The sequence below is a fragment of the Paraburkholderia tropica genome (assembly GCF_014171495.1).
GTDB classification, from domain to species: Bacteria; Pseudomonadota; Gammaproteobacteria; order Burkholderiales; family Burkholderiaceae; genus Paraburkholderia; species Paraburkholderia tropica.
Map to the genome: position 1 here is coordinate 920,152 of NZ_CP049134.1, position 57,250 is coordinate 977,401.

General features: G+C 66.4%; 47 protein-coding genes (2 of these 47 running past the window's edge). 24 read left to right on the forward strand and 23 right to left on the reverse strand.

Annotated features, from left to right (window positions below; all coding sequences use genetic code 11):
• Positions 1–1,765, forward strand: the 3' portion of a protein-coding gene (locus G5S35_RS04140) for an ATP-binding cassette domain-containing protein (RefSeq protein ID WP_074984736.1). 164 nt of this gene lie to the left of the window's left edge; only the last 1,765 of its 1,929 coding nucleotides appear in the window; its start codon lies off the left edge, out of view; the stop codon is at positions 1,763–1,765.
• Positions 1,766–1,800: 35 nt separating this feature from the next.
• Here the strand turns inward: G5S35_RS04140 and G5S35_RS04145 are convergent, their stop codons facing one another.
• Together G5S35_RS04145 and G5S35_RS04150 are read right to left on the reverse strand one after the other, a co-directional pair.
• Entirely contained in the window at positions 1,801–2,154 is a 354-nt protein-coding gene (locus tag G5S35_RS04145; protein WP_074984738.1) for a HepT-like ribonuclease domain-containing protein, read from the reverse strand.
• Positions 2,151–2,441, reverse strand: a complete 291-nt coding sequence (locus G5S35_RS04150; protein WP_074984739.1) for a nucleotidyltransferase family protein — start codon at positions 2,439–2,441, stop codon at positions 2,151–2,153. Before G5S35_RS04150 ends, G5S35_RS04145 begins: the two co-directional genes overlap by 4 nt.
• A 376-nt stretch (positions 2,442–2,817) precedes the next feature.
• On the opposite strand from G5S35_RS04150, the gene G5S35_RS04155 reads away from it, so the two are divergent.
• The 3 genes from G5S35_RS04155 to G5S35_RS04165 all read left to right on the forward strand — a co-directional run bounded on the left by G5S35_RS04155 (position 2,818) and on the right by G5S35_RS04165 (position 7,754).
• Positions 2,818–4,809, forward strand: coding sequence for a DNA topoisomerase IV subunit B (locus tag G5S35_RS04155; RefSeq protein WP_065063711.1), 1,992 nt, complete (start codon positions 2,818–2,820; stop codon positions 4,807–4,809).
• A gap of 47 nt (positions 4,810–4,856) precedes the next feature.
• Entirely contained in the window at positions 4,857–7,175 is a 2,319-nt protein-coding gene (parC, locus tag G5S35_RS04160; protein WP_065063709.1) for a DNA topoisomerase IV subunit A, read from the forward strand.
• Positions 7,176–7,295: 120 nt separating this feature from the next.
• A complete protein-coding gene (locus G5S35_RS04165; RefSeq protein ID WP_065063706.1) occupies positions 7,296–7,754 on the forward strand; it encodes a DUF4149 domain-containing protein in 459 nt (152 codons plus the stop codon).
• Between the two features lie 66 nt (positions 7,755–7,820).
• On the opposite strand, the gene G5S35_RS04170 is transcribed toward G5S35_RS04165, so the two are convergent.
• Positions 7,821–8,771: a LysR family transcriptional regulator gene (locus tag G5S35_RS04170; protein WP_183038649.1), complete on the reverse strand. Its 951-nt coding sequence runs from the start codon at positions 8,769–8,771 to the stop codon at positions 7,821–7,823.
• Positions 8,772–9,009: 238 nt separating this feature from the next.
• On the opposite strand from G5S35_RS04170, the gene G5S35_RS04175 reads away from it, so the two are divergent.
• The 3 genes from G5S35_RS04175 (at position 9,010) to G5S35_RS04185 (ending at position 12,714) form a co-directional block, all read left to right on the forward strand.
• Complete coding sequence (locus G5S35_RS04175) at positions 9,010–10,329, forward strand: MFS transporter (RefSeq protein ID WP_065063702.1); 1,320 nt, start codon at positions 9,010–9,012, stop codon at positions 10,327–10,329.
• 71 nt (positions 10,330–10,400) lie between these two features.
• A complete protein-coding gene (locus G5S35_RS04180; protein ID WP_065063700.1) occupies positions 10,401–11,672 on the forward strand; it encodes a Zn-dependent hydrolase in 1,272 nt (423 codons plus the stop codon).
• Between the two features lie 13 nt (positions 11,673–11,685).
• Complete coding sequence (locus tag G5S35_RS04185) at positions 11,686–12,714, forward strand: histone deacetylase family protein (protein WP_065063698.1); 1,029 nt, start codon at positions 11,686–11,688, stop codon at positions 12,712–12,714.
• A gap of 108 nt (positions 12,715–12,822) precedes the next feature.
• On the opposite strand, the gene G5S35_RS04190 is transcribed toward G5S35_RS04185, so the two are convergent.
• The 6 genes from G5S35_RS04190 to G5S35_RS04215 all read right to left on the reverse strand — a co-directional run bounded on the left by G5S35_RS04190 (position 12,823) and on the right by G5S35_RS04215 (position 20,140).
• Positions 12,823–15,189 (reverse strand): bifunctional diguanylate cyclase/phosphodiesterase, encoded by a 2,367-nt coding sequence (locus tag G5S35_RS04190; protein WP_065063696.1) that lies wholly within the window; start codon positions 15,187–15,189, stop codon positions 12,823–12,825.
• A gap of 406 nt (positions 15,190–15,595) precedes the next feature.
• The gene (locus G5S35_RS04195) at positions 15,596–16,519 is read right to left on the reverse strand and encodes a PhzF family phenazine biosynthesis protein (protein WP_183038650.1); all 924 of its coding nucleotides are present in this window, start codon (positions 16,517–16,519) and stop codon (positions 15,596–15,598) included.
• A gap of 127 nt (positions 16,520–16,646) precedes the next feature.
• Positions 16,647–17,111 carry a RidA family protein gene (locus G5S35_RS04200; protein ID WP_065063692.1) on the reverse strand — a complete coding sequence of 155 codons (465 nt, stop codon included), beginning with the start codon at positions 17,109–17,111 and terminating at the stop codon, positions 16,647–16,649.
• Positions 17,112–17,164: 53 nt separating this feature from the next.
• Positions 17,165–18,364 (reverse strand): aminotransferase-like domain-containing protein, encoded by a 1,200-nt coding sequence (locus G5S35_RS04205; RefSeq protein WP_065063690.1) that lies wholly within the window; start codon positions 18,362–18,364, stop codon positions 17,165–17,167.
• Between the two features lie 145 nt (positions 18,365–18,509).
• Positions 18,510–19,415 (reverse strand): DMT family transporter, encoded by a 906-nt coding sequence (locus G5S35_RS04210; protein WP_183038651.1) that lies wholly within the window; start codon positions 19,413–19,415, stop codon positions 18,510–18,512.
• Complete coding sequence (locus G5S35_RS04215; RefSeq protein WP_124261135.1) at positions 19,415–20,140, reverse strand: VOC family protein; 726 nt, start codon at positions 20,138–20,140, stop codon at positions 19,415–19,417. Before G5S35_RS04215 ends, G5S35_RS04210 begins: the two co-directional genes overlap by 1 nt.
• 222 nt (positions 20,141–20,362) lie before the next feature.
• On the opposite strand from G5S35_RS04215, the gene G5S35_RS04220 reads away from it, so the two are divergent.
• Together G5S35_RS04220 and htpG are read left to right on the forward strand one after the other, a co-directional pair.
• Positions 20,363–21,844, forward strand: a complete 1,482-nt coding sequence (locus tag G5S35_RS04220; protein WP_065063684.1) for an aminotransferase-like domain-containing protein — start codon at positions 20,363–20,365, stop codon at positions 21,842–21,844.
• A 161-nt stretch (positions 21,845–22,005) separates the two neighbouring features.
• Complete coding sequence (gene htpG, locus G5S35_RS04225) at positions 22,006–23,913, forward strand: molecular chaperone HtpG (protein ID WP_124261136.1); 1,908 nt, start codon at positions 22,006–22,008, stop codon at positions 23,911–23,913.
• Positions 23,914–23,976: 63 nt separating this feature from the next.
• Here htpG and G5S35_RS04230 read toward each other — a convergent pair whose 3' ends face one another.
• A complete protein-coding gene (locus tag G5S35_RS04230; protein WP_237181339.1) occupies positions 23,977–24,330 on the reverse strand; it encodes a hypothetical protein in 354 nt (117 codons plus the stop codon).
• Positions 24,331–24,368: 38 nt separating this feature from the next.
• Between G5S35_RS04230 and G5S35_RS04235 the strand changes: the two genes are divergently transcribed.
• From G5S35_RS04235 to G5S35_RS04265, 7 genes are all read left to right on the forward strand, one after another.
• Complete coding sequence (locus G5S35_RS04235; protein ID WP_183038652.1) at positions 24,369–25,085, forward strand: chorismate--pyruvate lyase family protein; 717 nt, start codon at positions 24,369–24,371, stop codon at positions 25,083–25,085.
• An 18-nt stretch (positions 25,086–25,103) separates the two neighbouring features.
• Positions 25,104–25,643, forward strand: coding sequence for a DNA-deoxyinosine glycosylase (locus G5S35_RS04240; RefSeq protein WP_183038653.1), 540 nt, complete (start codon positions 25,104–25,106; stop codon positions 25,641–25,643).
• Between the two features lie 81 nt (positions 25,644–25,724).
• On the forward strand, positions 25,725–26,306 hold the full coding sequence (locus G5S35_RS04245) for an energy transducer TonB (protein WP_110327594.1): 582 nt from the start codon (positions 25,725–25,727) through the stop codon (positions 26,304–26,306).
• A 910-nt stretch (positions 26,307–27,216) separates the two neighbouring features.
• Positions 27,217–28,194 carry a class I SAM-dependent methyltransferase gene (locus G5S35_RS04250; protein ID WP_456299813.1) on the forward strand — a complete coding sequence of 326 codons (978 nt, stop codon included), beginning with the start codon at positions 27,217–27,219 and terminating at the stop codon, positions 28,192–28,194.
• A gap of 340 nt (positions 28,195–28,534) precedes the next feature.
• Positions 28,535–28,774, forward strand: a complete 240-nt coding sequence (locus tag G5S35_RS04255; RefSeq protein WP_183038654.1) for a DUF3311 domain-containing protein — start codon at positions 28,535–28,537, stop codon at positions 28,772–28,774.
• Entirely contained in the window at positions 28,771–30,321 is a 1,551-nt protein-coding gene (gene mctP, locus G5S35_RS04260) for a monocarboxylate uptake permease MctP (protein WP_065063674.1), read from the forward strand. Before G5S35_RS04255 ends, mctP begins: the two co-directional genes overlap by 4 nt.
• A 202-nt stretch (positions 30,322–30,523) precedes the next feature.
• On the forward strand, positions 30,524–31,672 hold the full coding sequence (locus tag G5S35_RS04265; protein WP_124261138.1) for an FUSC family protein: 1,149 nt from the start codon (positions 30,524–30,526) through the stop codon (positions 31,670–31,672).
• A gap of 37 nt (positions 31,673–31,709) precedes the next feature.
• On the opposite strand, the gene G5S35_RS04270 is transcribed toward G5S35_RS04265, so the two are convergent.
• The 5 genes from G5S35_RS04270 to G5S35_RS04290 form a co-directional block, all read right to left on the reverse strand.
• Positions 31,710–32,141, reverse strand: coding sequence for a VOC family protein (locus G5S35_RS04270; RefSeq protein ID WP_110327596.1), 432 nt, complete (start codon positions 32,139–32,141; stop codon positions 31,710–31,712).
• 330 nt (positions 32,142–32,471) lie between these two features.
• Entirely contained in the window at positions 32,472–33,431 is a 960-nt protein-coding gene (gene tal, locus G5S35_RS04275; RefSeq protein ID WP_065063667.1) for a transaldolase, read from the reverse strand.
• 281 nt (positions 33,432–33,712) lie between these two features.
• On the reverse strand, positions 33,713–34,930 hold the full coding sequence (locus G5S35_RS04280) for a benzoate/H(+) symporter BenE family transporter (RefSeq protein ID WP_065063665.1): 1,218 nt from the start codon (positions 34,928–34,930) through the stop codon (positions 33,713–33,715).
• A gap of 79 nt (positions 34,931–35,009) precedes the next feature.
• Positions 35,010–36,182, reverse strand: a complete 1,173-nt coding sequence (locus G5S35_RS04285) for a vWA domain-containing protein (RefSeq protein WP_183038655.1) — start codon at positions 36,180–36,182, stop codon at positions 35,010–35,012.
• 60 nt (positions 36,183–36,242) lie between these two features.
• The gene (locus G5S35_RS04290) at positions 36,243–37,094 is read right to left on the reverse strand and encodes an AAA family ATPase (protein WP_065063661.1); all 852 of its coding nucleotides are present in this window, start codon (positions 37,092–37,094) and stop codon (positions 36,243–36,245) included.
• A 370-nt stretch (positions 37,095–37,464) separates the two neighbouring features.
• On the opposite strand from G5S35_RS04290, the gene G5S35_RS04295 reads away from it, so the two are divergent.
• Positions 37,465–37,830 (forward strand): c-type cytochrome, encoded by a 366-nt coding sequence (locus tag G5S35_RS04295; RefSeq protein ID WP_110327599.1) that lies wholly within the window; start codon positions 37,465–37,467, stop codon positions 37,828–37,830.
• A gap of 41 nt (positions 37,831–37,871) precedes the next feature.
• Entirely contained in the window at positions 37,872–38,267 is a 396-nt protein-coding gene (locus G5S35_RS04300) for a c-type cytochrome (RefSeq protein ID WP_065063657.1), read from the forward strand.
• A 146-nt stretch (positions 38,268–38,413) separates the two neighbouring features.
• Here the strand turns inward: G5S35_RS04300 and G5S35_RS04305 are convergent, their stop codons facing one another.
• From G5S35_RS04305 to rsxB, 3 genes are all read right to left on the reverse strand, one after another.
• Entirely contained in the window at positions 38,414–38,848 is a 435-nt protein-coding gene (locus G5S35_RS04305; RefSeq protein WP_065063655.1) for a DUF1841 family protein, read from the reverse strand.
• A gap of 163 nt (positions 38,849–39,011) precedes the next feature.
• A complete protein-coding gene (gene nth, locus G5S35_RS04310) occupies positions 39,012–39,656 on the reverse strand; it encodes an endonuclease III (protein ID WP_065063652.1) in 645 nt (214 codons plus the stop codon).
• Between the two features lie 23 nt (positions 39,657–39,679).
• The gene (rsxB, locus tag G5S35_RS04315; protein ID WP_065063650.1) at positions 39,680–40,627 is read right to left on the reverse strand and encodes an electron transport complex subunit RsxB; all 948 of its coding nucleotides are present in this window, start codon (positions 40,625–40,627) and stop codon (positions 39,680–39,682) included.
• A gap of 441 nt (positions 40,628–41,068) precedes the next feature.
• Between rsxB and G5S35_RS04320 the strand changes: the two genes are divergently transcribed.
• On the forward strand, positions 41,069–41,701 hold the full coding sequence (locus G5S35_RS04320) for a TetR/AcrR family transcriptional regulator (protein WP_065063648.1): 633 nt from the start codon (positions 41,069–41,071) through the stop codon (positions 41,699–41,701).
• A 90-nt stretch (positions 41,702–41,791) separates the two neighbouring features.
• Here the strand turns inward: G5S35_RS04320 and G5S35_RS04325 are convergent, their stop codons facing one another.
• From G5S35_RS04325 to G5S35_RS04335, 3 genes are all read right to left on the reverse strand, one after another.
• Positions 41,792–43,069: a polyhydroxyalkanoate depolymerase gene (locus tag G5S35_RS04325; RefSeq protein ID WP_110327602.1), complete on the reverse strand. Its 1,278-nt coding sequence runs from the start codon at positions 43,067–43,069 to the stop codon at positions 41,792–41,794.
• Positions 43,070–43,397: 328 nt separating this feature from the next.
• Complete coding sequence (locus G5S35_RS04330; RefSeq protein WP_183038657.1) at positions 43,398–45,275, reverse strand: glycoside hydrolase family 15 protein; 1,878 nt, start codon at positions 45,273–45,275, stop codon at positions 43,398–43,400.
• 173 nt (positions 45,276–45,448) lie between these two features.
• Positions 45,449–45,598 (reverse strand): DUF3096 domain-containing protein, encoded by a 150-nt coding sequence (locus G5S35_RS04335; protein WP_074984768.1) that lies wholly within the window; start codon positions 45,596–45,598, stop codon positions 45,449–45,451.
• Between the two features lie 414 nt (positions 45,599–46,012).
• Between G5S35_RS04335 and G5S35_RS04340 the strand changes: the two genes are divergently transcribed.
• Positions 46,013–47,185, forward strand: coding sequence for a lactonase family protein (locus tag G5S35_RS04340; protein WP_065063775.1), 1,173 nt, complete (start codon positions 46,013–46,015; stop codon positions 47,183–47,185).
• A 121-nt stretch (positions 47,186–47,306) separates the two neighbouring features.
• Here G5S35_RS04340 and G5S35_RS04345 read toward each other — a convergent pair whose 3' ends face one another.
• Positions 47,307–52,139, reverse strand: a complete 4,833-nt coding sequence (locus G5S35_RS04345; RefSeq protein WP_183038658.1) for a DNA translocase FtsK — start codon at positions 52,137–52,139, stop codon at positions 47,307–47,309.
• Between the two features lie 234 nt (positions 52,140–52,373).
• On the reverse strand, positions 52,374–53,033 hold the full coding sequence (locus G5S35_RS04350; RefSeq protein WP_183038659.1) for an META domain-containing protein: 660 nt from the start codon (positions 53,031–53,033) through the stop codon (positions 52,374–52,376).
• A gap of 231 nt (positions 53,034–53,264) precedes the next feature.
• Here G5S35_RS04350 and purT point away from each other — a divergent pair, with 231 nt between their 5' ends.
• The 4 genes from purT to G5S35_RS04370 all read left to right on the forward strand — a co-directional run.
• Entirely contained in the window at positions 53,265–54,476 is a 1,212-nt protein-coding gene (gene purT, locus G5S35_RS04355) for a formate-dependent phosphoribosylglycinamide formyltransferase (protein ID WP_183038660.1), read from the forward strand.
• 280 nt (positions 54,477–54,756) lie between these two features.
• Positions 54,757–54,906 carry a DUF6726 family protein gene (locus G5S35_RS04360; protein ID WP_173816893.1) on the forward strand — a complete coding sequence of 50 codons (150 nt, stop codon included), beginning with the start codon at positions 54,757–54,759 and terminating at the stop codon, positions 54,904–54,906.
• Positions 54,907–54,971: 65 nt separating this feature from the next.
• Positions 54,972–55,382: an MliC family protein gene (locus tag G5S35_RS04365; RefSeq protein ID WP_124261142.1), complete on the forward strand. Its 411-nt coding sequence runs from the start codon at positions 54,972–54,974 to the stop codon at positions 55,380–55,382.
• 238 nt (positions 55,383–55,620) lie between these two features.
• Positions 55,621–57,250, forward strand: the 5' portion of a protein-coding gene (locus tag G5S35_RS04370; RefSeq protein WP_065063635.1) for an acetolactate synthase large subunit. Its footprint extends 17 nt past the window's final position; 1,630 of the gene's 1,647 nt are visible here — the first part of the coding sequence; its start codon is at positions 55,621–55,623; its stop codon lies beyond the right edge, outside the window.

The following is a 57,250-nucleotide window of genomic DNA, read 5'->3' on the forward strand; positions in this document are numbered from 1 at the left end:
CGACGACGGGCTCGTCACGCGCCAACAGAATCTCTCGACCGTCTACGTGCCGCAGGAGCCCGATTTCGATGTCGAGGCCACGGTGTTCGACACGGTCGCCTCGGGTCTCGCTACGGCGCGCGCGCTGCTCGACGAATACGACGCGGTCGCGCACAAGCTCGCCGACACGCCCGAAGGCGTGGAACACGATGCGCTGCTCGCGCGCATGAACGTGCTGCAATCGTCGCTCGACGCCGCCGACGCCTGGAACTGGCGCACGCGCGTCGCGACCACGCTCGCGCAGATCGGCCTCGACGGCGATGCGCGCGTCGGCGCGCTCTCGGGCGGCATGCAAAAGCGCGTGGCGCTGGCGCGCGCGCTGGTCGTGCAGCCCGACGTGCTGCTGCTCGACGAACCGACCAACCACCTCGATTTCGACGGCATCCGCTGGCTCGAAGACCTGCTCGTGTCGCAGCGTTCGAGCCTGCTGTTCATCACCCACGATCGCGCGTTCCTCGACCGCGTGGCCACGCGCATCGTCGAACTCGATCGCGGCAAGCTGCTCTCGTATCCGGGCAACTTCACGCAGTATCAGGAGCGCAAAGCGCAGCAGCTCGAAGTGGAGCGCGTCGAAAACGACAAGTTCGACAAACTGCTCGCACAGGAAGAAGTGTGGATCCGCAAGGGCGTGGAAGCGCGCCGCACGCGTAGCGTCGGGCGCATCGCGCGGCTCGTGCAGATGCGCAGCGAGCGTAGCGAACGCCGCAACGTGCAGGGCAACGTCAAGCTCGACGTCGCGCAGGGCGACAAGTCGGGCAAGATCGTCGCCGAACTGACCGACGTGACCAAGCGCTACGGCGGACGCACCATCGTCGATACGTTCTCGGCCACGGTCATGCGCGGCGACAAGATCGGCTTCGTCGGCCCGAACGGCGCGGGCAAGACCACGCTGCTCAAGATGATTCTCGGCGAACTGAAGCCCGACGAGGGCACGGTGCGCGTCGGCACGAACCTGCAGGTGGCGTACTTCGACCAGATGCGCGCGCAGCTCGACCTCGAAAAGAGTCTCGCCGACACCATCAGCCCGGGCAGCGACTGGGTCGAGATCAACGGCGCGAAGAAGCACGTGATGAGCTATCTGGGCGACTTCCTGTTCGCGCCGGAGCGCGCGCGTTCGCCCGTGAAGTCGCTCTCGGGCGGCGAGCGCAACCGGCTGCTGCTGGCGCGTCTGTTCGCGCGTCCGGCGAACGTGCTGGTGCTCGACGAACCGACCAACGACCTCGACATCCCCACGCTCGAACTGCTCGAAGAACTGCTCGCGGACTACGACGGCACCGTGCTGCTCGTGAGCCACGACCGCGCGTTCCTCGACAACGTGGCGACGTCGGTGATCGCCTCGGAAGGCGAGGGCAAGTGGCGCGAATACGTGGGCGGCTTCAGCGACTGGCAGACGCAGAGCGCGCGCTCGCAGGAAATGGCCGAAGCCCGCGCGCCGAAGGAAGCCGCGCCGGCCGCCGCCGCGCCGAAAGATAGCGCGACGGGCCGCAACGCGCAGCGCAGCGTGAAGCTGTCGTTCAAGGAGCAGCGCGAGCTGGAGGAACTGCCCAAGCGCATCGAGGCGCTGGAAACGGAGCAGAAGACCATCGGCGCGACCATCGAGGAAGGCTCGATCTTCGCGAAGGACGCGCAGGAAGGCACGCGGTTGAGCGAGCGTTATGCGGCGATCGACGAGGAATTGCTGCTCGCGCTGGAGCGCTGGGAAGAACTGGAAGCGAAGCGCAAGTGATGTGATGTGAGAGAAGCGGCCTGCGGGCCGCTTTTTTATTCCGCCTGCAAATTCAACAGCTTTTGCTGCAGCTCGGGCACCCAGGTTTGCACGGTGCTCCAGACGATGCTCGTGTCGACAGAAAAATACGCGTGCGAGACGCGATTGCGCATGCCATAAACCGCTTCCCACGGTATTTCCGGGTGCGCGGCGGCAAACTCCGGGTCGCCGCGCATGATATTGCGGGCGGCTTCACCGATGATTTCGAGGTTCCGCACGACGGCGTCGATCGCCATGGGGGTGGCTTCGAAGCTTTCTAGCGAAAGCGGCGCGACGTAGCTGCGAATACGGTCTACAGCGTCGAGCATGTGCTGCAGGTAATCCGGCGTGCGCAGATCTTCCTTCCTCATACCGGCACCGAATTCGCCACGACGCTCGCGCGAAATTTTTCCGGCAAGGCTTTGGGTGTCAGCACGTCGACCTTCACGCCGAGCAGCGCTTCCAGCCGCAGCTGGATTTGCGCGATGTCGATCAGTGTGGTCTGCGGCGTCGGATCGACCAGCAGATCGAGATCGCTCCCCTCATCATCCTCGTCGCGCGCGGACGAACCGAACACGCGTGCATTCGTCGCGTGATGACGCGCGACGATTTCACGGATTTCCGCGCGGTGCACGCGCAAAGCTTCGGACGGTCTCATGACAGCTCCCGGCTCCCCATTCCCAGCAAAGGTTGCAACGAACGGTCCACCCCGATCCGGCGCCGGACGAGGTGCCCAAACCGGCACCCAAACCGGCGCCCAAACCCCTTGCCGCAAGCGGCCCATTCTACGCGAAGCGCGTCTCGCGCCGCCCCTCGGCCGAACGGCCGACCCCTTCGCAAATTGCCGCGCGGTCCCAAATCAGTACAATACCTCGCGAATACGGTGGAGCGGGCACGCGCGCCGCGCCTGCGAGCCAGGCGAGCAGCCCGACCACGCCCTTGTTTCGTTTCGATTTTTTTGAACGCTCAACGCGTTTTCCACGCAGATGTCCACAGAAGCTGTGGACAAGCGCGGACAACCCCTGTGGATCACCATGTCAACGAAGAAGTCCAACGCTGGAAACACTGGCTATAGCGAAGCGTCGATCAAGGTGCTCAAGGGCCTCGAGCCCGTCCGGCAGCGGCCGGGCATGTACACGCGCACCGAGAATCCGCTGCACATCATCCAGGAAGTCATCGACAACGCCTCGGACGAGGCGCTTGGCGGCTACGGCAAGCGCATCACGGTGACGCTGCACGCCGACCATTCCGTGTCGGTCGAGGACGACGGCCGCGGCATTCCGTTCGGCCTGCATCCCGAAGAAAAGGTGCCGGTCGTCGAGATCGTGTTCACGCGCCTGCACGCGGGCGGCAAGTTCGACAAGGCCGCCGGCGGCGCCTACACGTTCTCGGGCGGCCTGCACGGCGTCGGCGTGTCGGTCACCAACGCGCTCTCCACGCGCCTCGACGTGACCGTCTGGCGCGACGGCAAGGTCGCCGAAATCGGCTTCTCGAACGGCGACGTCACCAAGCCGCTGACTTCGCGCAACGCCGCGCGCGACGAAAAGAAAACCGGCACGCGCGTGACCGCGTGGGCCGATCCCAAGTATTTCGACTCGCCCAATCTGCCGCTCGGCGAATTGCAGCGTCTGCTGCGTTCGAAGGCCGTGCTGCTGCCGGGCGTCGAAGTGACGCTCGTCGTCGAGAAGACCGGCGAGCGCCAGAGCTGGAAGTACGAAGACGGCCTGCGCGGCTACCTGCTCGAAGGCATGGGCGGCGCCGATCTGCTGATCCCGCTGTTCGAAGGCGAGCGCTACGCCGACGCCCGCACGACCGACGACACCTTCGCCGAAGGCGAGGGCGCCGCGTGGGTCGTGGCCTGGAGCGAGGAAGGCGCGCTCACGCGCGAGTCTTACGTCAACCTGATTCCCACGCCCGCGGGCGGCACGCACGAAAGCGGCCTGCGCGACGGCCTGTTCCAGGCGGTCAAGAGCTTCGTCGAACTGCACAATCTGCAGCCGAAGGGCGTGAAGCTGCTGCCCGAAGACGTGTTCGCGCGCGTCTCGTTCGTGCTCTCGGCGAAGGTGCTCGATCCGCAGTTCCAGGGGCAGATCAAGGAACGCCTGAACAGCCGCGACGCCGTCAAGCTCGTCTCGTCGTTCTCGCGTCCGGCGCTCGAACTGTGGCTCAACCAGCACGTCGAGCACGGCAAGAAGCTCGCCGATCTCGTCATCAAGCAGGCGCAGGCGCGCACGCGCGCGGGCCAGAAGGTCGAGAAGCGCAAGAGCTCGGGCGTGGCCGTGCTGCCCGGCAAGCTGACCGACTGCGAAGCGACCGACATCGCGCGCAACGAGCTGTTCCTCGTCGAGGGCGACTCGGCGGGCGGTTCGGCGAAGATGGGCCGCGACAAGGAGTACCAGGCCATCCTGCCGCTGCGCGGCAAGGTGCTCAACACCTGGGAAACCGAGCGCGACCGCCTGTTCGCCAACAACGAAGTGCATGACATTTCGGTGGCGATCGGCGTCGATCCGCATAGCCCCGACGAGACCGTCGATCTCTCGAATCTGCGCTACGGCAAGATCTGCATTCTCTCGGATGCTGACGTCGACGGCTCGCACATCCAGGTGCTGCTGCTCACGCTGTTCTTCAAGCATTTCCCGCAGCTGATCGAGCGCGGCCACGTGTACGTGGCGCGTCCGCCGCTGTTCCGCGTCGACGCGCCCGCGCGCGGCAAGAAGCCCGCGCAGAAGCTCTACGCGCTCGACGAAGGCGAACTCGAAGCGATTCTCGACAAGCTGCGCAAGGACGGCGTGCGCGAGACGCAATGGAGCATCAGCCGCTTCAAGGGCCTCGGCGAAATGAGCGCCGAACAGCTCTGGGACACGACGATGAATCCCGACACGCGCCGCCTCTCGCCCATCCTGCTCGGCGACCTCGACTACGAGTCGACCGTCGCGCGCATGACCATGCTGATGGGCAAGGGCGAGGCGGCCTCGCGTCGCTCGTGGCTCGAAGAAAAGGGCAACGAAGTCGAAGCGGACATCTGACCGCCTCCCGTTCACCCGCCCGCACACGATTACGGACTGATTGAAACATGGACGATCTTTTTGCTGAAGTGAATGGCGCCGCGGAAGGCGGCGACTCGCTCACGCTCGGCCACTACGCGGAGCGCGCGTATCTCGACTACGCCGTGAGCGTGGTCAAGGGCCGCGCGCTGCCCGACGTCTGCGACGGCCAGAAGCCGGTGCAGCGCCGCATCCTGTTCGCGATGAACGAAATGGGCCTCGGCGATAACGCCAAGCCCGTGAAGTCGGCGCGCGTGGTCGGCGACGTGCTCGGCAAGTACCACCCGCACGGCGACCAGTCGGCGTACGACGCGCTCGTGCGTCTCGCCCAGGACTTCTCGATGCGCTATCCGCTCATCGACGGTCAGGGCAATTTCGGCTCGCGCGACGGCGACGGCGCGGCGGCCATGCGTTACACCGAAGCGCGCCTCACGCCCATCGCGAAGCTGCTGCTCGACGAAATCGACATGGGCACCGTCGATTTCATGCCGAACTACGACGGCTCGTTCCAGGAACCGAAGACGCTGCCCGCGCGTCTGCCGATGCTGCTGCTCAACGGCGCGTCGGGCATCGCGGTCGGTCTCGCCACGGAAATCCCGTCGCACAACCTGCGCGAAGTCGCGGCGGCGGCCGTCGCCATGATCCGCAATCCGAAGCTCACGCACGCGGAGATCATGGAGAAGGTGCCGGGCCCCGACTTCCCGGGCGGCGGCCAGATCATTTCGAGCGAAGCGGAAATCGCGGCGGCCTACGAATCGGGCCGCGGCAGCCTGAAGGTGCGCGCGCGCTGGAAGATCGAAGACCTCGCGCGCGGCCAGTGGCAACTGGTCGTCACCGAACTGCCGCCGAATACGTCCGGCCAGAAGGTGCTCGAGGAAATCGAGGAGCTGACCAACCCGAAGCTTAAGCTCGGCAAGAAGACGCTCACGCCCGAGCAGTTGCAGAACAAGCAGACCATGCTCGGCCTGCTCGACGCCGTGCGCGACGAGTCGGGCAAGGACGCGCCCGTGCGTCTCGTGTTCGAGCCCAAGACCAGCAAGATCGATCAGGCCGAGTTCGTCAATTCGCTGCTCGCGAACACGAGTCTCGAATCGAACGCCTCGCTCAATCTGGTGATGATCGGCGCCGACGGACGTCCGCGCCAGAAGGGCATCAGCGAGATCATCGGCGAGTGGATCGGCTTCCGTTTCGCCACGGTCACGCGCCGCACGCAGCATCGCCTGACCAAGGTCGACGACCGCATCCACATCCTCGAAGGGCGGATGATCGTCTTCCTCAACATCGACGAAGTCATCCGCATCATCCGCGAGTCGGACGAGCCGAAGGCCGCGCTGATGAGCGCGTTCGGTCTGTCCGAGCGCCAGGCCGAGGACATTCTTGAAATCCGTCTGCGTCAGTTGGCGCGGCTGGAGAAGATCAAGATCGAGAAGGAACTCGCGGAACTGCGCGACGAGAAGGCCAAGCTCGAGGAACTGCTCGCGAACGAGTCGTCGATGAAGCGGCTCATCGTGAAGGAAATCGAAGCCGACGCGAAGCAATACGGCGACGACCGCCGCACGCTGATCCAGCAGGAAAAGCGCGCGACCTTCGAAGCGCGTGTCGTCGACGAGCCGGTCACGGTCGTGGTGTCGCAGAAGGGCTGGGTGCGTGCGCTCAAGGGCCACGGCCTCGACAGCCAGAGCTTCACGTTCAAGGCCGGCGACGGCCTCTACGCGGCGTTCCAGTGCCGCACGCCCGACGTGCTGATCGCGTGGGGCAGCAAGGGCCGCGTCTATTCGGTGTCGGTCGCGCAACTGCCGGGCGGCCGCGGTGACGGCGTGCCGGTCACGTCGCTGATCGAGCTGGAAGCGGGCACGCATCTGCTGCATTACTTCGCGGCGAGCGCCGACCAGGCGCTGCTGCTCGCGTCGAGCAACGGCTTCGGCTTTATCGCGAAGATCGGCGACATGGTCAGCCGCGTGAAGGCGGGCAAGGCCTTCATGACGATCGACGAAGGCTGCACGCCGCTCGCGCCGATGCCGATGCTGCCGGGCGCGATCCAGGTCGCGTGTCTGTCCTCGGGCGGACGCCTGCTGGTGTTCGGCCTCGACGAGATGAAGACGCTGTCGGGCGGCGGCCGCGGCGTCACGCTGATGCAGCTCGACGACAAGGAAACGCTGACGCAGGCGCTGGCGATCTCGGCGGCGGGCGTGGTGCTCGTGGGCACGGGCCGCGCGCAGAAGCCGGGCGAGGACCTGATGGCGGGCGCGGTGCTTGCGCCGCAGATCGGCAAGCGTGCGCGCAAGGGCCGCGCGCCGGACTCGAAGCTCAAGGTCATCACGGGCATGCGTCCGGTGCTGCCGGGCTGATTGGCTTGGCAGTCAGCGTCGCACACGGCGGCGCACCTCCGGTACGAACGGTCGACGGGCATGGAATAATGCCGCGGCGGTTCGTACCGGAATCTTTTTCAAGCACGAGGAATTTCAAGCATGGGTCACGCGATCGAAGTCGCGCTGTTTTTGCATCTCTTGAGCGTGGCCGTGTGGGTAGGCGGCATGGTGTTCGCACACTTCTGTCTGCGCCCGGCGCTGGAAGATCTTTCGCCGCAGTTGCGCCTGCCGCTGATCGAATCGGTGTTCAGCCGCTTCTTCAACTGGGTGGGCATCTCCATCATCGTGATCCTGCTGACGGGCGGCTTCCTGCTGATGCAATTCGGCGGCGGTCACGCCACGTGGCAACTGCACGCGATGGCGGGTCTGGGCGTCATCATGATGCTGATCTTCGGTCACGTGCGCTTCGCGGTGTTTCCGCGCATCCGCCGCGCCGTGCAGGCGCAGAAGTGGCCCGACGGCGCGCGCGCCGTGGGTTCGATGCGCCGCCTCGTGTTCATCAATCTCGTGCTCGGCGTCGTGACGATCGGCGTGGCGGCGCTGGCGCGCGGGTTCTGATTTTTCCGCTTTAGCGCGCTTTGCCGTCAATTCGCGGCGCGTCGTGAGTTGCCGCTTCAACGCGACTCAAAGACGCTCCGCGAGTGCGTAACGCTGCATGCAGCGCTCCATCGCGCCGAAGAACGCTTCTTCGGCCGCATTCATCTTGCGGTCGCGATGCCACAGCAAGTGGATATCGACATCCGCAAGACCTTCCTCCGGCGGCAGCCGCCATAAGCGCTGCCGCGCCAGATCGTCCTTCACCGCGTGCTCGGGCAGGCAGCCGATGCCGTAGCCCGCGAAGATCAGCCGCCGCACTTCGTCCAGACTCGGCGACGACGCCACGATCCGCCCCGTAAAGCCGCGCTGATCGCGAAACACCGTGAGCGGCGAGAGGCTGTCGCCGATCTGGTCGCTCGTGAACGACACGAAATTCTCCGCGAGCAGATCCTCCATCGTCAGTTGCGAGAGGCCGAACAGCCGGTGATGGCGGCCGCAGAAGATCGCATAGCGCTGGCGCAGGAAGCAGCGCATCTCCAGTTTGTCGACGGGCGTGCGGCACAGGCTCAGGCCCGCAGTCGCGGTCTTCTGCAGCACCGACGAAATGATGTCCGACGAGCGCATCACCTCGATCTGGAGATCGATACGCGGATACGCGACGTGGAATTCCGCGAGGAATTCGTCGTAGACGCGCGACTCGATGCGGCTCACCGTGAGCAGACGGATCGAGCCGGTGATGTCGGCGGTGCGCTCGTCGAGTTCGGTTTCGAGCCGCGAGATGTTGCCGTAGATGTCGCTCGCGATCCGATACACCTCTTCGCCCGCCTGGGTGGGCACGAACTGCGCGCCGCGCCGCTCGATGAGCTTGCGGCCGAGCGCGTCTTCGAGGCGCTTGAGCGCCTGGCTCACGGCGGGCTGCGTGACGTAGAGGCGCGCGGCGGCGCGGCTCAGGCTGCGCTCCTGCATGATCGCGAGGTAGGTGCGCAGCAGATTCCAGTCGAGGCGGTCGTTCAGAAAACGGGTGGTGTCGGCGCGCATGGGCGTCTCCGAAAGGCGGTGCGGCGGGGCATTCCGCCGTAGGTATAAGCCAGAATTATGCGTTGAATAATAACGCGAAATTTGACTAATGATTTGTGGCCGGCGATAAAGCTTGCGTGCGCGTTGCCTGCCGTCGGCTTCGATGCGACGCAGAACGCCGGACAACGCCGGACAAAACATCACGCAACACCCGTGCAACACCCGCGCAAGACGATTCGCGCCTGAGGAGACTGACCAGATGACCACCCCGCAAACCCCCGCCCGGCAACCGGTGCGCGCCGCCGCCGCGGCGTTCATCGGCACCATGATCGAGTGGTACGACTTCTACATCTACGCCACGGCCGCCGCGCTCGTGTTCGGCGAACTGTATTTCCCGTCCGAAGACCGCTTCGTGAGCACGATGGCTTCGTTCGCCACCTTCGCCGTGGGCTTCTTCGCGCGTCCGCTCGGCGGCCTGATCTTCGGGCATCTCGGTGACCGCATCGGCCGCAAGAAAGCGCTCATGACCACGCTGATGATGATGGGCGTGGCGACCGTCTGCGTCGGCCTGCTGCCGTCGTACGCGAAGGTCGGCGCGCTCGCGCCCGTGCTGCTCGTGCTGCTGCGCGTGGTGCAGGGCATCGCCGTGGGCGGCGAGTGGGGCGGCGCGGTGCTGATGGCGGGCGAACATGCGCCCGAAGGCCGTCGCACCTTCTTCGCCTCGTTTGCGCAGCTCGGCTCGCCGGCGGGTTTGATTCTGTCGCTGCTCGCGTTCCGCTCGGTCACGTCGCTCGACAAGGCCGATTTCCTCTCGTGGGGCTGGCGTCTGCCGTTCCTCGTCTCGGCCGTGCTGCTCGTGGTCGGCATCATGATCCGTCTGGGCGTGAACGAATCGCCGGAATTCGAGAAGCTCAAGGATCAGCGCCGCACCGTGAAGCTGCCGGTCGCGGAGGTGTTCAAGTCGGCGTGGGGCCTCGTGCTGCTGTGCATCGGCGCGAACACGATCGGCATCGCGGGCGTGTACTTCACGAACACTTTCATGATCGCGTACACGACGCAGTACGTCGGCATCACGCGTTCGCTGATTCTCGACTGCCTGTTTATCGTCGCGTTCATCCAGTTCCTTTCGCAGCCGCTCGCCGCGTGGCTCGCCGAACGCATGGGCGGCGCGCGCTTCCTCAAGTGCGCGGCACTCGCGGCGATGGTCTCGCCGTACCCGATGTTCATGCTCGTGCAAACGGGGCAGGTCGTGCCGATGGTGATCGGCATCGCCATCGCGGTGGTCTGCATGGCGAGCTTCTATTCGGTGATCGCGGGCTTCGTCTCGGGCGTGTTCCCGACGCGCGTGCGCTACTCGGCGATCTCGCTCTCGTACCAGGTGTGCGGCGCGATCGCGGGCGGTCTCACGCCGCTCGTCGGCACCTGGCTCGCGCATCGCTACACGGGCCAGTGGTGGCCGCTGGCGGTGTTCTACACCTGCCTCGCAGGCATCTCGTTGTTCTGCATCGTCGGGCTCGATGCGCGCCGCAGCCAGCACGCGCACGACGAGTCCGCCGCCAAGGCCGTGGGTTCGCATTGACGCGCCTGTAATTCGCCTTGTGAAGCAAAGAGTCACGCAAAGAATCAGGCAACAAACCAGGAATTGAATCGATGAAAGCACTTCTGCATATCGACGGCCCGCGTCTGTGGGCGAGTCTCACGGAGATGGCAAAGATCGGTGCGACGGCGGGCGGCGGCGTGCGCCGTCTCGCGCTCACCGAAGAAGACCGCCGCGGCCGCGAGCTGTTCGCGACGTGGTGCCGCGAAGCCGGCATGAGCGTGTGGACCGACGAAGTCGGCAACCTGTTCGCGCGCCGCGCCGGCGCCGACGCGAACGCCGCGCCCGTGATGATGGGCAGCCACCTCGACACGCAGCCCGAAGGCGGCCGCTTCGACGGCGTGTATGGCGTGCTGGCCGCGCTCGAAGTGGTGCGTGCGCTCAACGACGCCGACGCCGTCACGGAGAAGCCGATCGAGATCTGCTCGTGGACCAACGAGGAAGGCGCGCGCTTCACGCCCGCGATGCTCGGTTCGGCGGTGTTCGCCGGCGCGATGACGCTCGACGACGCGCTCGCGCGCACCGACGCCGACGGCGTGACGCTCGGCGCGGCGCTCGACGCGTGCGGCGCGCGCGGCACGCATCCCGTGCAGGGCGTGGCGGTCGACAGCTACTTCGAGGCGCACATCGAACAAGGCCCGATTCTCGAAGCGAACGGCACCACCATCGGCGTGGTGACGGGCGGCCAGGCGATTCGCTGGTTCGACGTGACGGTGACGGGCGTGGCCGCGCACGCGGGCACGACGCCGATGCGCTATCGCAAGGACGCCTTCTTCGGCGCGGCGCAGATGGCGCTGGAAATCGAGCGTGTGATGGCGCGCTACGCGCCGCTCGGTCTGGTGACGATCGGCCAGATCCAGGTCGCCAATTCGTCGCGCAATACGATTGCCGCGAACCTCACGTTCACCGTCGATCTGCGTCATCCCGACGATGCGCAGATCGACGCGATGGAGCGCGATCTGCGCGCCGTCTGTGCGTCGGTGGCGGCGGGGCGCGGTCTCGGTGCGCAGATCCAGCATTGCTGGACCAGCCCGGCGACGCCGTTCGACGCCGCGTGCGTGGGTCTCGTCGCCGAGGCCGTCGAAGCGCTTGGCTATCCTAACGAACGCATCGTGAGCGGCGCGGGCCACGACGCTATCCACCTCGCGCGCTATTGCCCAACCGCGATGGTGTTCATCCCCTGCGTGGACGGCCTCTCGCACAACGAAGCCGAAGACGCGCTGCCCGAGGACGTGACCGCGGGCACCAACGTATTGCTCAACGCCGTGGCCGCGCGCGCCGGTGCGCGCGTATCGCAGGCGGTGAACGCAGAAGCCGACGCATGACGGAGAACGAACGATGAAGACCTGGTTTCACCCCGAACAGTTGCTGCACCATCCGCGTACCTATCTGTCGCGCGGCCAGATGCGCGAGCCGCAGGAAGTGCCCGAGCGCGCCGCGCGTCTCGTGGCCGCCGCGCATTCGCTCGGCTTCAGCGTGAGCGAGCCCGACGATTTCGGCACCGCGCCGATCGCGGCCGTGCACGACATGAACTATCTGCGCTTCCTCGAAGAAGCGCACGCCGAATGGAAGCGCATGCCCGACGATTGGGGCGACGAAGTGATGTCGAACATCTACGTGCGCGATCCGAATCCGCTGCGCGGCGTGCTCGCGCAGGCGGCGCGTTATCTCGCCGACGGCAGTTGCCCGGTCGGCGCGAACACGTGGCGCGCGGCGTACTGGTCGGCGCAGAGCGCGCTGGCCGCGGCGGCAACCGTCAACGAAGGCGCGGGCGCGTCGTACGCGCTGTGTCGTCCGCCCGGCCATCACGCGCGTGCGGACGCGGCGGGCGGCTTCTGCTACCTGAACAACGCGGCGATCGCGGCGCAGTCGCTCAAGAGCCGCTTCAAGCGCGTGGCGATTCTCGACACCGACATGCACCACGGCCAGGGCGTGCAGGAAATCTTCTATGGCCGCGACGACGTGCTCTACATCTCGATCCACGGCGATCCGACCAACTTCTATCCGGTGGTCGCGGGCTACGAAGACGAACGCGGCGCGGGCGAGGGCGAGGGCTACAACGTCAATCTGCCGATGCCGCATGGCGCGAGCGAGGATGTGTTCTTCGAGCGCGTCGAGTCGGCGTTGCGCGTGCTGCGCCGGTTCCAGCCCGACGCGCTGGTGCTCGCGCTCGGCTTCGACATCTACAAGGACGATCCGCAGTCGAAGGTGGCCGTGAGCACCGAGGGCTTCGGCAAGCTCGGCGAAGCGATCGGCGCGCTCGGTCTGCCTTCGGTGATCGTGCAGGAAGGCGGTTACCACCTCGAAAGTCTCGAAGACAATGCGCGGGCGTTCTTCGGTGGTTTTGGCGCGAAGCGTGCGCGCTGACGCAGGCTGACGCCCGGGTCGAAAGACAAAGGCGCACCCATCGGGGTGCGCCTTTTTTGCATCGGCGTCGAAGCGCTAATTCACGCTCGACGTCCGATCAACGCTTTATCAACGCGGCTGCGAAGCGTCGCTCACGCGCTCGGTGCGCTGCTCGCTCGCGCCGGAACCCGGCTGCGCCGCGCCGCATACGCCGAAGCGCTCGATCAGCGCCGGCACGCCTTCCACGGGCACGGGCCGAGAGAACAGGAAGCCTTGCGCCTCGATCGGACCGAGCGCGGCGAGCCACGCGATCTGCTCCTCGGTTTCCGTGCCTTCGACGACCACGGTGAGCCCCAGCGAGCGCGCGAGATTGACGATGGCCGACACCATCACGCAGACGCTGCGGTCGGCGGGAATCGCCTGCACGAACGAGCGGTCGACCTTGAGCGTGTCCACGGCGAAACGGTTCAGATACGAGAGCGACGAATAGCCCGTGCCGAAGTCGTCGAGCGCGACGCGCACGCCAAGGCGCTTGAGCGCGAAGATCTTCTCGGAGACGAGTTCCGGATATTCCATCATCGCCGTCTCGGTGATTTCAAGTTCGAGCTTGTGCGCGGCGATGCCGGTTTCTTCGATCGCGTGCGAGATGGTCTCGTAGAGATCGCCGCGCCAGAACTGCACCGCCGAAATGTTGACGGCGAGCGAGAGCGTTTCGTAGCCCTGCTGCTGCCACAGCGCGAGCTGCGCGCACGCGGTGCGAATGACGAAGTCGCCGACCGGCACGATCAGGCCCGTCGATTCGGCCACCGGAATGAATTCGCTCGCGGGAATCAGACCGTATTGCGGATGGTTCCAGCGCACCAGCGCCTCGAAGCCCGTGATGCAGCGGCGGCGCAGATCGATCTTCGGCTGATAGGCGAGGAACAACTGGCCTTCGGAGAGCGCCACGCGCAGTTGCTGCTCCCACTTCATCAGATGGTCGGCGCGATGCGCGAGCTGCGGCGAATAGAAGCGGAAGCAGTTGCGGCCCGCTTCCTTGGCCGCGTACATCGCGAGGTCGGCCTTCTTGAGCAGGTCGATCTCGCTTTCGTGTGCGACCGCGTAGAGCGCGATGCCCGTGCTCGCATGCAGCACGAACGCGCTGCCGCGCACGTCGAACGGATGCGTGAAGGCGGCGTTGGTGGTTTCGGCGAGCGTGCTCGCGCGCTTCTCGATGTCGTCGCCCTTGATGATGACGACGAACTCGTCGCCGCCGATCCGCGCGAGCGTGCCCGAGCCGCCGACGGCGTCGGCCAGACGCGCCGCGCTCATTTGCAGCACGATGTCGCCGGCGTTGTGGCCGAGCGTGTCGTTGACCGTCTTGAAGTTGTCGAGGTCGATGAAGAGAATCGCGAGACGCCCGAGGTTGCCGGGCTGCGAGACTTCGTGGCGCAGCCGCTGCAAGGTGGCGTAGCGGTTGGGCAGGCCGGTCAGCAGGTCGTACTGCACGAGTTGCGACATCTCGCGCTCGCGGCCCAGCAGCTTGCCGATCAGACCCGTGGCCACCGCGAAGAACGACAGCATGGCGAGCGAGATGAACGTCGCCATCATCAGATAGACGTCGCGCGTGTGGTTGTAGTCGGCGAACTCCTCGGCTTGCGAGAGGCCCACCAGCACGCCGAGCGGATAGCCGTCGATATGGCGGTACGAGACGATGCGCGTCACGTGGTCGATCGGATCGACATAGGTGCCCGAGACGTGCTCGGATATCGGATACACGCCGCTCGCCGAGAACGTGCCGTTCGCGCGTTCGGCGCTGCCGGTGCGGCGCGCGAGCACGGCGCCGGTGTCGGAGATCACGGCGATCACGCCTTCGCGGCCGATCGCGGCGTTGTTGTAGAAGTCGCTGGTGAAATAGCTCGGGTCTTCGGAGACCACCACCACGCCCGCGAACGAACCGTCCGGATGATTGAGGCGGCGCGTCATCTGCAAGGTCCAGTGACCGGAGACGCGCCCGAGCAGCGGCTTGCTGATGAAGAGCTGATCGTCGTTCTCGTGCTCGTGCACCTTGAAGTGCTCGCGGTCCGAGAGATCGATGGGCTTGGGATTCGGGTCGGCGGTGTTGGCGACCAGCTTGCCGTGCTCGTCGATGATCGACACCTGCACGAGCGAGTCGCTCTGCACGACGCCTTTCTCGACCGTGGTCGCGAGATTGAAGCGCTCAGGCGTTTTCTCGAACTCGTACTTCACGAAGCGCGTGATCTGGTCGACCTGATGGATCGCCTTCACGGTGTGCTGTTCGAGCGCCGCCGAGAGGATGGCCGCGGAGGCGGTGGCCTCGCGCATGGTGGCTTCTTTCTCGACCGAGAGACGCGTGAAGATGACGGCCCACAGCAGAATGAGCACCAGCACGCCGAGCAGCGGAATCGCGAGCAGCGTACGCGGACGCGTGTAGGCCGGTCCCGTCGTGCCACGCAGGCCCGGTTCGCGCGAGAACGGACGCCAGTTCGTGCTCATCGTGTGCGCGGCGAACGCGAGGGTGCCTGCCGCTGATGCGACGGCCGGGACGACGACAAGGCGCTCGGTTGAATCGGCGGCATCTATGCGGAGCGGCTGTGGTAGTGGCGCGGGAAGCGCGGGCATGGGCCAGCGGACGCTGCAATGCGTCCAATGTCTGGATCTTAATGGTTGGGGAATGATTAAGGAAGCGGTACCCCCTCGGGTATACGCCAGTCGGTCGCGCGATGCTTAAGTCCATCATGTGTCGCGCATAGTTCACGCATGGCGCATATGCCTGGTGGACGTGCCTCGCGCGTGCGCAGTGCGCATGCCTGGTGCACAGGCCGGGTAAGTATTCGAAAGGCATGCCGGGGCGTTGCACCCCGGCGGATTCCTTCCGTTTCACTCGATCAAGGCAGGGCGATCAGGGCAGCGCGATCGTGCCGTCGATCACCGTGACCGACGCGCCGCCCACCCACATCTTGCCCGCCGCGTCGTCGTAGTCGATGGAAACGCGGCCGTCACGCCCCATCGCGGTGCCCTGGCGCACGGTGTAGCGTCTGCCGGGGCGGCGCTGCTGCTGCGCGAGCAACAACGCGATCGCGGCATTGGCACTGCCGGTGACAGGGTCTTCGCCGTTGCCCAGACCGGTCATCAGGCAGCGCACTTCGAAGGTCGCGGGGCCGTCCGCCGCGTGCGGGCCGTAGGCCGCGAGTCCCTGTGCGCCCACGCCGGACGCGACGCTCGCGAGCGCGCCGTAGTCGACGTCGAGCGCGAGCACATCGTCGGCGCTTGCGAAGCGCACCACGAGCCACGGTGCGCCATTATTTACGCCACACGGTTGCGCGGAGAAGTCGATGGCCGTGCTGTGCGGCGCGATCTGCAACGCGGCGCGCAATGCGTCGTACTGCGATTCAGGCAGCGGCGTGACGCTCGCGGGCGGCGCGGCGAAAGCCCAGGCGGGCTCGGCCTTCGCCTCCTGCGAGTCCTGCGTGCGATCGGTGCGATCGGCGAGATCGATGAGACCCGCCGCGCATTCCTGCACGAGGCGGCCCGGCGTTTTCGGCGTGCGGCCGCTGTCGAGAAACGCGTGCGCGGTGCCGAGCGTCGGATGGCCCGCGAAGGGCAGCTCGCCCTGGGTCGTGAAGATGCGCACGCGATAGTCGGCGCGCGCGTCGGTGGGCGCGAGCAGGAAGCTGGTTTCGGAGAGATTGGTCCAGCGCGCGATGGCCTGCATCTGCGCGGTGTCGAGCGCGTCGGCGTCGAACACCACGGCGAGCGGATTGCCCTTGAAGGGCCGCGACGTGAAGACGTCGACCTGTTTGAAGCGGACGCTGCGAAGTGTCATGGTCGGCAATATCCGGGTGGAAACGTACGGCGAAAAAAAACCGCACCTCGCGGCGCGGTTGAGTATCGCTGAGGCGAGCCGGCGCGCGAGGCGCAAGCTCGCGCAAACGGCTCGCGCAACGCGGCGCTTACTCGACTTCGGCGATCAGTTCGATCTCGACGCACGCGCCGAGCGGAATCTGCGCGACGCCGAATGCCGAGCGCGCGTGCTTGCCCTTCTCGCCGAACACGTCGGCGATCAGCTCCGAGGCGCCGTTCGTCACGATGTGCTGTTCCGTGAAGTCGAGCGTCGAGTTCACGAGGCTCATCAGCTTGACGATGCGCTTGACCTTGTTGAGGTCGCCCACGTGCGCGTGCAGCGTCGCCAGCAGGTCGATCGCGATCGAACGTGCGGCGGCCTTGCCTTCTTCGGTCGAGAGCGAGTCGCCGAGCTTGCCGGCCCAGACCTTGCCGTCCTTCTTCGCGATGTGGCCCGAGAGGTACACCGTGTTGCCGCTTTGCGCGCTCATCACGTAGGCCGCGGCGGGTGCGCCGGCGGTCGGCAGTTCGATGCCGAGTTCTTTGAGGCGGTCGTAGACGTTGATGTCAGCCATGATCAGGAGTCCTTTTACGTTGAACGGGGTTTGTCGCGGTTCGGGCGTGCGCCTCAGAGGCGCGCGCGGATCAGCGCGGCCAGCTTCGCCACGCCTTCTTCGATCTTCGCGGGCGGCACGGTCACGAACGACAGACGCAGCTTGTTGCGCTGCGGTTCGCTCGCGAAGAACGGCGCGCCGGGCACGAAGGCCACATTCTGCGCGACCGCTTCTTCGAGCAACTTCATACTGTCGATCTGTTGCGGCAGCGTGACCCAGATGAACATGCCGCCTTCGGGGCGATTCCAGCTCACGCCTTCGGGCATGTTGCGCGCGAGCGAGTCGAGCATCGCCTCGCACTGGTCGCGATAGAGCGCGCGCACCTTCGGAATGTGCGTATCGAGGAAGCCATCCTTGACGACTTCGTGGACGATGCGCTGCGTGAAGCTCGGCGTGTGCAGGTCGGTGGCCTGCTTGGCCTGCACGAGTTTGAAATGCAGATCCTCGGGCGCGATGATGTAGCCCACGCGCAGACCCGGCGCCAGCACCTTCGAGAACGAACCGAGATGCACGATGTGCTCGGGCGCCATCGAGTGGACCGTCGGCAGCGGCTCGCCCGCGTAGAGCAGCGCGCCGTAGGGATCGTCCTCGATGACCGGGAAGGGCGCGCGCTTCGCGAATTCGGCGAGCGCCTGGCGGCGGTCGAGCGGCAGACGGCGGCCGGTCGGATTCTGGAAGTTCGGGATCGCGTAGAGCAGGCGCGCGCCGGCCGTCACGTCGGGCGTCAGGCCTTCGATGACAAGACCCTTTTCGTCGGTCGGCACCTGCACGTAGCGCGGTTCGTAGAGCGAAAACGACTGCAGCGCGCCGAGATAGGTCGGCGTTTCCACCAGCACCGGGCTGTCCGGCGAGACCAGCACCTTGCCGATCAGGTCGAGCGCCTGCTGCGAACCCGTGGTGATCAGCACCTGCGACGGACGCACTTTCGCGCCGCCCACCGAGTGACGCTCGGCGACCCATTCGCGCAGCGGCATATAGCCTTCGGTCGCGCTGTACTGGAGCGCGCCCGATGGATCGTCGCGCAGGATGCGATCGGCGGCGGCGCGCATTTCCTCGGCCGGGAAGCTGGCCGGCGCGGGCAGACCGCCGGCGAACGAAATGACTTCGGGGCGCTCGGTGACCTTGAGGATTTCGCGAATCGCCGAGCTGGTCAGCTTGATCGCACGCTCGGACAGTTGCCACGCGGGGGCGGCTTTGAGATCGCTCTGGTCCATGGGGTCTCCTTGTTGGTTCCTGGAATTCGGGTCGGCGAATTCGATTCGGCAAATTCGGTGAACGGGTGCTGAACGATGCGATTTTCGAGGCGGCGCGCCAGACTTTTGCGCCGCCGAAAACCTTGGATTATGACGTGAAACGCGCTCAAGCGCGCGCGGGCACGGGCGCGGTGCGGATGGCGGCGCGGCGGCCGAGCACGACGGTGGCGATCACGGCCGCCGCGTAGAGCCACGCGGATGCCGCGACCTGCTCGTCGAACACGAGCGCCGAGAACGCCATCGTGAAGAAAATCTGCAGCAGCTGGACCTGGCCGACGCGCGCCGTGCCGCCCATCGCCAGCCCTGCGTACCACGCGAAGAAGCCGAGAAACTGCGAGAACAGCGTGACGTAGCCGAAGGCGAGCCAGGTCTTGAGCGCGACCGGTTCCGGATGCGCGACGTGGTGCGCCCACGCGAGCCAGCCCACCGGAATCGCCAGAAACGGCGCCGAAAGCACCAGCGCCCAGCAGATCACCTGCCAGCCGCCCAGTTGCCGCGCGAGGCGCGCGCCTTCGGCGTAACCGAGCGCGCCGATGCCGACCGCGACCAGCATCCACGCGTCGCCGGCGTGCAGCGCGCCGCCGCCCGCCTGGAGCGCGAACGCCACCACGAGCGCGCTGCCGATCAGCGCGCTGAACCAGAACGCCTTCGACGGGCGCTCGTGCGAGAGCCACGCGGCGTAGATTGCCACCGCGAGCGGTTGCAGGCCGTTGACGATTGCGCCGTGCGAAGCGGGCACGCTCTTCATCGCCCATGCCGAAAACACCGGATACGCGACGATCACGCCCAGCGACACCACGGCGAGACTCTTGACCTGCGCCCGGTTGGGCCGCTTTTCGCGGCGCAGCCACAGCAGCAGGGCGGCGGGGACGGCGGCGGCGAGCGCGCGGCCGAGACCGTTCAGCAGCGGATGGAATTCGGTGACGACGATGCGCGTCATCGGCAGCGTCAGACTGAAGATCATGACGCCGACGAGGCCGAGCAGCATGCCCTGGGTTTCGCGTGCTTTCATTATGCGGATTCGCGCTCGACAGATCGGCGTGCGGGCGCGCCGAGCGATCGCGGTCCCGACGGGGTTTCGAAGTGCGCGACGAGCGCGGGGGAATCGGCTTGCTCGACGGTCATCAGCGCCGAAGCGCCGAGCCAGTCCAGTTGCGCGCGGATCGTGTCCGCCTGCGGGTGATAGCCGGTGAGCGAGGTGAGCGCGATGCCGCTTTCGTCGAGCGTTTGCGACGGATGGCGCGGCGTATCCCACTGAATGAGCGAGGGCAGCACGCCGTCGCCGGCGCCTTGCCACGCGGGGAACGCGCCGTCGAGCGGCACGCTCAGTTGCCAGCTCAGGTTGCCGCGCGTCATCGGCACGAGGTCGGCGATGCGCTGCGGATACTGCGCACGCCAGCGTGCGAGGCTGCGCGGCGGCTCCACGCGCGCGACCCAGTGCGAAAGGTACGGGCCCGCGTCGAGCCGCGCCTGCACGGCCGGATCGTCGAGCGCGAACAGGCGCGCGCGGCCTTGGCCCTGACTTTGCCCCGATGCGTTCGCCGCCGGATCGACCGCGATCACTTCCAGATAGACGCCGCCCCACAGACCGAGCAGGCGGTTGTGGGTGCGCATCAGCGGATGCGCGCCGCCGCCCGTGGGCGCGACGCCGAGCGTGTCCGCCACGTATTGCGTGCCTTCTTCCAGCGTGCGGGCGGAAACGACGAGATGATCGAGACGAAGCGGCGTAGCGGTCATGTGAGGACGGTCGAGCGGACGGAAAGATACAGCGGCGAGGACAGCCGCAGGGAAAAGCTGGAACAGCGCGCAGTACGGTTCGGTACGGTTGAGTACAGCAGGACGGCGCTGTACCCGTGTTGCCGGATCCTTACCGGTACGCATGTGAATAAATGTACCGGTATGGCTGCGGACAGTAACGGTACAATCGCTCCGATAGTGCTCGGTACAGTTGGAGATCCCATGTCGTCCGTCCCGCTTGACCAGATTCCGGCTCCGCACGACGCGGCCACGCTCACGCTCGTCGACCAGCTCGTTCAGTGGGGACGCCGCCGCATCGAGGAACGCGTGTTCCGGCCCGGCATGCGCATGCCGTCGATCCGCAAGCTCGCGCTCGATAAAGGCGTGTCGCGCTTCACCGTGGTCGAGGCGTACGAGCGTCTCGTCGCGCAGGGTTATCTGGATTCGCGGCGCGGATCGGGTTTCTACGTGCGCGAGCGGCTCGGCAACCTGGCCTCCGTCACGCCGATCGAACGGCGCGCGGGCGCGGAGACGCCGACGTCCGCCGAACCGCCCGCGCCGCCCACGCTCGACGTGGTCTGGCTGCTGCGCAACATGCTCCATCAGTCGACGCATCCGGAAAAAGGGCCGGGTCTCGGCTATCTGCCCGCACGCTGGCTCGACGGCGAACTGCTCGCGGGCGCGATGCGCTCGCTCGGCCGCCAGAGCGGCACGCAACTGCTCGGCTTCGGCTCGCCGCAAGGCTTTTTGCCGCTGCGCCAGCAATTGCAGACGCGCATGGCCGAACTCGAAATCGGCGCCACGCCCGAGCAGATCGTGCTGGTCTCTGGCATCACCCAGGCGATCGATCTGCTCGCGCGCATCTACGTGCAGCCCGGCGACACCGTCGTGGTCGGCGACCCCGCGTGGTTCCAGATGTTCGGCCGTTTCGCCTCGCAGGGCGCGCGGCTCGTCGGCATGCCGTATACGCCCGAGGGCCCGGACCTCGACGCGCTCGAAGCGCTCGTCGAAACCTGGCGGCCCAAGATGCTCGTCATCAATTCGGTGCTGCAGAATCCCACCGGCACCTCGCTGACGGCTGCCCAGGCGTTCCGCATCCTGCGGCTCGCGGAACAGTACGACTTCATCGTGGTCGAGGACGATGTCTACGGCGACCTCTGCCCCGCGGGCTATCCGGCCACGCGGCTCGCGAGTCTCGACCAGTTGCGCCGCGTGATCTATCTCGGCAGCTTTTCGAAGACGCTCGCGCCGAATCTGCGCGTGGGCTTCGTCGCGGCCTCGCCGGAGGTGACGCAGGCCGTGGCGGACCAGAAAATGCTGGTCGGCATGACGAGCCCCGAGATCAACGAGCGCGTGCTGTACCGCGTGCTGACCGAAGGCCACTATCGCCGCCACGTCGAGCGGCTGCGCGCGCGGCTCGATACCGTGCGCGACAAGGCCGCGCGCATGCTGGAGCGCACCGGCTGCAAGCTGTTCACGGCGCCGGGCGCGGGCATGTTCCTGTGGACCGACACCGGCGTGGACGCCGACGCGCTCACGGCCGCCGGTCACGAAGCGGGCTTCCTGCTCACGCCGGGCAGCCTGTTCTCGCCCCATCAGTCGCCGACCACGTGGATGCGCTTCAATATCGCGAACTGCGCCGATCCGGGCTTGCCCGCGTTCCTCTCCGGCTATCTGGACGGGGTGGCGCGGCGGGGCGCCTGAACATGCGGTGAATCTGGTTAAATCCGCACTCTTGAAACCCGCGCCGCGCGCCCCCATTTATGCGCGCATTACGCCGCGAACTGTCGCTTGAAACGACTCGCGCACGCGGCTTTGAATTCAACGCATTGCAACGCAATTACAACGAACGAGGACCCTCGAACATGGCACAAGAAACCATGAGCTTCCAGGCGGAAGTGAAACAGCTTCTGCACCTGATGATCCATTCGCTGTACAGCAACAAGGAAATCTTCCTGCGCGAACTGGTCTCGAACGCCTCCGACGCCGCCGACAAGCTGCGCTTCGAAGCGCTCGAAAACAGCGCGCTCTACGAAAACGATCCGAACCTGCACATCCGCGTGGGTTACGACAAGGCGGCGCGCACCGTCACGATCGAGGACAACGGCATCGGCATGAGCCACGACGAAGCCGTCGCGAACCTCGGCACGATCGCGCGCTCGGGCACCAAGGAGTTCTTCGGCAAGCTCTCGGGCGACCAGAAGAAGGACGCGGCGCTGATCGGCCAGTTCGGCGTGGGCTTCTATTCGGGCTTTATCGTCGCCGACAAGATCACCGTGGAAACGCGCCGCGCGGGTCTGCCCGCGAGCGAAGGCGTGCGCTGGGAAAGCGCGGGCGAGGGCGAATTCTCGGTCGACAAGATCGAGCGCGCGCAACGCGGCACCACCATCACGCTGCATCTGCGCGAAGGCGAGGACGAACTGCTGTCGTCGCACAAGCTCAAGAGCATCATCCAGAAGTACTCGGATCACGTCGGTCTGCCGATCGAAATGAAGGCCGAGGAATGGGACGCCGAAAAGAGCGAGATGGTCACGAAGGACGAGTTCGAGACCATCAACCAGGCGAGCGCGCTGTGGACGCGTTCGAAGAGCGAGATTAGCGACGAGCAGTATCAGCAGTTCTATCAGCATCTCGCGCACGATCACGAGAACCCGCTCGCGTGGACGCATAACCGCGTCGAAGGCCGCAGCGAATACACGCAACTGCTTTACGTGCCCGCGCACGCGCCGTTCGACATGTGGAACCGCGACCACAAGAGCGGCCTGAAGCTCTACGTGAAGCGCGTCTTCATCATGGACGACGCCGAGCAGTTGCTGCCGAACTATCTGCGCTTCGTGAAGGGCGTGGTCGATTCGGCGGATCTGCCGCTGAACGTCTCGCGCGAAATCCTCCAGGAAAGCCGCGACGTGAAGGCGATTCGCGACGGCGTGACCAAGCGCGTGCTGTCGATGCTCGAAGAACTCGCGAACGCGCAGACCGACGCCGAAGCGAAGGACGAGGACAAGGCGAAGTTCGCCGGCTTCTGGAGCGAGTTCGGCCAGGTGCTCAAGGAAGGCGTGGGCGAAGATCACGCGAACAAGGACCGCATCGCGAAGCTGCTGCGTTTTGCGTCGACGCACAACGACACGTCCGAGCAGAGCGTCTCGCTCGCGGACTACGTCGCGCGCATGAAGCCCGAGCAGTCGAAGATCTATTACGTGACCGCCGACACCTGGCAGGCCGCGACCCACAGCCCGCACCTCGAAGTGTTCCGCAAGAAGGGCGTGGAAGTGCTGCTGCTGACGGATCGCGTCGACGAATGGATGCTGTCGTTCCTGAACGAGTTCGACGGCAAGCCGCTCGCGAGCGTGGCGCGCGGCGACCTCGATCTGGGCGCGCTCAACGACGAGGAAAAGCAGCAGCAGGAGAAGGTCAGCGAAGAACTCAAGCCGCTCGTCGAGCAGATGAAGGAAGCGCTCAAGGACAAGGCCAAGGACGTGCGTCTGACGTTCCGCCTGACCGATTCGCCGTCCTGCCTCGTGGCCGACGACAACGACATGAGCGGCTATCTCCAGCGCATGCTCAAGGCCGCCGGCCAGCAGGCGCCGCAGATGCAGCCGATTCTCGAAGTGAATCCGGAGCATCCGCTCGTCAAGGCACTGCACGCCGATAGCCCCAATTTCGCAGACTGGTGCCATCTGCTGTTCGATCAGGCGATGCTGGCCGAAGGCGGCTCGCTCGAAGATCCGGCGAGCTTCGTGAAGCGCACGAATGCGCTGTTGCTGGCGCGCTAAGTTGTAGCGCCGGAGCGCCGACGCAAGAAAGGGCACGCCGCAGGGAAACCTGCGGCGTGCTTTTTATTTGGCCTTGCGCTCCTTGTTGGATTGCGCAAGCACCGATGCCGCGAGCGTTTTGGTCTCCGTCGAATATTTCGGGCTGTGCAGGACTTCGCTCGCCTCGTGCTCCATCGTGGCGCCGGTCTGTTTGGATGTGTGTGATTGCGCGAGCGCCGAAGCGGCCAGGCGCTTCTTGATCGCGGACGCCTTGGGGTCATGCAGCGTTTGCGCTGCGAGACGACTGACTTTTTGCGAAGTCTGCTTCCGGTTGTCTGCCATGCGAGTCTTCTGGTGCACCGACCGTGTCTGGCGGGGTGCGGCAGAATGCACGTCGGTGTATCCGGCAGTTTTCCGCGTCCCATGCCGTGCTGCCATACGAATCGTCCTAACTGTGCGCAGCCTATAATCGCGCCATGCCTATCCGATTCGATGCCGCCGACGCGCACTGGCGCGTCGCGCCCCTCGCGGCCTTCAGCGCCGCCCAGAAAGACTGGCTCACGCGCGGCGGTTCGCTCACCGCGCATTTGCGCACGCTCGGCCAGGTTCGGGTGCGCGTGACGCGCGAAGCCGTCGATATGCCCTGGTCCGACGAATGTGCCGCACTCGGTCTCGCGCCGCGCGAGCGCGCATGGGTGCGCGAGATCGTGCTCGAAGTCGATGGCGTGCCGTTCGTGGCGGCGCATAGCGCGACGCCGCTTGGTGCGAGTCACGGCGTCTGGCAGGCCATGCGGCGCTTGCGCACGCGACCGCTCGCCGAACTGCTTTACAGCGATAGCGGCGTGGCGCGTTCGGCGCTGGTGAGCCGGCGCGTGATCGCGCGGCATCCGCTGCATGCGCTCGCAGCGCGCGAAATCGGCGAGACCGGTTCTGCCTGCGCGCATGCGCCGCATGCGTTCGTCGCGCGGCGTTCGGTGTTCGAGCGTCACGGCAAGCCGCTGCTCGTCACCGAATGCATGCTGCCCGCGCTGTGGGCGTATCTTGCGGAGTCGGCTGGCAAGGCGTCGGCCGCGCATACGTCGCATACGTCGCATACGTCACATTCGGCGCGCGAGCGCGGTCCGCTCGGACATACGGCTTCGCGTGCGCATCAAGTTGCGCATCAAAACCTCCCTCCCGGCGCGCCGCGCTGAATCGCATTGCGCTCGCCCATGTCGTTCAAACGCTGCTTCCCGCCCGTCGTCGATGCGCACACGCGCGTGCTGATTCTCGGCAGCCTGCCGGGCGAGGCGTCGCTCGCGCATCAGCAGTATTACGCGCACAAGCAGAATAAATTCTGGGCGCTGGTGGGAGACGTGATCGGCGCGGACCTCGTCGCGATGGAATACGACGCACGTTTACACGCGCTGCGTGCGAATCGGGTCGGATTGTGGGACGTGGTGGCCGAGGCGCGCCGCGAAGGCAGTCTCGACGCCGCGATCCGCGACCACGCCGGCAACGATCTCGTCACGCTGATCAAGAGCCTGCCCGCGCTCGAAGCGATCGCGTTCAACGGCGGCACGGCGGCGCGCATCGGCGAGCGCATTCTGGGCGCGCACGCGCCGCGCCTCGCGATCCTGCATCTGCCGTCGAGCAGCCCGGCGTACGCGTCGATGAACTTCGCGGCGAAACTGGTGGCGTGGCGCGCGATCGGCGCATTCGCGGGCAAGCCGGACGACGCGGCGCGTCGCCGGGATGCCGGGGCCGCGTAAGCGCACTGCAATCTCGCCGCGCTAGCATGCTCCCGCGCACGCCGAGGTGCGCATTCATTATCGACGGGACACGAAACCACAATGAACAAGAAACGCCTGCTCCTGCTCGCTTTTCCCTGCGCGCTCGCACTGGCCGCCTGCGCTTCCGACGAGCCGGCCGCCGCCGGTCCGCAGGTGCATCCTTCACCCGAAGCCGTGATGAGCCGCTGCCTCGCGTCGGTCGCCGAAAGCGGCGCGCCCGCGCCTACCGAAGCCACGCTGGACGCGCGGCAGTGGGAGCGCTACGTGAACTGCAAACTCGGCGGCAATATGTTTTCGAATCCGAAGAAAGTGTCGGTGGACACCGAGGCCGTGGTGTCGATCCGCGCCGCGCCTGACGGCCGCATTCTTTCCGTGAAGCTGCTGCATTCGAGCGGCAATCACGATTACGACAAGGCCGTCGAGCGCGCCATCGACGTCGCCACGCCGTTGCCGCCGGTGCCGACGGCCTTGCACATCGCGCGCATCGACCTGCACTTTCATCCGGTGAGCGTGAATCCGCTCGCACTGCAATCGAGCGGGCCGGCGATCGGCGGCATGAACGTGGGCGTCGGCATCAGCGATCAGAGTCATTGGCGCGCGGAGCACTGCAACATCGTGAACGGGGTGAGCGCTTGCGATTGAACGTCGGCTGTTCGTGATTGCAGGGCTTTTTTCGTGGTGTTTTGTCGCGCGATTGTGGTGTTAAGGCGGCGTCATTGCCGTGTAATTGCAGCGCGATGCGCGGCGAATGCTATGCTCTCGGTCGCCCCCGCAGTCGCGCTGCAGATGTGCTGTTGCCGCGGCTGCTTTTGCTCCTTCCAAGCATCGCATTTTCCACATGACGACTCTGATCAAGCGCGCTTCGGCTGAGGCCCGCGCATTCAACAAAACCGACGCTGCCGAGAGCGCGCCGACGACCGGAACGACGCCGGAAACCGAAGCGCCGCAGCAGATCGAGGCAGCGCCGCAAGCCGAGGCTGCGGTGCAGGCAGCGGCGCCGGCCGCCGTCGAAGCCGCACCGGCTGCGGTGGCGGAAGTGACGGAAGCGGCGCAAGCGCCGGCAGCGGTCGAAGCCGCGCCAGCCGTCGTGGCAGCCGAAGCTGCGCCGGCAGTCGTCGAAGCGCCGAAGCAGGCGGCAGTCAAGCCTGCTGCGAAGCGCGCTGCGAAGCCTGTCGCCAAGCCGGAAGCGAAGCCTGTCGCTGAAGTAGCAGCGAAGGCTGAAGCGAAGCCGGTTGCGAAGAAGGCAGCGAAGCCCGCAGCGAAGGTGGATGCGACGCCGGTTGCAAAGGCAGAAGCCAAGCCCGCCGCAAAGAAGGCAGCGAAGCCTGCGGTAAAGGCGGAAGTCAAGCCGGTCGCGAAGCCTGCCGCTGAAGTGGCGGCGAAGGCTGAAGCAAAGCCGGTTGAGAAGAAGGCAGCGAAGCCTGCGGTGAAGGCGGAAGCGAAGCCCGCAGCGAAGGTGGATGCGACGCCGGTTGCAAAGGCAGAAGCCAAGCCCGTCTCGAAGAAGGCAGCGAAGCCCGCAGCGAAGGCAGAAGCCAAGCCCGCAGCACGCGTGAAGCGCGCGCCGGTTGCTGCCACGGTCGTTGCAGAAGCAGCAGCGCCGAAGGCCGCAAAGGCAGAAAAAGCCGCCAAGCCGACCAAGGCAGCCAAACCCGCTAAACCGGCCAAGGCGATCAAACCCGCCAAGTCCACCAAGCTCGCGCGCCGCGCCGCCCTGGCCGCGGAAGAACTCGAACACGCACCGGTCATCGAAAAGCCGCGCAAGCCGCGCTTCGCACCGGTCACGTTCTCGGAAGAGGGCGGCGTGCGCTACCTGCACTTCGGCACCGAATGGGTGCAAGGCGCGATGCGTCTGTCGAAGCCGCAGCACATCGAACTCGAATACGCGCAGCAGATGATGGCCTGGCTGCTGTTCCTCGCGACGCCCGCGCGCATCGTGCAACTCGGTCTGGGCGCCGCGGCGCTGACCAAGTTCGCGCATCGCTACCTGCGTCCCGCGAAGGTCGAGGCGATCGAGCTGAACCCGGCGGTCGTGGTGGCCGCGCGCACGATGTTCGATCTGCCGATGGACGACGCGCGCCTCGCCGTGCGTGAACTCGACGCATGGGACTTCGTGCAGGACCGCTCGAACCACGGCACGGTCGGCGCACTGCAAATCGACATCTACGACGCGACCGCACGCGGTCCGGTGCTCGACAGCGTGGCGTTCTACCGCGCCGCGCGCGCCTGTCTCGCGGAGGCGGGCGTCGCGACGATCAACCTGTTCGGCGACCACCCGAGCTACGTGCGCAACATGAAGCGCCTGAAGGAAGCCTTCGACGGCCGCGTGATCGCGCTGCCCGAAGTGCACGACGGCAATCGCGTCGCGCTGGCGTTCTCGGGTCCGGCGCTCGACGTGAGCTGGACGGCGCTCGAAAAGCGTGCGCGCATGCTCGAAAGCAAGCTCGGCCTGCCCGCGCACCAGTGGGTCAAGTCGCTGCGCGCAGCGTGCAAGGAAATCGGTAAGGAAGGTGCGTCGTTCGCCATCTGAGTCTGCTCGCCTGGTGCGTTCGTCACGTTCGTCATGTTCGTCGAGCGCACCAAGAAAGAAACCGGCTTTCTGGCCGGTTTTTTTTCGTCCCCGTTTTTTGCGGGCTTTCGGATAGCTGACGATTGCGAATCCGAAACGATGCCCACGCACCGTTCTCGCGCCTTGACAGCACGGCCGGGGTTGGGGTCCGCCCCGGCTTGACCCGCTATCGGGGCCTCGCTACTCTTTTCAGCGCTTTCGGGGACCTTGCGAGGCACGAGCTCGCGGGCCATCGGCCCTTTCGCGGCCGTACAGGCGGCGCACCGACGTCGCATAACAACATAAGTGAGGAGGAGACGTCATGGCTCACGACGCCGACGCCGGAAAAGCCAGCAAGCACTGGCTCTGGCTGCTGTTGCTGCCCTGGATCGCGATGATCTGGGTGCCGTCGTACAACAAGGTCGAACCCACATTGTGGGACTTCCCGTTCTTCTACTGGTATCAGCTCTTCTGGGTGCTGATCAGCGCGGTCATCACCGCGCTCGTCTATCACAAGACCAAGGACCGCTCGAAGCGCGGCAACGCGGGAGGCGCGCAATGAACGTCACCGCAACCTTCGTCTTCGTCCTGTTCTTCATCGGCGTGACCATCATCGGCTTTCTGGCCGCGCATTGGCGCAAGGGCGATCTCGCGCATCTCGACGAATGGGGTCTCGGCGGGCGCCGCTTCGGCACCATCGTCACCTGGTTCCTGCTCGGCGGCGATCTCTATACGGCGTACACCTTCGTGGCGGTCCCCGCTCTCGTGTTCGGCGCGGGCGCAACGGGTTTCTTCGCGCTGCCGTACACGATCCTGATCTATCCGTTCGCATTCGTGGTGTTCCCGAAGCTCTGGGCCATCGCCAAGCGCCATCACTACGTGACGTCCGCCGACTTCGTGAGCGCGCGTTACGGCAGCCGCATGCTCGCGCTCGCCATCGCGGTCACGGGCATCGTCGCGACCATGCCGTATATCGCGCTGCAGCTGGTGGGGATCGAAGTGGTGATCGGCGCGCTGGGTTTCGACACCACGGGCTTCGTCGGCGACCTGCCGCTCATCATCGCGTTCGCGATTCTCGCGGCCTATACCTACACCTCGGGTCTGCGTGCGCCGGCGATGATCGCGGTCGTGAAGGACATTCTGATCTACGTGACCATCGCGGTGGCGATCATCGTGATTCCGGCGCAGATGGGCGGTTTCGGCCATATCTTCGCTTCGGTGCCGCCGGCCAAACTGCTGCTCAAGGCACCGGACGCGTCGAGCCTGAACGGCTATAGCGCGTACGCGACGCTCGCGGTGGGTTCGGCACTCGCGCTGTTCCTCTATCCGCATTCGATCACGGCGGTGCTGTCGTCGTCGTCGGGCAACACCATCCGCCGCAACATGGCGATGCTGCCCGCGTACTCGCTCGTGCTCGGCCTGCTCGCGCTGCTCGGCTTCATGGCGCTCGCCTCGGGCGTGAAGGACATGCCGGAATTCGCACCGTACTTCAAGGCTTTCGGCCCGAACTTCGCGGTACCGGCGCTGTTCCTGCACTTCTTCCCATCGTGGTTCGTGGGCGTGGCGTTCGCGGCGATCGGCATCGGCGCGCTGGTGCCCGCGGCGATCATGTCGATCGCGGCCGCCAACCTGTACACGCGCAACATCCACAAGGAGTTCATCAACCGCAAGATGAGTAACGAGCAGGAAACCAACATCGCCAAGCTGGTTTCGCTGATCGTGAAAGTGGGCGCGGTGGCGTTCATTCTCGGGTTGCCGCTCACGTACGCGATCCAGCTGCAACTGCTCGGCGGCATCTGGATCATCCAGACGCTGCCCGCGATCGTGCTCGGTCTCTACACGCGCATGCTCGACTGGCGCGGTCTGCTGATCGGCTGGGCGGTGGGCATCGGCACCGGCACGTGGATGGCGATCTCGCTGCATCTCAAGGGCTCGATCTTCGTCGTGCATCTGTTCGGCATCGACGTGCCGGGCTACGCGGCGGTGTGGTCGCTGATCGTGAATCTCGTGGTGGCGGTGGTGGTGTCGGCGCTCGTGCATCTGTTCGGGATGCAGAAGGGCGAGGACCGCACGCGTCCGGAAGATTATCTGGACGTGGTCGAAAGCTGATCGGCGAGGGCGCGGCGAGGGCGCGGCGAATGCGCCCACTGTGCCCGCTTGATGCCGCAAACAAGCCGCCATCAAGCCGCCATCAAGCCGCAATCACGCATGCCCGCGCCGATGACGGTTGCGGGCATTCGTTTTTCTGGTGCACGATGTGCGCTGCACGGTGTCATTCCGACGACACCGGCCCGAATGTCCAGCGCGCAACATGAACTTGTCCGAACCGAAGTCCACACACTCCGCCGTGCCGCGCCGGCGCGTCCGCTCGCGCGTCGCGCGGGTCTGGCGCGCGCTCACGTCGCCGTTCTATCGCTACCGCAACGCGGCGCTCATCCACGCCATCCGCGTGGGCCTCGCGATGCTGACGTCGATTCTCGCCACCACCGGCATCAACATACCGCACGGTATCTGGGCCTCGGTCACGCTGCTGGTGGTGATCGGCGGCTTGCAGCATCACGGCAATATTCGCAAGAAGGCCGCGGAGCGCGCGCTCGGCACGCTGCTCGGCGCGCTCATCGGCCTGACGCTGATCGTCGTGCAGGCCGTCACGGGTTCGTCGTGGCTCACCTATTCGCTGATGTCGATCGTCGCGGCCGTCTGTAGTTACTACGCGATCGGCAAGCCCGGTTACGTGGCGCTGCTCACGGCGATCACGATGTGCATCGTCGCGGGCCACGGCGACAATCTCATCGACACCGGCTTGTGGCGCACGCTCAACGTGATGATCGGCATCGTGATCGCGCTGGCGTTTTCGTTCGCGCTGCCGCTGCACGCGACCTATTCGTGGCGCTACCGGCTCGCCGACAGCCTGCGCGAATGCGCGCGCGTCTACACGCAGATCGTGAGCGGCGTGCACGTCGACAACGACGAGCACATCGAGATCTTTCGCCGCCTGAACCAGCGTCTCGTGCAACTGCGTTCGCTGATGCCTTCCGTGGCGAAGGAGATCGACGTGCCGGCGGCGCGGCTCGAACAGATCCAGCGCCAGCATCGCGCGATCCTCAGCTCGCTGGAGATGATGGCGACCGGGCTTGGACGCTACGAGCAGCAACTCGTGCGCGTGGCGTTCGCCGGGCGCAGTGCGTGCGTGCGCGAAGCGCTGCTGGCGACGGCGCGGGCGCTGCGTTTTGGCGGCGCGCGTCATCCGGAAGCGGCGGCCAAGGCGTTGCGCGCACCGTCGCTCGACAGCGCTCAGGCGCTGGCGGCCGAGCCCGCCGCGCCGCTCGCGCCGGACATGCAGGGGCCGTACTGGCTGGGTTTGCGATTCGAGGAGCAGGTGGCGCAGCTACGGTCCCTGTTGCTGGAGACCGAGCCGCGCTGGAACATCGAGCGCGCGCACCTGCATCGGATGGTGTGAGGCGCGCGGCGGGTGCAGAAACCGCTTTCGAGGCGATTTAAGCGGCCGGGCTTTCGAGCGGCGGCGCGGTGACCATCCACGGCACGCCGAACTTGTCGGTCAGCATGCCGAAGCCCGGCGACCAGAAGGTTTTCTGGAACGGCATGGTCACCTGGGCGCCTTGCGATAGCGCGTCGAAGTAGCGTTGCGCGGTGGCGGCGTCGGCGGCCGTGAGCGAGACGCTGAAGCCGGTGAACTTGTCGTTGCCGGTCATACAGCCGCCATCGGACATCATGATCTGCGCATCGCCGACCTGAAGCGTGGCGTGCATGATCTTCTCGGCGAATTCGGCGGGCATGGGACGCGCCGGATCGGGCGGCGCTTCCTTGAAGCGCATCGTGAACAGCGTCTGCGCGCCGAGCGCCTCGTGATAGAACGCGATCGCCTCTTCGCAGTTGCCGGGGTAGAACAGGTAGGGCTGGATCTGCATCATCGTTTTCCTTGCGGACCGGTTCCCCGCAGGGGCGGCCCGCGCGCGCGGATGCGCAACGGTTGTGGGGATGTTGTGGGAGCCAAACGCGCGGCTGTGTGCGCCGCTGTCCTGATTCTAGGCGCAGGCCCGCGCGGCGCCGCGCGGCGCGTCGCCAGGGTTTGCGAGAGCGCAGGCTGGAATGGAGGTTGCAGGGCGCGGGCACGCTAATACAAAGCGCCAATAACGCGCCGCAAAAAAGAAAAGGGCCGCACGTTCTGCACGCGCGGCCCTTCGTATTTTTCGGCGATCAGTAAGCGTTTAACGCGCGCTCACCGAGTGTCGAGCGCCTTACTTCGCGCGCAGTTCCTCGACCATCTTGTCGAGCTTCACCGCATCGGCGGCGAAGGCGCGGATGCCTTCCGCGAGCTTCTCGGTAGCCATCGCATCTTCGTTGAGCAGGAAGCGGAACGACGCTTCGTCCACGGCCACGCGTTCGATCTGCGCGTCCTTGAAGGCTTCCGCCGACAGCTTGCGCTCGATCTTTTCGCTGCTGTCCTGCAGCTTCTGCAGCAGGTCCGGGCTGATCGTGAGCAGGTCGCAGCCCGCCAGTTCGACGATCTGGCTCGTGTTGCGGAAGCTCGCGCCCATCACCTCGGTCTTGTAGCCGAACTTCTTGTAGTACGCGTAGATCTTGCGCACCGACTGCACGCCCGGATCGTTCGCGCCGCCGTCCTTCGCGTCGTCCCAGTCGGCGCCCTTGGCCTTCTTGTACCAGTCGTAGATGCGGCCGACGAACGGCGAGATCAGTTGCGCGCCCGCTTCGGCGCACGCGGCGGCCTGCGCGAGCGAGAACAGCAGCGTCATGTTGCAGCGGATGCCTTCCTTCTGCAGCACTTCCGCCGCGCGGATGCCTTCCCACGTCGACGCGAGCTTGATCAGCACGCGCTCTTTCTCGATGCCTGCTTTCTTGTACAGGTCGATGATGTGATGAGCCTTGTCGATCGACTTCTTCGTGTCGAACGAGAGACGCGCGTCGACTTCGGTCGAGACGCGGCCCGGAATGATCTTGAGGATTTCGGTGCCGAAGGCGATCAGCAGATGGTCGATGATCGCTTCGACCGATTCGCCCGCGTGATCGCGCACGGTTTTTTCGAGCAGCGGCCGGTACTCGGCTTTCTGCACGGCCTTGAGAATCAGCGACGGATTGGTGGTCGCGTCCTGCGGCTTGTACTGGACGAATTGCTGGAAGTCGCCCGTGTCGGCGACGACGGTGGTGTACTGCTTGAGCTGATCGAGTGCGGTAGTCATGTCAGGCCTTGTGGGCGCATGCGCGCCAGCGTCGGTGAAAGGGAACGGCCTGCGCGCGGGCCGGCGAGCCGGGATTCGCGGGAGCAGGGCGAAACGCGAAATTACGCGTATTAACGTGGATCGCAGGGATCGGCGCTGCGTCGCCGCCGGATGGCGGCAGCGCGCTGCCGCGCGGCCGGGTTGGGGCCTGCGCGGCGCACACCCCCATTTTATGGCGGATCGGAAGGCGGTGCGATGTCGCGCGCGCAGTCGTCATGGCGGCCATGCCGGTGTTGCAGTTTTCAGGCCCGCCGCGCGTTCAGAATGACCTGCGTGAGCACGCCGGCGACCAGGCCCCAGAACGCCGCGCCGATCGACAGCAACGTGAGGCCGGAGGCCGTCACCATGAAGGTGACGAGAGCCGCTTCGCGCTCGCTCGGGTTCTGCATCGCGTTGGTCAGCCCGCTCATGATCGAGCCGAACAGCGCGAGCGCGGCGATCGAGACCACCAGCGCCTGCGGAAACGCCGCGAACAGCGCCGCGATGGTCGCGCCGAAGGTGCCCGCGATCAGATAGAAGATGCCGCACCAGACGGCCGCCATATAGCGCTTGTTGCGGTCCTCGTGCGCGTGCGGGCCGGTGCAGATCGCCGCCGTGATGGCCGCGAGGTTGATGCCGTGCGAGCCGAACGGCGCGAGCACGAGCGACGCGAGGCCCGTGGTGGCGATCAGCGGCGAGGAGGGCGTGTTGTAGCCGTCGGCGCGCAGCACGGCGATGCCGGGCACGTTCTGCGAAGCCATCGCCACCACGAACAGCGGAATGCCGATGCTGACGATCGCCTGCACCGAGAACGCGGGCATCGTGAACACCGGTTTTGCGACCGCCACGCGGAAGTGGCTGAAGTCGAGCAGGCCGAGCGTCGCGGCGGCCGCCACGCCCACCACCAGCGTGCCGACAATCGCGTAACGCGGCACCGCGCGCTTGAGCAGCAGATACGCGAAGAACATCGTGAGCACGAGCGGCGTTTGCACCTGCGCCGCATGGAAGATCTCGATGCCGATCTCGAACAGGATGCCCGCGAGCAGCGCCGCGGCGATGCCGCCGGGAATGCGCTTCATCAGCGTGTCGAACCAGCCCGTGAGGCCCACGGCGGTCAGCAGCAGCGCGCAGACGATATAGGCGCCAATGGCTTCGGCGTAGGGCACGTGCGGCAGCGAGCTGATCAGCAGCGCCGCGCCCGGCGTGGACCAGGCGATCACGGTGGGCGCGCGGAACCACAGCGAGAGGCCGATGGTGGTGACGCCCATGCCGATCGAGAGCGACCAGATCCACGAGGAAATCTGTTCGGGCGTCAGGTGTGCGGCCTGGCCCGCCTGGAACATCAGCACGAGCGAACTCGTGTAGCCCGTCATCATCGCGACGAAACCGGCCACGATCGTGGCGACCGACGTGTCGGCGAGCGGCCGCAGCGGTCCCGGCCGGACGCTCGCCGGCAGGTCGGGGGATGAAGGCGCGGTCATGCTGGAACTCTCCTCGTTTTACTTGTGAATGCCCGCTTGGGCGGGTGTGGCGTGTGTGATGTGCAGGGGAGAAGGGGCGTTACTTGCTCAGCACGCGCATGGCGGTTTCGAGCCCCGCGACGGTGAGCGGATACATGCGATGCCCGAGAATCTCGCGGATCACCGATACCGATTGCCGGTATTCCCAGAGCCGTTCGGGTTCGGGATTGAGCCACGCGAAATGCGGGAACTGATCGGCGAGACGGCGCAGCCACACGGCGCCCGCTTCCGGGTTGTTGTACTCGACCGAGCCGCCCGGTTGCAGCACTTCGTACGGGCTCATGGTGGCGTCGCCGACGAAGATCAGCTTGTAGTCGGGCGTGAACTTGTGCAGCAGGTCCCACGTGGACGTGCGCTCCGCGTGGCGGCGGCGATTGTTCTTCCACAGGTAGTCGTAGACGCAGTTGTGGAAGTAGTAGAACTCCAGATGCTTGAACTCGGCCTTCGCGGCGGAGAAGAGTTCCTCGGTGCGCTTGATGTGGTCGTCCATCGAGCCGCCCACGTCGAGCAGCATCAGCACTTTCACCTTGTTGTGGCGCTCCGGCACCATCTTGAGGTCGAGCCAGCCCGCGTTGGCGGCGGTGCTGCGGATGGTGTCGGTGAGATCGAGTTCTTCGGCCGCGCCTTCGCGCGCGAAGCGGCGCAGACGGCGCAGCGCGACCTTGATGTTGCGCGTGCCGATTTCCACCTGATCGTCGTAGTCGCGATACGCGCGCGCGTCCCACACCTTCACGGCGCTGCGCTGGCCGCCTTCGCCGCCGATGCGGATGCCTTCGGGGTTATAGCCGCCGTTGCCGAACGGCGAGGTGGCGCCCGTGCCGATCCACTTGCTGCCGCCTTCGTGGCGCTCCTTCTGCTCGTCGAACAGTTGCTTGAGGCGTTCCATGAGCTTGTCGAGCCCGCCCATCGCTTCGATCTGCGCGCGCTGCTCGGGCGTGAAGTCGCGTTCGAGCCGCTTCTTGAGCCAGTCCTCGGGAATCTCGAACGCCTGCGCCGACTTCTTCTCGATGCCGCGGAAATACGCGCCGAACGCCTGATCGAAGCGGTCGAAATACTGCTCGTCCTTCACGAGCGTCATGCGCGCGAGAAAGTAGAAGTCGTCGAGCGAGGGCGCGATCACGCGCTCCTTGAGCGCTTCCACGAGCGTGAGGTACTCCTTGACGGAGACCGGCAGCTTCGCGTCGCGCAGCGTGTAGAAGAAGTCGATCAGCATGCGGATTCTCCGTGCCTTCTTGCGTGCCTCGTGCGTGCCATTGACGCGCTCACCCGCGGCTTAGCGGTTGTGGCGGTTCATGTAGATGAGCCGCTCGAACAGCGTCATGTCCTGCTCGTTCTTGAGCAGCGCGCCCGCGAGCGGCGGCATCGACTTCGAGCCGTCGACGGCGCGCAGCGCTTCGGGCGGCACCTCTTCGGCGAGCAGCAGCTTGAGCCAGTCGAGCAGTTCCGACGTGGACGGCTTCTTCTTCAGGCCCGCGACGTTGCGCAGTTCGAAGAAACTCTCCATCGCGGCGCTCAGCAGTTCCTTGCGGATGCCCGGATAGTGCACCTCGACGATGCGCTGCATCGTGGCCGGATCGGGAAAGCTGATGTAGTGGAAGAAGCAGCGGCGCAGGAAGGCGTCGGGCAGCTCCTTCTCGTTGTTCGACGTGATGATCACGAGCGGACGCTGCTTCGCCTTGATGAGTTCGCGCGTCTCGTAGACGTAGAACTCCATGCGGTCGAGTTCGCGCAGCAGGTCGTTCGGGAATTCGATGTCGGCCTTGTCGATCTCGTCGATCAGCAAGACGCCCGGCTGCTCCGACTCGAACGCCTGCCACAGCACGCCCTTGACGATGTAGTTGCGGATGTCCTTCACGCGCTCGTCGCCGAGCTGCGAATCGCGCAGGCGCGACACCGCGTCGTATTCGTAGAGGCCTTGCTGCGCCTTCGTGGTGGACTTGATGTGCCACTGCATGAGCGGCATGTCGAGCGCGGCCGCGACTTCCTCGGCCAGCATCGTCTTGCCGGTGCCCGGCTCGCCCTTGATGAGCAGCGGACGCTTCAGGGTGATCGCGGCATTGACCGCGAGCTTGAGGTCGTCGGTGGCGACGTACTGCGAAGAGCCTTCGAAACGCGTGGCGCGCATGATGAACCGCTCGCTAAAAAAATCCCAGTATAAGTCAGAAGGGGTGTTGGCCCGGAGGGGGCTCGCGTATCGTTGGCACCGCCCGATGCGGCACCTGTTTATCGCCGGAACTGTCGTGAACGGCGCACCAGGGTTCCCCCGCACGACCCGCCCGGAGGCCCCTCGCACAACGCCGGAGCCCCGTGTGGCGGGCCTGAGCGGGCGCCTCACGGGCGGCCGCCCGATGGACGTGCGGCGTGGCGTCGCGGTATACTCGGACCGATTTTTTTCGGCCTGCACGGCGACCCCCAAAAGTAAAACAGCAGTAATGCGGCGCAGGCCGTGGCCTGCGGTTCGGGCGTTCGAATCCCCTCAAGCCAGGTTGGATGCTATGAAAAAAATTGTCGGCAAGCACGTCATGTTCGGAGCATTGACCGTGCTGGCGGGCTTCGCGGCCACGGCACACGCGGACGTCGTGGGCAACGCGAAGGCAGGGCAGGACAAGGTGGCGATGTGTATCGGCTGTCATGGTATTCCCGACTATCGCACGGCCTATCCCGAGGTCTATCACGTGCCGATCCTGGGCGGCCAGAATGCCCAGTACATCGACAACGCCCTGCACGGCTACAAGAAAGGCGACCGCCACTTCGAGACCATGCACGCCATTGCGGCGTCGCTCAGCGATCAGGATATTGCGGACATCGCGGCGTATTACTCGTCGCAGACGCCCGCCTCGAAGAACAATCCCGAGAAGTAACCGGCACGCGACTGAGAGGAAAAACCATGAACAAGTCCCGCATGGCCGTGCCCGCGCATGCCCGCCGCCGTCCGTACGCGCCGGCCGCCGCGATCGTTGCCGCCGCATCGGCACTGGCCTTCACGCTCGTCGCGCTGCCCGCGCAGGCCGCCGACGCCGCCAAAGGCAAGGTGCTGTCCGACAGCCACAACTGCGCCGCCTGCCACGGCGAAAACCTCAACAAGCCGGTGAGCCCGGAGTATCCGAAGCTCGCGGGCCAGCATGCCGATTACATCTACTGGGCGCTGCGCCAGTACCAGATGGGCGGCAATAACCCGCATCTCGGTCGCAACAATCCGATCATGCAGGCGCAGGTGCAGAGCCTGTCGCAGGGCGACATGAAGGATCTGGCCGCGTATATCGAATCGCTCAAGGGCGATCTCGTCGAGAAGAAATAAGCGCTGGGGCGCACGAACGCACGAACGCGCCGCCGAAAGCAAAAACACCCCGTTCGGGCCGCGTGGCGGTTCGAACGGGGTGTTTTTGTTTGTGGATGCCGCTTGAATCGACGTGTATCGATGAATCGGCGTATCGACAGATCCGCTCAGTCGCGCGTCGCGCGGCGCTCGATGCGTTGCAGATAGGCGTCGGTGTCGGGCGGCGTATTCGTGCGCTGCGCTTCCCAGATGGTCTCGCCGAGACATTCCATGATCGCGTGCTGCGCGTCGTGCGTGGAGCCCATGCGCGCCGCGAGCCGGTCGTGCGCCGCGCGGATGCCCGGCGGCTGGTCGATCGACAATTGCTCGCTGATCGCCAGATGCATCGACAGATGCAGGAAGGGATTGCTTTGCCCGCGCTCGGGCGAATAGTCCTGCGCGGCGGCCTGATCGGCGTCGGCGAGCTCCGCGTGATACTCGGGATGCTCGACGATCCAGTCGGCGGCAATCGCCTCGAGCGGCGTGAGGATTTCGCCCGCGCGCTGCTTGCGCCAGGTCTCGGTGAAAAAGCGGCGGACTTCGTCGCGGCTGGGATTGAACATCGTGAACGTGCTGGGTGGGGAGTCGGTTCGAACCCGAACCGGCTTCGTCGTTGGACTGTGATGGCCGATTTTACGCCGCCGTGCGCGCACTTGCCGGAGCTGGAGCCGCAACACACGACTGTGTTTTCAGGGCCGGATCTGGGGCGCGGATCTCAGGCATCGCTCAAAGATCGGGCGGCGGCGTCTTCTGCCTGAATTCGCAGACCGGCTCGATCACGCAATGCCAGCATTCCGGACGGCGCGCCTTGCAGACGTAGCGGCCATGCAGGATCAGCCAGTGATGCGCGTTCACGAGGAATTCCTTCGGCGTGTACTTTTCGAGCGCGATCTCGACGGCCTTCACGTCCTTGCCGGGCGCGAGGCCGGTGCGGTTCGCGACCCGGAAGATATGCGTGTCGACGGCGATGGTCGGCTCGCCGAACGCCACGTTGAGCACCACGTTCGCGGTCTTGCGGCCCACGCCGGGCAGTCCTTCGAGCGCCTCGCGCGTGCGCGGCACTTCGCCGCCGTACTGCTCGATCAGCTTTTCGCAGGTGGCGATCACGTTCTTCGCCTTGGTGCGGTAGAGGCCGATCGTCTTGATGTAATCGGCCACGCCTTCCTCGCCGAGCGCGAGCACGGTCTGCGGCGTGTTCGCGACCGGAAACATCCGTCGCATGGCCTTGTTCACCGACACATCGGTGGCCTGCGCGGACAACAGCACGGCGATCAGGAGTTCGAACGGCGTCGTGAACTCCAGCTCGGTTTCCGGATGCGGATTGATGCTTTGCAGCGTTTCGTAGATGGCGCGGCGCTTGGTGGCGTTCATGCGGATAGGCGTGGGCGCGGTGGTTACGTGGGCTTGTCGTCGTTGGGCGTGTTGGCGGCGGCGCTGTCGCTCTTCTTGCTTTTCTCGCTCGCGTCGTCGCTCTGGCCACTCTGGCCGTTCTGCGATGCGGCGATGCCCAGACGCTGTCGGCGCGCCTCGGCGGCGTCGATCTGCGCCTGCACGTCGGCGCTGACGTGCTCGGTGTTGCGCGGGCCTTCGCCGCGCGCCGACAGTTCCGCCTTCTTCTGGCGCGCGCGTTCCAGCGCGGCCTGGATGATCGCTTTCTTCTTCGCTTCGGCGTCGTTGGCGGGCGCGGCTTGCGCGGCGGCGGGCGCGGTGGTCGCGCCTGCGTGAGCCGCTTGCTCGGTCTGGTCCGCCTGCGCCTTCTGCGCGTCTTGGGCGTCTTGCGCGGGGGCGGCAGCCGCCGCGCGGCGGGCGGCGGCGCGCGCTTCGGCGGCGTTGCGCTCGGCGGCGAGGCGCGCCTGGCGGCGGTCGTGGCGCAGGCGTGCTTCATCGGCCTGCTGCTGCGTCCAGGCGTCCCAGCCGGTGGCGTCGCCCGTCACCGGAATCATCGCGATGCAATCGACCGGGCAGGGCGCCACGCACAGGTCGCAACCCGTGCAGAGATCCTTGACGATGGTGTGCATCTGCTTGGGCGCGCCGACGATCGCATCGACGGGACACGCCTGCATGCACAGCGTGCAGCCGATGCAGACCTGTTCGTCGATGAACGCGACGGGACGCGCACGTTCGACGCCGTTGACCGGATTGATCGGAATAACCGGCTTGCCCAGCAGTCTCGCGAGGCGTTCGACGCCCTCGGCGCCGCCGGGCGGGCACTGGTTGTAGTTGGCGCTGCCGGCCGCGACAGCGTCGGCGTAGGGCCGGCAGCCGTCATAGCCGCACTTGGTGCATTGCGTCTGGGGCAGCAGATCTTCGATGCGATCTGCAAGTGTTTTAGGTTCGTTCACGGTCGCGACTTCTGGGCGGGCCCGGGGGAATGGGGAGCGGGCCGGGCGGCGGCACGCTGACAACTCAAGCGAGGCGACAGGGCCGCCTGGCGAGGCTCGCGCGCGCGGCGCCAAAGCCCGCATTATCGCCGATTTCCCGCATTGCCATCGGCAGGGCATGTGCCATAATCAAAGCGCTTAATTCGAATCGCGAACGGCCGCGCAGGTGTCGCGCCAGCCTCGCGGGCATGCCGGATTCGGATCGGGCGCAGAGGAGTGCTTCACGACGCATCGTCAGGCGAGGGGGCCGGTGACGGCGCACGTCGACATGCAAGACCGAAAAAGAAGGGTGTCAGTCCATTAACCTGGCGCGCCCCGCAGTCACGCTGCCGCTACATGGGTTTGGAGAGGCCCGGCGGCGCGAAGCGGGAGCCCGCGCGCCTATCGAGCGATCCTGCCACCATGAATCAGCCGAAAATCAAAAGAGATCCTGAAGGCACGCGCCGCCGCATCCTGCTCGCCGCGGCGGAAGAATTCGCGAGCGGCGGCCTGTTTGGCGCCCGCGTCGACCAGATTGCGCGACGCGCGGAAACCAACGAGCGCATGCTCTACTACTACTTCGGAAGCAAGGAGCAGTTGTTCACTGCGGTGCTCGAACACGCGTTCGGCGCGCTGAACGAAGCCGAGCGCGCGCTCGACCTGGCCGGGCTCGCACCGGTCGAGGCCATCACGCGGCTCGCGCATTTCGTCTGGGATTACTACCGCGATCATCCCGAACTCTTGCGGCTCGTGAATAACGAGAACCTGCACGAGGCGCGCTACATGCAGAAGTCCACGCGCATTCACGAGATGGTGTCGCCGATCGTCGCCACGCTCGGTTCGATCCTCGCGCGCGGCGAGGCCGCCGGCCTGTTCCGTTCCGACGTCGATCCGCTGCGTCTGTACGTGACGCTCTCGGGCATGGGCTACTACATCGTCTCGAACCGCTACACCATCAACGCGACGATGGGCCGCGACTTCAGCGCGCCCGCCGAACGCGCCGAGATCATCAAGCTCAATACCGACATGCTGCTCGCGTTCCTGCTGCGCAAGTAGCCCGTTACGCGCCGCCATGAAAAAACGCCGCGCCGGTTGGAGAACCGGTGCGGCGTTTTTGTGTGCGGTATCGCGTGTGCGGAGGCGAACTCAGACGACCGCGCTTTCCTTGCTCGACTGCTTGGTCTGCTGATACTGGCGGAAGAATTCGCGCAGTTGCGGATAAATGATGGTGCGCCAGCGGCGGCCCGAGAAAATGCCGTAGTGGCCGCACTTTTCCGCGGTCAGGCGATGGCGGTGCGCTTCGGGAATGCTCGTGCACAGATCGTGAGCGGCATGCGTCTGGCCCGAGCCCGAAATGTCGTCGAGTTCGCCTTCGATCGTGAAGAGCGCCGTTTCGCGAATGTCCTGCGGCCGCACGCGCTCGCCCGCGACATCCCACGTGCCTTCGGCCAGGCGGAAGTCCTGGAACACGGTCTGGATGGTCTCGAGGTAATACTCGGCGGCCATGTCGAGCACCGCGTTGTATTCGTCGTAGAAACGGCGATGTGCTTCGGCATCCTCTTCGTCGCCGCGCAGCAGGCTCTTGTAGAAGTCCCAATGCGCGGTGGTGTGGCGGCCCGGATTCATCGCCACGAAGCCCGCATGCTGGAGGAAGCCCGGATAGACCTCGCGGCCCTCGCCCGGATAGTTGGCCGGCACCGTGTGGATGACGTTGTTCGCAAACCACTCCAGCGAGTGCTCGGTGGCCAGCGAGTTGACCGCCGTCGGGCTGCGGCGCGCGTCGATCGGACCGCCCATCATCGTCATGGTGAGCGGCGTGGCTTCGCCGCGCGAGGCCATCAGCGAAATGGCCGCGAGCACCGGCACCGTGGGCTGGCACACCGACATCACGTGCAGGTTCTTCGCGCCGATATGACGGATGAATTCCTGGATGTACGCGATGTAGTCGTCGAGATGGAACGGACCGGCGTCGAGCGGCACCATGCGCGCGTCGATCCAGTCGGTGATGTAGACCTTGTGGTCCTGCAGCAGCGTGCGCACCGTGTCGCGCAGCAGCGTGGCGTGGTGGCCCGAGAGCGGCGCACAGACCAGCACCGAGGGCTCGTCCTTGAGCGCGGCGACGGCGCCGGAGTCGTCGGCGTAGCGCTTGAAACGCAGCAGGCGGCAGAACGGCTTCTCGACGATGGTCTGCTCGACGATCGGAATGTGAAAACCGTCTTTCTCGATCTGGCGGATGTCGAATTCAGGCTTTTCGTAGTCCTTGCCGAGTCGATACAGCAGTTCGTAGCCGGCCGCGAGACGCGTGGCGCCCGGGATCAGCGAGAACGGGCTCGACGGGTTCGAAAACGACTTGGACGCCGCCTGGGCCCACGCGGTAAGCGGGCTCAGCAAGGCGCGCTGGTATTCACGAATTTGGTAGAGCATGGATGCTCCGGCATCAGGGGTGGTTCGCCCCCGCGCCGCGCCGCTGCGCGGGTGGGCGGCGGCGGGCTGGGAGAGTGGGTCGGTCAGGCAGTTTATCGGCCTGGGATGGCGCCGCTTGAGGCGCATGCGTGGCTTTCGCGCGGATCGCGCGCGCATGCGGCCCGGATTGCCCGCGCGGCGTGCCCCGCAGGGACGGGATACCGTGGACGACAGCCTGCTCGAATACGCGGTCGATCATATCGGACCCCAGAATGTTGTGCAATGCAGCATCCCAGTGTAACCCACCTCGCGCAAAGCGATCCGCGCTTTCGCCCACGCTTTCGAACAATTACGATGCGGCTGTCACCGATCTGTCCGCAAGGTCCGCCTCCATGGCCGTTTCCGGCGTGGTCGGGTGGCCCGTCTCGCTGGCCATTTCCTGCTCGTGCCGCATCAGATTCAGCCCGGTGTGCACAAGCGCCACATGCGAGAAAGCTTGTGGGAAATTTCCCACAAGACGGCCGGCGATCGGATCGTATTCCTCGGCGAGCAGGCCGACGTCGTTGGCGAGCGCGAGCAGCCTTTCGTACATCTTGCGCGCGTCGTCCATGCGGCCCTGGAGCGCGAGGTTGTCGACCATCCAGAAGCTGCACGCGAGGAAGGTGCCTTCGCCGGGCGGCAGGCCGTCGTTGAAGTCGGTGGTGCGGTAGCGCATCACGAAGCCTTCGCACATGAGGTCGCGCTCGATGGCCTTCACCGTGCCCGCGATGCGGGGGTCCTTCGCGGGCAGGAAGCCGACCAGCGGCATCAGCAGCAGGCTCGCGTCGAGGTCGGTGCCGCCGTAGATCTGCGTGAAGGAGTTCAGCTCCGTATTGAAGCTGCGCTCGCAGATGGTCGCGTGGATGGTGTCGCGCAGCTCGCGCCAGTGATCGACCGGGCCGGGCAGGTCGAACTGCTCCGCCGAGCGCACGCAGCGGTCGAACGCGACCCACGCCATGACCTTCGAGAACGTGAAGTGCTGGCGGCCGCCGCGCGTTTCCCAGATGCCTTCGTCGGGCTCGGTCCAGATCGTTTCCAGATGTTCGAGCATCGCGCACTGGATCGACCACGCGGTTTCGTCGGCTTGCAGGCCGCCCACGCGCGCGAGATGCAGCGCGTTCATCACTTCGCCGTAGACGTCGAGCTGCAACTGCCCGACCGCGTTATTGCCGACGCGCACCGGCTTCGCGCCTTCGTAGCCGGGCAGCCAGTCGAGTTCGAACTCGGGCAGGCGGCGCTCGCCCGCGATGCCGTACATGATCTGCAACTGCGAGGGCGAACCCGCCATCACGCGGCCGAGCCACGCACGCCAGGCGCGCGCTTCGTCGTAATAGCCGCCGCGCATCATGGCGAGCAGCGTGATGGTGGCGTCGCGCAGCCAGCAGTAGCGGTAGTCCCAGTTGCGCGTGCCGCCGAGCTGCTCGGGCAGCGAGGTCGTGGGCGCGGCGACGATGCCGCCCGTCGGCTCGTAGGCCAGCGCCTTGAGCGTGATGAGCGAGCGGCGAATCGGCTCGGCCCAGCGTCCTTCGACGGTGCCGCGCGCGGCCCATTCGGCCCAGTAGTTCTCGGTGCGCGCGAGCGCCGTGAACGGATCGCGCGGCGGCGGCAGACGCAGATGCGAGGCCGCGTAAGCCATCGAAAACGGCACGCGCTCGCCTTCCTTGACCTCGAATTCGGCGACCGTGTGCATGTTTTCGCCCTGCAGATCGACGGGCGTGCGCAGCACGACGGTGTCCGGGCCGACGGTGGCCTTGATGCCGCTCTCGTAGGTGAGGCGGCTCACCCACGGCACCGAAAAGCCGTAGTCGAAGCGCATCACGAGTTCGCACCGCATGGGCACCGTGCCGCGGCGTCCCACGACGATGCGCACCAGTTCGCTCCAGCCGTTGCCGGGCGGCATGAAGTCGATCAGCGTGACGGCGCCGTCGGGCGTTTCGAAATCGGTTTCGAGGATCAGCGTGTCGCCGCGATAACGGCGCGTGATCTTGATGTCGGCGCGCGAGCCGTCGGCGGCGGGTGCGGGGGCGATCAGCCAGCGGCCGTTGGCTTCGGTGCCGAGCAGCGCGGCGAAGCACGCGCCGGAGTCGAAGCGCGGCCAGCAGAGCCAGTCGATGGAACCCTCACGGGACACGAGCGCGGCCGTGTGGCCGTCGCCGATCAAGGCATAGTCTTCGATAAGTGCAGGCATGGTAAGCAGATTGACAGCGTTACGCGAAAAAACGGTCAAAACGGTCGATAAGGCGCATGCACGCACAAGAGTAGTGGGTGCAGGCCCGCTCGCGCAACGCGTTTCGACGTGCACGGCGCGCAACAAGCTGATGCGGGAACTTTCGGATAAGGCGATTTCGTGTCGGCCGGGCGTCAGAAATGCCCGTTCGTGCCGAACAATCCGATGATCCCGATGATGATGAGGTAGAGCGCAACGATGTAGTTGAGCAGACGCGGCACGACGAGAATCAGAATGCCGGCGATGAGCGCGACGAGCGGGCCGATGGCGACATGGATGTTCATATTCACTCCTTTGAGCGGGGCGCGGGGGGACTCAAATCGGACGCGCATGCAGCGCGATCCGGGTGATACCGATGTCGAGGCTCGCGCATCCGGCGTCTAATGAACGTCTGGCCATCAGGCGCGCGCATCCTCACTTATACTGGTCTAACCCTCATAACAATCGTGCTCGCGCAACGCTTTCCGGGTTCCGCCCGCCACGCGCCGCGCGCTGCCGATCAGCTCCATCCAGGTTCGACAAGAAGAAAGGAGGTCGACATGTTTCAAGGCCACGCAGCCGCAATCGGCGTGCCCGTCTCGCGCATGCCTGCGCGTACGCACGCACAATCGAACGCGCAATCGCCAGCAGATTCGCACGCACAATCGCGCACCGCGCCGCGCGGGCTCATTCGTCAGATCATCAAAGGTATCGCCATCATGGCCAGCGTTGCCGCCGCCACAACCGCATTCGCACAAGGCAGCACGGGTGCGGCGCCCGCCGAGGCTTCGGCGAATGGCGTCTACAACCTGATCGTCGGCACCTACACCGGCGGCAAGAGCGAAGGCCTCTACGTCTATCGTTTCGACTCGAAGACCGGCGACGCGCAGCAGGTGAGCGTCGCGAAGACGGTGAACCCGTCGTATCTCGTGGTCAGCAAGGACAAGCGCCACGTCTACGCCGTCAACGAACTGCCCGGCGACAACGGCCCGGCCAGCGTGCGCGGCGACGTCAGCGCGTTCGGCTTCGACGCCGCGAGCGGCCAGCTCACGTTCCTCGACAAGGTGTCGGCGCAAGGCAACGATCCGTGCTATCTGAGCCTGTCGCCGGACGGCAAGTATCTGTTCGTCGCCAACTACTCGGTGGCGGCCGACCCGGGCGGCAGCTTCGCGGTGCTGCCGATCGAGCAGGACGGCAAGCTCGGCCAGTCGGTGCTGACCGTGCATCACGAAGGCGGCGGTCCGGTGAAGGGCCGCCAGGACAACGCGCACGTGCACTCGACAGTGTTCTCGCCCGACGGCCGCTATCTCTTCACGCAGGATCTCGGCACCGACAAGCTCTGGACCTACCGCTACACGCCGGACGGTTCGCGCGGTCTCGTGAGCCCGGCCGAATGGCGCTACACCGACGTGAAGGCCGGCACCGGCCCGCGTCACCTCGTGTTCGGCAACGACGGCCGCCATGCGTATCTGACGAGCGAACTCGCGGGCACCGTGAGCGTGTTCAACTACGACGACGGCCATCTGAAGCTCGAACAGGTCGAGAAACTCGCCGAGCCGGGCTTCAAGGGCGCGGTGGGCGCAGCGGCGCTGCATCTGTCGCCGGACGGCAAGTTCCTTTACGTGTCGAATCGCGGCGATGCCAACGACATCTCGATCTTCGCCGTCGATCAGACGAGCGGCAAGCTCAAGCGCGTCGGCCGCCAGGCGAGCCTCGGCAAGTCGCCGCGCGAGTTCGCGATCGATCCGAGCGGCCAGTGGCTGATCGTCGGCAACCAGAACAGCGACACGGCTTACGTGTTCCGTCGCGATCAGGAAACGGGTCTGCTCGAAGCGAACCCGAAGAAGATCGAGATCGGTTCGCCGGTCGACTTCAAGTTCGTCGCGCAGTAAGCGCGTTTAGCGCACTGAGCGCACGCGCAAACAAAAACGCCGCGCCGGATTCGTCCGGCGCGGCGTTTTTCGTTGCTGCCCGCGTTGCGTGTTGCGCGAGCGGGCAAGCGGTGCTGGTGGCTTATTCGGCCTGACCCGGCACGAGCACTTCGCGGCTGCCGTTGATGCCCATCGGCGAGACCAGACCGGCGGCTTCCATCTGCTCGACGAGGCGCGCGGCGCGGTTGTAGCCGATGCGCAACTGCCGCTGCACCGACGAGATCGACGCGCGCCGCGTGCGCACGACGAACGAGACCGCTTCGTCGTACAGCGGATCGGCTTCCGCCTCGGGCGACTCGCCGAACAGGTCCTGCGGCGCGCCTTCGCTGGTCGGACCGTCGAGAATGCCCTCGACGTACTCCGGCTCGCCGAACTGCTTCAGATACTCGACCACCGCATGCACTTCCTCGTCGGCGACGAACGCCCCGTGCACGCGCTGCGGATAGCCGGTGCCCGGCGGCAGGAACAGCATGTCGCCCTGACCGAGCAGCGACTCGGCGCCCATCTGGTCGAGAATCGTGCGCGAGTCGATCTTCGACGACACCTGGAACGCCACACGCGTCGGAATGTTCGCCTTGATGAGACCCGTGATGACGTCCACCGAAGGCCGCTGCGTCGCGAGAATCAGGTGGATGCCCGCCGCGCGCGCCTTCTGCGCGAGACGCGCGATCAGCTCTTCGATCTTCTTGCCCGCGACCATCATGAGGTCGGCGAGTTCGTCGATCACCACGACGATCATCGGCAGCGGCGAGAGCGGCTCGGGCGCCTCGGGCGTGAGCGAGAACGGATTGCCGATCTTCTTCTCGTTCGCCTCGGCGTCGCGGATCTTCTGGTTGAAGCCCGCGAGATTGCGCACGCCCACGGCCGACATCAGCCGGTAGCGCTTCTCCATCTCGCCGACGCACCAGTTCAGCGCGTTGGCCGCGAGCTTCATGTCGGTCACGACCGGCGCGAGCAGATGCGGGATGCCTTCGTAGACGGAAAGCTCCAGCATCTTCGGGTCGATCATGATGAGCCGCACGTCCTCGGGCGTCGCCTTGTAGAGCAGCGAGAGGATCATCGCGTTGATGGCGACCGACTTGCCCGAACCCGTCGTGCCCGCGACGAGCATGTGCGGCGCCTTGGCGAGATCGGTGACGACCGGCAGCCCGACGATGTCCTTGCCCATCGCGATCGTGAGCTTCGACTGCGAGCGCTGATAAGGCGTCGATTCGAGGATCTCCGAAAGGCGGATCATCTGGCGTTTTGCATTGGGCAGTTCGAGGCCCATGCAGGTCTTGCCGGGAATCGTCTCGACCACGCGGATCGACGTGAGGCCGAGGCCGCGCGACAGATCCTTCATCAGCCCGACGATCTGGCTGCCGCGCACGCCGAGCGCGGGCTCGACTTCGAAGCGCGTGATGACCGGGCCCGCCGAGGCGCCGACCACCGTCACGGGCACCTTGAATTCCTGCAGGCGCTGCTCGATGAGCTGGCTGGTTTCGGCGAGCTTTTCCTCGGAGACGTATTCGATTTCGGTCGACGAGCGTTCGAGCAGCTCGAAGCCCGGCAACTCGACCGACGAGGCGGACAGCGGCTGGAACTCGAACGCCGTCGGCGCATGACCGCGCACGGGCTGGCGCGCGGCGGGTTCGGCGGCGGGCGGTGCGGCTACAGGCGCCGGTGTTGCCGGTGCTTGCGCGGGTTCCGGCGACGGCGCCGCTACGGCGGGGGACCACGGTGCGGGCGGCGCGAGATCGATCGACGGGACGAACGGCGCGGGCGGCTCCGGCGCGAACACCAGCGGCGCGGCTTCCCACGGCGGGATATCCGCGAACGGCGCGGGAATCGGCGCAGGAATCGGTGCAGGAATCGGCGCGATGTACGGCGCGTCGGCGAGCGCGGGCAGCGGCGGGATGATCGGCGCTGCCGGTGCTTCTACGTGCTGCGGCGCGCTGACTTGCGCGCTGTCCGACGGCGTAATCGTGGACGAAGTGATGGGCTCGGGCTCTGCTTCGGCCTCCGCCGCGAAAGCCGGAACGGGTGCGGGCAGCGGTTCGGTTTCCGGCAGATGCTCGGGCTGTGTTGCTGGCGTAGTCGACTGAACCAGCGCAGCGGGTGTTTCCGCGGCATCGCTCGCCGCGACGACCACAGGCGCTTCGCTTACGTGCGATGCCGGTTCGGTTTCAGCGCTGACGACGTGCGTCTCGGCGGTTTCAGCGTCCGTGTTTGCTTCTTCGTCAGCCGGTTCCACGAAACGCGCCAGCGCCGCCGCGAACGATTGCGCGAACGCGTCGGCGGGTGCCAGCGAGTGGGTTGCGTGCGCAACGGCCTGTTCCGCTTGCTGCGCGACGGGTTCTTCTGCGGCGATGGCGTGTGCCGCCGCGTGAACGGGGTCGTCCGCGGGCCATGCTTCGGCGGCCGGTTCGACCTCAGGCGTCTGCGCGGCTTCCGGCGCGAGACGCGGGAAGTGCATGACGCTATCGGTTTCGTGGCTGACCGCTTCGCTCGCGGCTTCGTGTGCGGTTTCGGGCTGCGCTTCGGCTTCCGGCTCGTCGTCGTCGAGCAGGACCCAGGGCATGCCGTTGTCGAACGTCGGCCAGACCGTTGAAGTTGTCGTGGACGCGGGCGTTTCCGTGGCGGTTGCTTCGGCCTTTGCCTGTTCCGCCACCGGTTCCGCGTGTTCGGCTTCGACGTACTGCGCGTGGAACGCGTCGCTGCTGACTTCGGCGTGCGCGGCGGGCGCAACGAAATTCGGCAGCGCGATCGCTTCGTCGTCGTGGCTGTCGTGGGCGTGGTCGTGCTCGTCGGCGATCAGGAACGACGGCAGTGTTTCGTCTTGCGATTCGGTCGTGCCGACGTGATCCACGTGATCCACGCGATCGGCCACTTCCTCGGCCTGCGTGGCCTCGGTGAGGGCGATCTGCGGCGCGGCGAGCGGGAAATGCGCGCGCGTTTCGTCTTCGACGGCGTGCTCAGAGTCGGATGCGAAGGCTTCCGCCGTATCGATCTCGACAGGCGCGGCAACCGGCGCGACGGTTTCTTCAACCGCTTCGACAGCGTGCGCCGGGATCGTTTCGATCGCCTCGGCGGCGGGGTAGGGCGCTGCGTGCGCGACATCGACATCGGCCGTGTCCGGCGTGTCGTCATCGGACTGAATGCGGCGCGCGAGGCTTGCGCCCGCGAGCGAGGTCCAGCGCGCGGCGTTTTCCTCGATCGAGCGCAGTGTTTCCAGCACGCTCGTCGAGAGCGGCGCTTGCGGCGCGGGCTGTGTGGCCGTGGCCGGACGCGAGTAGGCGGGCGTCACGGCGTTGGCGTCGGCGATCGGCGCGCTGACGGGAGCGCCGATGCGCGCGCCGCCCTGCGTCATGCCCTGGCTCGCGGCCAGCGGGCGCGCGGCGGCGGGCGTGGTGCGGGTCGGCCAGACGAACGGGCGCGGCGGCTTGGCCGGACGCGGCTGCGTCGCGGCGGCGGCGGCCGAGGCGCGCGCGGCCGTGCTGCCCGCGACGGGCGGCGGCGCGCTGCGGCGCACAGGCGCGGGCTGCGCGAAAGGCGAGGTGAGCGGATCGGCGACGGCTGCGCGCGCGGCGGCAGCGGCGGCGGCCGTCGCTGCCGCCGGAACGGTGGGGACGGCGTACGACGTATGGGTGGCCTGAGTGGCGGACACGGCGGCGCGGGCGGCTTGCGCGGCCTGTGCGCTGGCGGCGGCCGCCGATGCGGACGACGCCACGCCAAACGCCGTGCCTGCTTGCGCGGCGGTCTGCGCCTGCGAGGCCGGACGCGGCGCGGGCGCGCGCCACGGCGTCGGATTCGCGGATGCGCCGGTCTGCGGCGCACCCGTGGCCATGCGCGACGCCGTTTGTGCGGCGGTCGCCGACATCGCGGGCATGGCGCCGTTCATCGGGGCGGCGCCCATCGCGTTCGTGTTGATCGGCTGACGACGCGGATCGGCGGCGAATGAGGCGCTGTTCGTGCCGTTGCCGGCGCCGGCGGGCGTCGCGACAGTCGCGCCCGATGCCGCCGCTGCGCGGCGCGTGTCGCCCGGCATCGGCGGTGCAGTTTGCGCTTGCGGCGCGCGCGCGGCGTTCTGGCCGTCACGCAGCCAGCCCGTGGGTACGGTCGGTTCGGTGCGCGCCCACGCTGCGGCGGGCGACGGTTCCGGCGAGGCGAAATCCGGCTCGACGCGCCACGGATTCGCGGCGCTGGCCCGCGCGACTTCGGCCGCCGCTGCCGCCGCCGAAGCGTGCGCGGCGCGCTTGCCCGGCATCGGCGGACGCCAGATGGTCGGACGCTTGCGGCGCGTGCCGTCGAGCGGCGCGGCGTCGCCGGTGCCCGAGCCGATGTTCGGTCCCGTGCCCGCGGCGAGGCCGCCGCCAAGTCCTGCGCCCGGTCCCTGGCCGTAGGCCTGGCCCAATCCTGAGCCGAGTCCAGCGCCCATGCCCGCGCCCGTTGCGCCACCGCCGCCCAGACTCGCAGACAGGCCCGGCTGCGCGAGGTCCGCGTTCGATTCGCGGCGGCTGCGGCGCGAGCGGCGTTCGCCGCCGTCGTCGTCGTCGCGCGCGGGGCGGATGTTCAGGCCGAGGCCGAGCGAGATGTCGGCCCACACGAAGAAGTCGCGCCAGCGGAAGTCGATGAGCCAGGGCAGGCTCACGAAAAACAGCGCCGTCATGACGAGCGGAGTCGCGACGTGGCCGATCAGCTTGCCGAGCCCGTCGGCGAGCGCGTGTCCGAACGCATCGAAACCCACGATGTGCATCAGCGACGCTTCGAGCACGCAACTCGAAACGAACACGCAGAAAAAGCCGAGCCAGAGCCGGATCGTGCCGGGACCGCGCAGTCCCGCGCCGCCGGGCAGCACCGACTTCACGAGACGCCAGATCAGGGGGATGAACCAGACGGCCGACAAGCCGAACCAGCCAGGAACTACCGTGTGCATGCCAGAGATCAGTGATTAAAAAAGGTGCAACGTGACGAGTGTTCGAGTGTAACCGCAAGGACCCCGCGCGCCGCAACGCGCGTTGTCGCCGCGCCGCAGTGTGCTTTGCACTGCGCTGTTTAGTACGCCTGGCGGCGCGCACGAGTGCGCGCGCTGGCGGCGGCCTGTGCCGCAAAAAAGAGCCGCGCCGGACGAGGGCGCGGCTGCAAGTCGGTGCGGATCGTCAGCGGAACGTCACTCGCCTTGCTTCGCGGGCTGCGCACCCGAGGCCGGCGGGGCCGCCGCGGCGACCGTGCTCGCGAAAGTCAGGCGGTCGCCGTTTTCCAGGACGAGCAGGAGCGCCTGCGGATCGCGCATCTGCACGCCGCTGCGCGCGATGTGCGAGAGCGCGTCGAGATAGGCGCTTTCGATCTCGCCGCCCGCGCCGATGCACGCCATGCGCGTGCCGGCGAGCTGGCCGAACGAGAGCAGGCCGTTCTTGAGCACGTAAGCGCCGGTGTAGCGGTTGCAACCCGAGAAACCGCTCGCGCGGCGCTGGCCGGTGGCGGTCGACAGATCGAGCGTGACCGGACGCGCGCCGGGCGCGGCCGCGGCGGCGCCCGACGCGGCGGCGCCTGGCAGCGAGCGCAGCGAACCGTCGGCGTTCTTCCACTCGACGAGCTGCCAGTGCGAATTGTCGAGCAACTGCGTGGCGGCCGGATTGAACGGATCGGGCGGCGGCGCGGACGTGTCCTGATGCACCGGCAGCTTGCAGGCGGCCAGCAGCAGCGCGGCGGCCGTGGCGGCCGCGAGCGGCGCCGTGCGTGAAACGAGCGACATGAGCGAAGCGCGCGAGGCGCGAGTCTGGCGCGCCGTGGAGCGTCCGGCAAGGCGGTGGCTCGATCGTTTGAGCATCGCGAAATTCCTGGTAAGCGGCGAGAAGGCGTAAGCGTAACGCACCCGCCCCGCACAAGCGAGTGCAAACGGCTCGGCGGCGCGCTATCTAACTGTGTCCAGATGTATCCGCGAAGTCTCCAGGCGGCATGCGCGCGCGTGTTAACATCGGCGCTCTCTCGCATTCGTGCATCACCCGTGGCGCGCGCCGGGTCCCGTGCGTACCGCCCACCGTCATTCTCTGGAGACATCATGCAGACCGGCCCCCGCATCGGCACGCCGCTTTCCGCTTCCGCCACCCGCGTCATGCTGCTGGGCGCAGGCGAGCTCGGCAAAGAAGTGATCATCGCGCTGCAACGCCTGGGCGTGGAAGTGATCGCCGTCGACCGCTACGAGAACGCGCCCGGCCACCAGGTCGCGCATCGCGCGCACGTCATCGACATGGCCGATCCCAAGGCGCTGCGCGCACTGATCGACGCTGAGCGTCCGCATCTGATCGTGCCGGAAATCGAGGCCATCGCCACCGACGCGCTCGCGGCCGTCGAAGCCGAGCGTGTCGCCGAGGTGATCCCGACCGCGCGCGCCGCGCAGCTCACCATGAACCGCGAGGGCATCCGCCGTCTCGCCGCCGAGGAACTGGGTCTCGCGACCTCGCCGTACGCGTTCGCCGACTCGCTCGACGAACTCAAGGCGGGCATCGCCAAGGTCGGTTATCCGTGTGTCGTGAAGCCGGTGATGTCGTCGTCGGGCAAGGGCCAGTCGGTGCTGCGCAGCGACGCCGACGTCGAGGCCGCGTGGCAATACGCGCTCGCGGGCGGGCGCGTGAACCATGGCCGCGTGATCGTCGAGGGTTTCATCGACTTCGAATATGAGATCACGCAACTGACCGTGCGCGCCACCGATCCGTCGAGCGGCCAGGTGCAGACGTATTTCTGCGATCCGATCGGCCACCGGCAGGTCGACGGCGACTACGTGGAATCGTGGCAGCCGCAGCCGATGAGCCCGAAGGCGCTCGAGCGCTCGCGCGAAATCGCGCACAAGGTGACCGCGGCGCTGGGCGGGCGCGGCCTGTTCGGCGTCGAGCTGTTCGTGCGCGGCGACGAGGTGTGGTTCTCGGAAGTGAGCCCGCGTCCGCACGACACGGGGCTCGTCACGCTCGCGTCGCAGCGTTTCTCGGAATTCGAACTCCATGCGCGCGCGATTCTCGGCCTGCCCGTCGATACGACGGCGCGCGGCCCGTCGGCGTCGGCGGTGATCTATGGCGGCATGGACGAGCGCGGCATCGCGTTCGAGGGCGTCGCGGACGCGCTGGCCGTGCCGGGCGCGGACCTGCGCCTGTTCGGCAAGCCGGAAAGCTTCACGAAGCGCCGCATGGGCGTGGCGCTCGCAACCGGCGCGGATCTCGAAGAGGCGCGTGCGCGCGCTCGCGCGGCGGCGGCGGCGGTGCGTCCGGTCAAGGGCTGAGCGGCGAATCGGCGTGGCCTGCGCTTGCGCGTGCCGGCATTGATCGAGGGTAAGCCCGCCGCGCGCGGGACGTCCCATAATCGCCGGTCCAGCGCGTGGCGCGGCGTCGCATGACGGTTGCTGCGGCGCGCGGGACATCCGGCGGGCGGCGCAACGCGGCCCGGGTTATCGTGTCGGGCAAGCGCGTAGAGGTCGGAGCATGAAGTCGATGCTGGGTGAACGTGGAGCACGTAGCCGTGGAGCACGAAGCGGGGTCGTTCGCCGCGCAACCGTGCTGGTGATGCTGACGGTCTGTGGCGTCGCGCTGGCGGGTTGCGGCGCCGTGGCCGCGCCGTGCCGCGTGGCGTCGGCGGGACTCAAGATCGTGCCGGTCGTCGGGCATCTGGCGGCGGCGCCCACCGACGCCTGCGCGGACGTGATCGATCCGTGACGCCGCCGTGCGCCCGATTCCCGGCGCGCGGGCCGCGTTTCGCGAAAACCGCCGGAGAATCCGCAATGACAGCCGTTGGTGCAGCGCTTCGTTCGAAGTTGCCTTCTTTTCTTTCCTCTCCGTGGCGCGCGCCACTCGCGCTCGGCCTTGCCTGCGCCGCCTTGCACGCGAGCGCCGCGCCGCTCGAAGTGCGCGAAATCCAGACTCAGGCGCGCCACACGTTCAGCTACACCTGCGCGGACGGCAAGACCTTCAAGGTCACCTATATCAACGGCACGAACGGCCAGAGTTTCGCGCTCGTGCCCGTCGACGGCCGCAGGCTGTTGTTCGTCGGCGTGATTGCGGCGTCGGGCGTGAAGTATGTGGCCGACCGCTATACGTGGTGGACCAAGGGGCCGGGCGCCGATCTCTACGACGCCATGTCCGAAGCGAGCCCCAAGCCGCTGCTGAGCGGCTGCGCGACCATCATGCGCTGAGGCCGCCGCCTCGCGCTTACGCCTTTGCCGCGCCTTTTGCCCGCGCTTTTGCCCGCGCTTTTGCCCGCGCTTTTGCCCGCGCATTTGCCCGTTTCGCCGACGCGTTCTCGTCCCCGGTAGTACTCTGTCGTGCGTGAAACCGGGTGCGCGCCGGCGCGCGCGCTGGATGCGAATTCCGGGCGAAATTCGAGCGGATTTCGCGCCGATTGCAGCGAAACGAAGCGTAGCGAGGTAGCCGATGAAAGCATCCGATCTGTTCGTGAAAGCGCTGGAGGCGGAGGGCGTCGAATACGTGTTCGGCATCCCCGGCGAGGAAAATCTCGATCTGCTCGAATCGCTGCGGCGCTCGAAGATCCGCCTGATCGTCACGCGTCACGAACAGGCTGCCGGTTTCATGGCCGCCACGTACGGACGGCTGACGGGGCGCACCGGCGTCTGTCTGTCGACGCTCGGCCCCGGCGCGACCAACTTCGTGACCGCCGCGGCCTACGCGCAGCTCGGCGGCATGCCGATGCTGATGGTCACCGGCCAGAAGCCGATCAAGTCCAGCAAGCAGGGCCATTTCCAGATCGTCGACGTGGTGCGCATGATGGAGCCGCTCACCAAATACGCGCGCCAGATCGTGTCGATCGGCAATATTCCGGCGCTCGTGCGCGAGGCGTTCCGCCAGGCCGAGCAGGAGCGACCGGGCGCCGTGCATCTCGAACTGCCCGAGGACGTCGCCGACGAAGAAGGCGACGGCAAGCCCATTCCCAAGAGCTTCAGCCGCCGTCCGGTCGCCGAGGAAAAGGCCGTCGCGCACGCGGTGTCGGCGATCTGCGCGGCGCGTCATCCGCTGCTGATGATCGGCGCGGGCGGCAACCGCAAGACCACGCGCAACGTGCTGCGCGAATTCGTCGACCAGACCGGCATCCCGTTCTTCACCACGCAGATGGGCAAGGGCGTGATCGACGAATCGCATCCGCTCTGGCTCGGCAACGCCACGCTGTCCGATGGCGATTTCGTGCACCGCGCGATCGAGCACGCCGACTGCATCATCAACGTCGGCCACGACGTGATCGAAAAGCCGCCGTTCTTCATGCGCAGCGCCGAGGAAAAGACCGTGATCCACGTGAATTTTCTGGGCGCGGAAGTCGATCCGGTCTATTTCCCGCAGATCGAGGTCGTGGGCGACATCGCCAACGCGGTGTGGCAGCTCAAGGAAAGCCTCAAGCCGCGCGAGCACGCGTGGGATTTCACGCGCTTCGAGGAGATCAAGCGCCACTTCGACGCGCATCTCGCCAAGGGCCAGCACGACGCGCGCTTTCCGATGTACCCGGTGCGCCTCGTGCACGATGTCTACGGCGCGATGCCCGAGGACGGCATCCTCTGTCTCGACAACGGCATGTACAAGATCTGGTTCGCGCGCTACTACCGCGCCCGCGAGCCGAATTCGGTGTTGCTCGACAACGCGCTCGCGTCGATGGGCGCGGGGCTGCCCTCGGCGATCGCGACGCGCATCGTGCATCCCGAGCGCAAGGTCGTGGCCGTGTGCGGCGACGGCGGCTTCATGATGAATTCGCAGGAGCTGGAGACGGCGGTGCGCATGAAGCTCGATCTCGTCGTGCTGATCCTGCGCGACGACGCCTTCGGCATGATTCGCTGGAAGCAGGAAAACATGAATTTCCCCGACTACGGCATGACGCTGCAAAACCCGGATTTCGTCGATTACGCGCGCAGCTACGGTGCGCACGGTCATCGCGTGACGGAAGCCGATCAGCTCAAGCCGCTGCTGGAGCAATGTTTCGCGCAGCCGGGCGTGCACGTGATCGACGTGCCGATCGACTACTCGGACAACGAGCGCGTGCTCAATCGCGAGATCAAGCGTC

Excerpts from the sequence above, each read along its gene's own strand:
- G5S35_RS04200 (WP_065063692.1), bottom strand. The coding sequence starts at position 17,111 with ATGGCTGACATCAACGTCTACGACCGCCTCAAAGAACTCGGCATCGAA.
- G5S35_RS04265 (WP_124261138.1), top strand. The coding sequence starts at position 30,524 with ATGAACTTGTCCGAACCGAAGTCCACACACTCCGCCGTGCCGCGCCGG.
- mctP (WP_065063674.1), top strand. The coding sequence starts at position 28,771 with ATGAACGTCACCGCAACCTTCGTCTTCGTCCTGTTCTTCATCGGCGTG.
- G5S35_RS04280 (WP_065063665.1), bottom strand. The coding sequence starts at position 34,930 with ATGACCGCGCCTTCATCCCCCGACCTGCCGGCGAGCGTCCGGCCGGGA.
- G5S35_RS04340 (WP_065063775.1), top strand. The coding sequence starts at position 46,013 with ATGGCCAGCGTTGCCGCCGCCACAACCGCATTCGCACAAGGCAGCACG.
- G5S35_RS04320 (WP_065063648.1), top strand. The coding sequence starts at position 41,069 with ATGAATCAGCCGAAAATCAAAAGAGATCCTGAAGGCACGCGCCGCCGC.
- G5S35_RS04170 (WP_183038649.1), bottom strand. The coding sequence starts at position 8,771 with ATGCGCGCCGACACCACCCGTTTTCTGAACGACCGCCTCGACTGGAAT.
- G5S35_RS04285 (WP_183038655.1), bottom strand. The coding sequence starts at position 36,182 with ATGCTGATCGACTTCTTCTACACGCTGCGCGACGCGAAGCTGCCGGTC.
- G5S35_RS04245 (WP_110327594.1), top strand. The coding sequence starts at position 25,725 with ATGAACAAGAAACGCCTGCTCCTGCTCGCTTTTCCCTGCGCGCTCGCA.
- G5S35_RS04185 (WP_065063698.1), top strand. The coding sequence starts at position 11,686 with ATGAAGACCTGGTTTCACCCCGAACAGTTGCTGCACCATCCGCGTACC.
- G5S35_RS04305 (WP_065063655.1), bottom strand. The coding sequence starts at position 38,848 with ATGTTCAATCCCAGCCGCGACGAAGTCCGCCGCTTTTTCACCGAGACC.
- G5S35_RS04290 (WP_065063661.1), bottom strand. The coding sequence starts at position 37,094 with ATGCGCGCCACGCGTTTCGAAGGCTCTTCGCAGTACGTCGCCACCGAC.
- G5S35_RS04215 (WP_124261135.1), bottom strand. The coding sequence starts at position 20,140 with ATGACCGCTACGCCGCTTCGTCTCGATCATCTCGTCGTTTCCGCCCGC.
- nth (WP_065063652.1), bottom strand. The coding sequence starts at position 39,656 with ATGAACGCCACCAAGCGCCGCGCCATCTACGAAACGCTGCAAAGCATC.
- G5S35_RS04155 (WP_065063711.1), top strand. The coding sequence starts at position 2,818 with ATGTCAACGAAGAAGTCCAACGCTGGAAACACTGGCTATAGCGAAGCG.
- G5S35_RS04335 (WP_074984768.1), bottom strand. The coding sequence starts at position 45,598 with ATGAACATCCATGTCGCCATCGGCCCGCTCGTCGCGCTCATCGCCGGC.
- G5S35_RS04190 (WP_065063696.1), bottom strand. The coding sequence starts at position 15,189 with ATGAGCACGAACTGGCGTCCGTTCTCGCGCGAACCGGGCCTGCGTGGC.
- G5S35_RS04325 (WP_110327602.1), bottom strand. The coding sequence starts at position 43,069 with ATGCTCTACCAAATTCGTGAATACCAGCGCGCCTTGCTGAGCCCGCTT.
- purT (WP_183038660.1), top strand. The coding sequence starts at position 53,265 with ATGCAGACCGGCCCCCGCATCGGCACGCCGCTTTCCGCTTCCGCCACC.
- G5S35_RS04230 (WP_237181339.1), bottom strand. The coding sequence starts at position 24,330 with ATGGCAGCACGGCATGGGACGCGGAAAACTGCCGGATACACCGACGTG.
- G5S35_RS04360 (WP_173816893.1), top strand. The coding sequence starts at position 54,757 with ATGCTGACGGTCTGTGGCGTCGCGCTGGCGGGTTGCGGCGCCGTGGCC.
- G5S35_RS04255 (WP_183038654.1), top strand. The coding sequence starts at position 28,535 with ATGGCTCACGACGCCGACGCCGGAAAAGCCAGCAAGCACTGGCTCTGG.
- G5S35_RS04235 (WP_183038652.1), top strand. The coding sequence starts at position 24,369 with ATGCCTATCCGATTCGATGCCGCCGACGCGCACTGGCGCGTCGCGCCC.
- G5S35_RS04145 (WP_074984738.1), bottom strand. The coding sequence starts at position 2,154 with ATGAGGAAGGAAGATCTGCGCACGCCGGATTACCTGCAGCACATGCTC.
- G5S35_RS04195 (WP_183038650.1), bottom strand. The coding sequence starts at position 16,519 with ATGACACTTCGCAGCGTCCGCTTCAAACAGGTCGACGTCTTCACGTCG.
- G5S35_RS04220 (WP_065063684.1), top strand. The coding sequence starts at position 20,363 with ATGTCGTCCGTCCCGCTTGACCAGATTCCGGCTCCGCACGACGCGGCC.
- tal (WP_065063667.1), bottom strand. The coding sequence starts at position 33,431 with ATGACTACCGCACTCGATCAGCTCAAGCAGTACACCACCGTCGTCGCC.
- G5S35_RS04295 (WP_110327599.1), top strand. The coding sequence starts at position 37,465 with ATGAAAAAAATTGTCGGCAAGCACGTCATGTTCGGAGCATTGACCGTG.
- G5S35_RS04350 (WP_183038659.1), bottom strand. The coding sequence starts at position 53,033 with ATGCTCAAACGATCGAGCCACCGCCTTGCCGGACGCTCCACGGCGCGC.
- G5S35_RS04365 (WP_124261142.1), top strand. The coding sequence starts at position 54,972 with ATGACAGCCGTTGGTGCAGCGCTTCGTTCGAAGTTGCCTTCTTTTCTT.
- G5S35_RS04330 (WP_183038657.1), bottom strand. The coding sequence starts at position 45,275 with ATGCCTGCACTTATCGAAGACTATGCCTTGATCGGCGACGGCCACACG.
- G5S35_RS04240 (WP_183038653.1), top strand. The coding sequence starts at position 25,104 with ATGTCGTTCAAACGCTGCTTCCCGCCCGTCGTCGATGCGCACACGCGC.
- G5S35_RS04165 (WP_065063706.1), top strand. The coding sequence starts at position 7,296 with ATGGGTCACGCGATCGAAGTCGCGCTGTTTTTGCATCTCTTGAGCGTG.
- G5S35_RS04180 (WP_065063700.1), top strand. The coding sequence starts at position 10,401 with ATGAAAGCACTTCTGCATATCGACGGCCCGCGTCTGTGGGCGAGTCTC.
- G5S35_RS04205 (WP_065063690.1), bottom strand. The coding sequence starts at position 18,364 with ATGGACCAGAGCGATCTCAAAGCCGCCCCCGCGTGGCAACTGTCCGAG.
- G5S35_RS04150 (WP_074984739.1), bottom strand. The coding sequence starts at position 2,441 with ATGAGACCGTCCGAAGCTTTGCGCGTGCACCGCGCGGAAATCCGTGAA.
- htpG (WP_124261136.1), top strand. The coding sequence starts at position 22,006 with ATGGCACAAGAAACCATGAGCTTCCAGGCGGAAGTGAAACAGCTTCTG.
- G5S35_RS04345 (WP_183038658.1), bottom strand. The coding sequence starts at position 52,139 with ATGCACACGGTAGTTCCTGGCTGGTTCGGCTTGTCGGCCGTCTGGTTC.
- parC (WP_065063709.1), top strand. The coding sequence starts at position 4,857 with ATGGACGATCTTTTTGCTGAAGTGAATGGCGCCGCGGAAGGCGGCGAC.
- G5S35_RS04300 (WP_065063657.1), top strand. The coding sequence starts at position 37,872 with ATGGCCGTGCCCGCGCATGCCCGCCGCCGTCCGTACGCGCCGGCCGCC.
- G5S35_RS04210 (WP_183038651.1), bottom strand. The coding sequence starts at position 19,415 with ATGAAAGCACGCGAAACCCAGGGCATGCTGCTCGGCCTCGTCGGCGTC.
- G5S35_RS04175 (WP_065063702.1), top strand. The coding sequence starts at position 9,010 with ATGACCACCCCGCAAACCCCCGCCCGGCAACCGGTGCGCGCCGCCGCC.
- G5S35_RS04270 (WP_110327596.1), bottom strand. The coding sequence starts at position 32,141 with ATGCAGATCCAGCCCTACCTGTTCTACCCCGGCAACTGCGAAGAGGCG.